Raw genomic sequence first — 56,538 nt, forward strand, 5'->3', positions numbered from 1 at the left:
GGGCTCGGGCTCGCCATCGCTCGGGGGGTGGTTCGGGCGCATGGTGGGGAACTGACCTGTGAGGCTTCTGGTTCTGGGGGTGTTTTTCGGGTGGTTCTGCCTTCTGGTCGGTCGGCTGGTTGAGTTTGGTTCGCGATTGGGGGGCTGGCGGGTGATGGCACGCCTGTTTCGTCGGGCGGCTTGCGGTTTCGTAGGTGGTTCCGTTGCGGGAGCTTCGCTCAAGAGCTTCACCGCTCGGCTTCACCTTCGCTTATGCCACTTGTTCTGCTGGGGCCGCGAAGGTGTTGCAGGCTGTTGTTGTGTTTGTCTTGAAGCCTGTTGTCGCCCATTGTGCTTGGTTTTTTGCTGAGCCGTGGGCGTTGCTCTCCGGCTCTTCTTCTACGGCGTACTGGAAGTCCTCTTGGGCTTGCCTTGCCAGGTTTTGTGTTACTGAGCCCCTGCCTGCCACGCTCGACAGGAACATGCCCGCGAAGCAGTTCGCCTGCAGTTCTATCCTGCGGGACATCTCCAGGCCCGCCGTTGTCTTCTCGCCTGCCTCGGTGATCTTCAGGTCTGCTGCTCGCAGCAGGCCCGTCAGGGCCTGGACGTGGTGGCCGTACTCGTGGGCCAGCGTTGCCAGGTGGGTTGCCGGGGCGTCGCCTCCGCCGTTGTCGCGCAGGCGGGAGGTGGGCATGTAGATGGTTCTGTTGCGGCCGCAGTAGTAGGCCACCGCGTGGTCCGACTCCGGGGCTGCGCCGCAGGGGCCGTCCTTCAGCTCTGCCGAGGCGTCCAGCACTGGTTTGTCGAACGGGAGGTTCGCCTCGGTCAGGAGGGGGCCCCATGCTGTGTCCAGGCAAGTGACGCCTGCCGCGTAGTAGGCGGCCAGTTGTTGGTCTGAGACGCCGAACTGGGGGAGGGCGCACGTCACCTGCGTGAGCGATGCCGGGGTCAGGAGGACCGGGTGGTCTTCCAGGCGGTAGACCGCTCTGGGGCGGATCGGGGTCGAGGGCTCCGTCGAGGCTGCTGGGGCCGGGCGGGAGCTTGCCAGGGCGTGCCCTGTGACGAGTCTCGGGCGGCTCAGCTGGCCGATTCCCAGGACGAAGGCGACTACCAGCACGAAGACTGCCCCGAGCGTTACCGGGTTGTTCTTGGCTGGTTGGGTCACGTTCGCCCCTTTCTAGGAGACCGATCCCGGGTCGGCTGCCCAGGTGTTGCACTCCGACGCCTTGTTCGACCTGTAGCCGCGGTCCACCCACGCCGCGTTGTTCTGCGGTGTGCCGTGGTCCTTCGTCGGGTAGATGTCGTAGTCGCCCCGGTTGCCCGCGTCGGTCAGACCCACCCGGATGACGTCCATCGGCACCGCGCCGTGTGACAGCGGTGCCAGTGTCATGCCTCCGAAACAGGTGGCTTGCAGCTCCATCCGGCGGTTCAGGTCGAGGCCCTTCGGAGTATCCCACCCTCCCGCGTCGTACTGCGCGCGGTCCGAGGCCTTGAGCATTCCGGTGAGCCACTGGATGTGGTGGCCGTACTCGTGGGAGAGCTGGCCCAGGTACTTGCCGGGGTGGTTCGGGTTGTTCGGGTTGCGTTCGGAGGCGTAGGCGTTCGCCGTCCAGTAGATGCCGCCCTGGCAGTAGCGCGCGGTCTGGTCTGGGCGGACCGTGCCGCACGGGTACTGCATGGTCTCCGTGACGATGTGCAGCTCTACCGGCTGGTACGGCAGGTTCGCCGCCTGCAGGGCCGGTTTCCACATGCTTTCGATGCACGGGAGGGCCGCTCGCAGGAACTTGTCCTGGCCCGCCGGGGAGTAGTCCATGGCGGGCAGCGCGCAGCCGCTGACCGTGTTCGCGCCGAAGCTCGGCTTCAGGAACGGGTGGTCCGCCAGGGCGTAGACGGCCTTCGGGCCCGCCTGCGCCGGTTGGGACGCGGGGGCGCGCGACGCCGAGGGGCGCGACGGGGTGGTCTGCGTGCTTGTCGCGACGGACGTCGTGGGCGGGGTGAACGTCGGGCTGTAGGTCGTGTAGTTCGAGTAGCCCGTGTCCTTCACCTTGCTGTTCAGCGTCGCCGCGAACACGCCCACCGCGCCCAGGCCGAGGATGACGACGCCGCCGAGGATCAGGGCGACGATCGGGCCGCTGCTCTTGCGGCGCGGCGGGGCCATCCCGGGGTACGGCGCGTAACCGTTCGGCGGGGGACCCCAGGCCGGGTGCGGTGGCGGCATGACCGGGCCCGGCGGGGGCGGCGGGCCGAACTGGCCGTACTGCTGCGGGGGCGGGCCCTGCGGCGGCATGCCGTACGGAGGTGGCGGGGGACCCATCGGCGGACGCTGCCCCAGTGGTGCGGGCATCGGTGGCGGGCCGACCGGGCGTGGCGGCGGCCAGCTGCCCGGCGGCGGTGGTTGCGTCATCGCCTGCGATCCCCCCAATGGTGAGCCTGGGTCGGGTACGAGCATAGGCGGACCGAGATCGCGTGTCCCCCGACCGGGCTAACGCACTCTGTCCTCGTCACTGAGACGTGCGGGCCGGGGGATCGGTTCACGAGACGTCCGCTGGGCTCGCCGCCCAGGTGTTGCACGCCTTGATGTTGTTCTGCTTGTGGCCGTGCATCACCCAACGCTCGTTGTTCGGCGCACTGCCGTGGTCAGGCGTGCGGTTGTAGTCGCCGCGCTGGCTCGCGTCACGCAGACCGGTGTTGACGACGTCCATCGGGATGACGTTCTTGTGCGTGAACGGTGCCAGCGTCATGCCGCCGAGGCAGGTGGCCTGGAGCTCCAGCCTGCGGTTGAGCTCCAGGCCCTTCGGGGAGTCGAAGCCGCCCGCGTCGTACTGGGCCTGGTCTGCGGCGCGCATCATGCCGGTCAGCCACTGGAGGTGGTGGCCGTACTCGTGGCCGAGCTGGCCCAGGTACACGCCGGGGTGCCGGAGGCCGTTCTGCTCGCTGGCGTAGAAGGTGCCGGGCCAGTAGATGACGCCCTTGCAGAACATCGCCGTCGTATTGGCCTGCCGCGAGCCGCACGGCGTCTGCGTCGTGCCGGTGAAGACCTGCAGCTCGACCGGCTGGTACGGCAGGTTCGCCGCCTTCAACGCCGGCTGCCACGCCTTCTCGATGCACGGCAACGCCGCCGAGAGGAACCGCTGCTCGCCCGCAGGGGTGTACTCCATGGTCGGCAACGGGCACGACGCGAAGTCGTTCGCGCCGATGTTCGTCGCGAAGATCGGGTGGTCGGCGAGCTTGTAGACGGCCTTCGGACCTGCGGGCGTCGGCTGCGTGCTCGTCGTCCGTGACGACGAAGTGCGCGTGGATGACGTCGTCGTGGCCGCGGTCGTTGTCGTCGTCGATCGCGTGGGGGAGTACGTCGGGCTGTAGGTCGTGTAGTTCGAGTAGCCCGTGTCCTTCACCTTGTTGTTCAGCGTCGCCGCGAAGACACCGACGGCGCCGAGGCCGAGGATCACCACGCCACCGAGCACGAGCGCCAGGACCGGGCCGCTGCTGCTCTTGCGGCGCGGAGGCATCACCGGGTACGGCGGCGCGTACCCGCCGTGCTGCGGGTGGCCCCACATCGGCTGCGGCGGCGGCATCACGGGACGCGGCGGCGGCAACGGTGCGTAGCCCGGCGGAGGCCCATAAGGAGGAGGGGGACCCATCGGCGGACGCATGCCGGGAGGCGGTCCCTGCACCGGCGGCGGTCCGTGGACGGGCCGGGGAGGCATCGGCGGCCCGTACGGGGGCCGTGCGGGCACGGGCGGCGGCCCCACCGGGCGTGGCGGCGGCCAGTTGCCCGGTGGCGGTGGTGATGTCATCGCCGAAAATCCCCCAGTTGGCGTCTGTTCGAAAGTCCGCCGGAGCATATGAGGACTCCGCTATTGTCCGCAGCCGTGTCGAAGAACTGGGGAGTGGCGCTCCTCGCAGCAGCCGCACTGACGCCCGCGATGGCGGTGGGCGCGTTCGCGCAGCCGCTTCCCGGCACCGTCAGCACCGAGGTGCGGATGAAGCTGGAGCGCGACGCCAGGCTCACCGTCACCGAGACCGTCCACGTGCCGGACGGCGAGACGGTCAAGAGGACAGTCCCCTTGCGACTCGCCGTGGGCAACGACCTCGAGCGCCAGTACCAGGTCACCGACGCGAAGGTCGACGGCAGGGGCAGCGCGACCGTCGGCGGCGAGGAGTTCACCGCCACCTTCGAGGGAGGCGACTCCACGCTGACCTACACGGTCGTCGGCGCGGTCGCCCCCGTCGGTGACGTGCTGGAGGTCCGCTGGCAGGTCGCGGGCGGCTGGGACACCGAGCTCGACAAGGTCGCCGTCTCGTTCTCCGCACCCGACTCCCCGACGTCGGTCAACTGCCTCGCGGGCCCCGTCGGCTCGTCGCAGCCCTGCACGAGCGCGGACCTCGCCGACGGCAAGGGCGTGCGCGCCCAGGAGATCAAGCTCGCCGCCGGGGAACGCGTCGACGTCGCGATCGGGCTGTCCGCCGGGGTCGTGCCGCCCAACGCCGTCGTGGTCGAGCAGTCGGGCCTCGCCGCGGCGTTCGCCCTCACCCCGATCAGCGCCGTCGCGCTCGGCGGCCTGCTGGTGCTGCTGCTCGGCGGCGTCGCACTGCTCTGGTACCTGCGCGGCCGGGACGCGGCGGCGCTCGCGAGCGAGGTCGGCGCGGTCTCCGTGCTGGTCCGCGACCAGGGCGGCCACGTCGCGTTCGCCTCCCCGGACGGCGTGCTGCCCGGCCAGGTCGGCACGGTCGTCGACGAGCACGTGGACGTCGTCGACGTGACCGCCACCGTGATCGACCTCGCCGTCCGCAACTACCTGTGGATCACCGAGGTGCGCCAGGAGGGCGGCGGTTTCGGCCACGACTGGCAGATCGTGCGCCGCAACCCGCCCGACGCCTCGCTGTCGGGCTACGAGAAGGCCGTCTACGAAGTCCTCCTGCCGCAGGGCGTCGACGCCGTGACGGTGTCGGAGCTGCGCGGCCGCCAGGTCGACCTCGCGCGGGTCCGCGACGAGCTGTACGCCGACGTCGTGGAGAAGCGCTGGTTCGTGCGCAGGCCCGACGCCGAGCGCAGCCTGTTCTGGTGGGTCGGCATCGGGCTCGCGGTGCTGGGCGTGGTGGCCACGGTCGTGCTGGCGCTGACCATCGGCAGCGCGCTGTTCGGCCTCGCGGTCGCCGTCGCCGGCGCCGCGCTCGCGTTCGGCGCCCGGTCGATGCCCGCCCGCACCAAGCGCGGCAGCGAGCTGCTCGTCCACGTCCGTGGCTTGCGCGGTTACCTCCACGGAGTGACTCCGGCCGACGTTCCCGAGGACGACCGCGAGCTCGTGTTCTCCCGGTCACTGCCCTACGCGGTGGTGCTCGGCGAGACCGAACGCTGGCTCACGGCGTTCGGCCAGCAAGATCTGTACTGGTACGGCAATTCAGGGACCAGCACCGACTTCCGGCGCAGCTTCCCGGCGTTCCTCGGGGCGCTCGACGGCGTGCTCGCCCAGGCGGGCCACCTGCGATCGCTCCGGGCGCCGAACCCGTAGGCTTGCTCCATGGCCTCACCCGAACTGCACAGGTTCACGTTGACCAACGGCCTGCGGGTGGTGCTCGCCCCCGACGCCAGCGCACCGGTCGTCGGCGTCAGCGTGCACTACGACGTCGGCTTCCGTTCCGAGCCGGAGGGGCGCACCGGGTTCGCGCACCTCTTCGAACACCTGATGTTCCAGGGCAGCGAGAGCCTGGAGAAGCTGGCCCACTTCCGGCACGTGCAGTCGTCGGGCGGCACGTTCAACGGGTCCACGCACCCGGACTACACCGACTACTACCAGGTGCTGCCGAGCGCGGCCCTGGAGCGGGCGCTGTTCCTCGAGGCCGACCGCATGCGGGCGCCGAAGCTCACCGAGGAGAACCTCCGCAACCAGATCGACGTGGTGAAGGAGGAGATCCGGCTCAACGTGCTGAACCGCCCGTACGGCGGGTTCCCCTGGATCCTCCTGCCGCCGGTGCTGTTCAAGACGTTCGCCAACGCGCACAACGGCTACGGCGACTTCGTCGACCTGGAGAGCGCCACGGTCGACGACTGCGCGGAGTTCTTCGACACGTACTACTCGCCGTCCAACGCGGTGCTGACCGTCGCGGGCGACCTCGACGTCGAGACCACCAAGTCGTTGGTGGAGAAGCACTTCGCCGACGTGCCCTCCCGGCCGAGGCCCGAGCGCCCCTCGTTCGCCGAGCCCGCCCCGCAGGGCGAGGTCCGTCATGAGCACGCCGACGCGCTGGCCCCGCTGCCCGCGATCGCGATCGGCTACCGCGTGCCGGACCCGGTCACCGACGTCGACGGCTACCTCGCGTACCTGGTGCTCGCCGGCGTGCTGACCGACGGCGACGGCTCGCGCCTGCAGCAGCGCCTCGTGCACCGCGAGGGCATCGTGATCGACCTGAACGCCGGTTGCGGCCTCTTCGGCCCGCTCGAGGCCCGCGACCCCGACACGTTCAGCATCACCGCGATCCACACCGCCGAAGTCGCGCCCGAGCAGGTCGTCGCGGCCATCGACGAGGAACTGCAGAAGCTCGCGCAGGAACCGCCGTCGGCCGAGGAGCTCGCGAAGGTCACGGCCCGCTGGGCGTCGACCATGCACAAGGAGCACGACCGGCTCACGAACCGCACGCTGGGCCTCGGCTCGGCGGAGCTGCTGTTCGGCCGCGCCGAGCTCATCTACGAACTCCCCGAGCGCATCGCGGCCGTGACCGTGGACGAGGTGTCCGCCGCGGCCAAGGCGCTGCGTCCCGACGCCCGCGCCCTTCTTCTCGTCAAGCCCACCGGAGGAGCCCAGTGACCGCCTCGATTTCCTCTCCTGGGAACAAGACCCACCGCACCGCCGAGGAGATCGGACGCACGTCGACCGGCTCGCGCCCGTTGCCGGAGCTGGGCTCGCAGAAGGCGGCCGCCGAGCTGTCCTCTGTGGACACCGTGCTGCCCAACGGGCTGCGCGTCATCGCGGTCCGCCGCTCCACCGTGCCGATGGTCGAGGTGCGGTTGCGCGTCCCGTTCGCGGACCCGGCCTCCCCCGGCACCGGTTCGCGGCACGCCGCGACTGCGGAGATCCTCGCGAACACCGTGCTGACCGGCACCGCCACGCGGTCGCGCGTGCAGATCGACACCGAGCTGGCGCTGGTCGGCGGCGAGCTCGACTCCGTGGTCGACCCGGAGCGCCTGAGCTTCACCGGCAACGCGCTGGCCAGCGGCCTGGGCACCGTGCTGGAGGTGCTGGCCGACGTCCTGACGAACGCCTCCTACCCGGCCGACGAGGTCGAGCGCGAGCGCGGCCGTCTCGTCGAGCGCATCACGATCGCCCGCTCGCAGCCGAGCGTCATCGCCCGCGAGGCGTTGCAGAAGGTGCTGTACGGCGACCACCCGTACGCCAAGGAGATGCCGGAGGCCGACGAGGTCGCCGCCGTCTCCCGCGAGGACGTCGTGGCGCTGCACGCCAAGGCCCTGCTGCCGCGCGGCTCGGTCTTCGTGGTCGTCGGCGACGTCGAGCCGTCCGAGGCCGTCGCCCGGATCGGTGAGGCGCTGGGCGCGTGGCAGGGCGAGGGCGAGGCCGTCCAGCTGCCGCCGCTGCCCGCCGTCAAGGGTGGCGACGTGCTGCTCGTGCACCGCGCCGGTGCCGTGCAGTCGCAGATCCGCCTTGCCGCGCAGGCGATCCCGCGCACCGACGAGCGCTACCCGGCGCTGCAGCTCGCGAACCTCGTCTACGGCGGCTTCTTCTCGTCGCGTCTCGTCGAGAACATCCGCGAGGACAAGGGCTACACCTACAGCGCCCGGTCGCACCCCGAGTTCACGATCCACGGCGCCACGCTGCTCATCGACGCGGACACGGCGTCCGACGTGACGGCGGCCGCGCTGCTGGAGACCCGCTACGAGCTGGCGCGCCTGGGCATGGTCCCGCCGTCGCAGTCCGAAGTGGACGTCGCCCGCAGCTACGCCATCGGCACCCTGCTCACCTCCACGTCCTCGCAGTCGGGCCTGGCGTCGTTCGTCGTGAACATCGTCGCCCTCGGCCTGGGGATCGACTGGCTGGTGGCGCACCCGGAGCGGTTGCAGGCCGTGACGCCGGAGCAGGTCGCGGCGGCCGCGCTGGAGTTCTTCGCGCCGGGCAACTTCACCGGCGTGCTCGTCGGTGACGCCGAGCAGCTCAAGCCGAAGCTCGCCGCGTTGGGCGGTGTGGCGTTCCAATGACGTTCGAACTGGTCGGACTGCCCGCGCTGTCGCGGTCCGCGACCGACCGGTCCGAGCCGTTGCGCGGCGACGAGGAGAAGCTCGCCGCGCTCTGGCCCAAGGCCCGGATGCTGGTCGTCGACACGCGCGGCCGCACGCTGGTCGCCGATCGCGGCACGCGGGTGGTCGACCGCCCGGCCGTCGAGTTCGGCGACCAGCCGCCCGTGAACGCCGTCCTGCTCGGCGAGCAGGACGGCGTGGCGTACTTCGCCGTGCAGATGCCCGCCGAGGAGGGCGAGCAGATGCCGATCGGCCGCGCCTGGGCGCCGCCGGAGCCCACCGACGAGCCGCAGTGGCTCGACCTGCGGCAGGCCGGCGCGACCCTGGACGACATGTGGGCCGGGCTGTTCACGACGGCCGCCGCGTTGTTCCACTGGCACCGGCTCGGCAAGTACTGCGCCAAGTGCGGCGCGCGGACCGTGCTGGAGAAGTCCGGCTGGGCCTCGACGTGTTCGGGGTGCGGGCGCGAGGAGTACCCGCGCACCGACGCCGCGGTGATCTGCCTGGTGCACGACGGCGCCGACCAGGTGCTGGTGGCGCGCGGACCCGAGTGGCCGGAGGGCCGGTTCTCCGTGCTCGCCGGGTTCGTCGAGGCCGGCGAGTCGCTGGAGGCCTGCGTGTCGCGGGAGATCCTCGAGGAGGTCGGCGTCGAGGTCCGCGACATCCGCTACCTCGGGTCGCAGCCCTGGCCGTTCCCCCGATCGCTGATGATCGGGTTCGAGGCGGTGGCGGACCCGTCCGAGCCGTTGCGGCTCGCCGAGGGCGAGATCGCCGAGGCCAAGTGGGTCTCGCGGGCGGACGTGCGCAAGGCGATCGAGGAGCCGGGCAGCGTCCCGGGCCTCGGGCTCGCCGGCGGTGCGTCCATCGCGTTCCGGATGCTGCAGAGCTGGTCGGGAGCCGACTACCCGGGGTGATCCTGACCGATTCGACGGCATGGCGCTGGTGCGCCGATGATGGTCGGGCGGCTCGACCTGCCCGACCCGCCGCCTCAGGAGTAGGGCTGCCAGCCGGGGATCGGGGCGTGGTCCGGACGGGTCTCGCCCCAGTCCCGGCTGCCCGGCGGCAGCACGGTGTGCTCGGCCAGCCGCATCCGGTTCCGCACCCGCCACCAGTCGGCCAGCAGCCACGGGGTCAGCGGCACGGTGATCAGGATCCCGCCCCACAGGGCCGGGCCGACACTGACGAACATCCAGGCGAAGGTGCCCGTGAAGGAGGCGGCGAACAACCGCCACCCGATGCCGGCGGTCGTGAAGTTGCCCCGGTCGGTTCCGGTCGTCCGCCGCACGGCCCACCGGTGCAGCTCGCGCCACTCCTCGATCGACATCCGGGTGGGCCGCGCCGGCGTTCCCCGGCGCGACCGGACCAGTTCGGCCAGCTCACCGGGCTGCACCACCGGCAGGACCCACTGCTGCGGCCGTGCCACCAGGCGCAGCATCGGACTCTTGCCGACGGGCACGCTGATCCCACCGGGAACCGGCCACGCCTGAAGGTCGGGCGAGGTGCCGGGCTGCACCAGCGTGAGGTCTCCGAGCCACATCGCGCGCGGATAGACGCCACCCTCATGCGACCTGTGCAGCTTGTGCACCAAGCGATCCCGCTGCACAACGACCCGCCGTCGCGCAATGGCACCCGCACCTCGACGTTGCGGCCGAGGTTGGCGCCCAGCCGGAACATCCGGCCACCGAGGTAGCCCAGGGCCGGACACAGCACCAGCAGGACCGGTGTCCAGACGTAGCCGCCCTTGGCGATCAACCAGAGCGCGCTCACCGGCACCGCGAGGAACGCCACCCGCCCCGAGACGCGCGGCACGTTCCGGTTCAGCACCCACACCACTCCCGCGATGCCCGGTCCCGCGAGCACGAGCTGCGACATGCCGGGTGTGGTGAGCAGCGCAACCACCGGCAGCACAACGGTTCAGGCCAGCGCGAGCGCCGCACCGACCAGCCAGCGCACCGCGAGAGGTGGCCCGGTGAGAGACACGGCCGGCCCCCGCACCTGAGTGGTCCGATCGCCCGTGGGCGGGGGAGCCCCTCCTGTCTCCGTGCTCTCCACGACCAGGGCTTCGGAGTGGACCTCCGGCAGGCCCGAGACCCTCGATCGCACCAGGGAGACGAACTCCTGCGGGTCCTCGACCGGCAGTACCTGCTCGCCCGAGGTGGTCCGCAGCACCACGACGTCACCAGCCGGCACGGGCAGCCCGCGACCGTCGGTCAGCGTGATCCACGGCGCCTCACCGGCCACCGCCGGCCGCGTGCTGATGCCGAGGAGGTCGGTGAAGCCGTAGGACGGCTTGGTCGGTCCGCCGGAGGCCATCCGCCCGCCGCCGGACATCGCCGTGATCTCCAGGCCGTCGCCGGTGACCTCGACCGCGTCGTTGTACCAGCTGGGTCGCGGGTCGACGCGGAACTCGAACAGCACCTTGCCCGGCGCGCGCTTCGACGCCAGGTGCGCCAGGTACGTCACGATGAGCGGGAGGCCGACGATGATCGCCATGTTGAGCGCGGGTGACTCACCGCCCAGGAGGACCACGACGGTGATCGCGGCGGCGGCGGACACGCCCAGCGCGACGAGCGGCCAGTGGTGCGGTTTCATGCGCCCATCTTGGCGAGGTCGTCCGCCCGAAGCAGGCGAACACGCTCATCCACCGATCCACGAGACGTAGCCGTCGGGGCGGACGGTGGCTTCCAGGCCGTCCAGCACGGTGGTGGTGCCCTTGCCGTCGGACAGGTCCAGGCCGGGGACGAAGGTGCCCGCCAGCGGGTGGGGACAGCCCGTGTCGTAGCGGATGTCGGTGCCCTGCACCATCGCGGAGATCCGGGTTTTGACCTCTGGCAGGTCGAGCAGGTCGCTGAAGAGCGCGTGGAGCTCCCGCGACCGCGGGTCAGGTCGGGTCAGGGCGACCTGGGCCAGGGTGTTGCGCAGGACGCGGGCGGCGACCGGGTGGCGTTCGGTGGTGTAGGTGTCGATGAGGGCGGAGTCGCCGGTGGCCAGCTTCCAGCCCAGGTCGAGCGCGTCCTGGAGGCCCAGGTTGAGGCCCTGGCCGCCGAACGGGGAGTGGACGTGGGCGGCGTCGCCCGCCAGCAGGACGGTGCCCCGCCGGTAGGTGGTGGCCTGGCGGGTGTTGTCGGTCCAGGTGGTGGCCGTGTGGACGTGCGTGATCCGGACGTCACGGCCGCTCACCCTGCGCAGGGCGGCTTCGAGGGACTCGCGGGTCACGTCGCGGGTCGCCGGCGGGCCGTCGTACTCGATGAGCATGATCCGGCCCTTGAGCGGGCCGAACGCGTGGACTCCGGCCGGTGTGCGGTGCCAGCCGTTCGGGAGGTCGCCGTCCAGGTCGACGATCGCCTGGTAGCCGGTCAGGGTGGGGCCGGTGCCGGGGAAGTCGAACCCGGCGAGCGTGCGGACGGTGCTGCGGCCGCCGTCGCAGCCGACCACGTACTCCGAGCCCAGATTCAGGCCGGTCACCTCGACGCCGCGGCGGATCTCCACGCCGAGGTCGCGGGCGCGGGCTTCGAGGATGCGTTCCAATGCCTGCTGGGACAGCATCACGAGCGGCAGACCGTCCAGTTTGAACAGTCCGGCGAAGTGGCCGGTGGAGCCGCGGCTGTTCCACGCGAGGCGGGCGGTCTCCTCCTCGCTCGCGGCGTCGATCGCGGGACCCAGGCCGCGCATGGCGAGCATCTCGCGGGTGCGGCCGCTGATCATCTGGGCCTTGATGGTGCCGGACTGCGTGGTCAGGCGTTCCAGGACGGTGGTGCGGACGCCCTGCAGGGCCAGTTCGCCCGCGAGCAGCAGGCCGACCGGGCCCGCGCCGACGACGGTGACGTCCGATGATGTTTTCATGCTCAACATTTGAGTATGAAAACATCGCGTCGTCAAACTCGTTTTAGGATGGGGTGGTGACAGAGCCGATCTACTCGTGGCTGTACGTGCAGCAGGGCGTGGACGCCGTGAAGGCCGCGATCGGGCGGCGCATGGAGGCCGAGGCCGGGTGCTCGCTGCTGGAGCACGTGGCGCTCTACCAGCTGCACCACAACGGCGGGCGGCTGCAGATGTCCGAGCTCGTCGAGCTGCTCGACGTCAGCCCGTCCGGCGTCACGCGCCTGGTCGAGCGGCTGGTCCAGCGCGGCTGGGTGGTCAGGGAACAGCCTGCGGACAACCGCCGGCTCGTCATCGCCGTGCTCACGCCCGAGGGCGAAGAGGTGTGCGTGGGGACGACGGCGCGGGTGTACCGGGCGTCGCTGGCCGAGGAGTTCACCGAGCTGCTGAGCGAGCGCGACCTCGCCGACCTGCGGCGGATCGGGCGCAAGCTGATGGAGGGGCACGACCGCTGGGACGTGAAGCGGTTCGCGCCGTCAGAGCAGTGACGGCAGGACGTGCTCCTCGGTGACCATCAGACCGGTGGTGGCCATGGTGTCCGCCAGGCCGGGGTCCCAGCTCGCGTTCTCCGGGCGGGAGTTCAACGTCGGCAGCTCGACACCGCGCGCGATCAGCGTGGCGACGGCCTCCCGGTAGTCGGCCGCGGACATCCGCCACGGGGTGCCGCCGGTCCAGGCGAGGACCTCGTTGGTGACGCGGATGCCGTCGGGCGTGAAGTCGTTGTGGCACCGCACGGTCTTGCCGTCGAGGTGGTGCTTCGCCTGCGGCGTCAGGCCGTTCGGCAGCACCACCAACGGGCCGGGCACCCCAGATTCCAGCAAGCGCGCGCTACGGACGACGGTGACCTCCTGCGCTGCCAACGAGTCGTTCAGCGACAGGTATCCCTGCGAGGTCAGCACCGGGTTGCTGTAGGCGTCGGGAAGAACGCCCGACCGCTCCCAGTCGGTGCCGGCGAGCCGCAGGGCCCTGCCCACGACGCGCGTGAGCGGGCGGCCGTCGTCGAGGTCGTTGCCCGCCAGGGCGAACCGGGTCGTCCAGCGGCGCGGCTCCCGGCTCAGCTTCGCGAGGATCGACGCCGCCTGGTTCGCGATCATCGGCAGCACTGGCTGCGGGATCTTGCCGTACCGGCGGACGTGCTCGACCCACTCGGCGGCCCAAGGCTCGGTGAGGAGGCCGTGCTCCCGCAGCGCGTACTTGAGCACGGCGTCCGCGGTCGAGGCCTCCTCTGTGGTGGACATGCCGATCGGCTTGCCGTGAACGGATTCCAGGACCTCGGGCAACGTGCTGCCGTGCGCGCGAACGTGGTCGTCCAGGCGCGCCAACGAGATCTGGCGGCGGGCCGGGTGGGTGATCGGCTTGCGCAGCAGCTCGCCCAGCGCGGCGGCGGTGCGCTCGTCCTCGACGCGGAAGCTGAACGCGGACCGGCCGCCGCCCTCCATCGTCTCGCGGGCGAGGCGCCAGAACTCGGCCAGCTCGGGGGAGTCCATGTTCACGGGTCCACCCGGTCCAGCGCCCTGCCGTCCCACGTCGTCTGCGTGCACGCGACGCCACGGCCGTTCTTCGGCCGCAGCACGTCGAAGATGTGCATGCGCGGGATCTTGTCGGACACGCCCCAGCCGCTCGGCCAGGTGATCACCCAGTCCATGTCCAGGTCGACGAGCAGGCCCAGCATGCGCGCGATCGTCGGGTCGTCCAGGCGTTCGAAGGCCTCGTCGAGCAGGACCAGGCGCAACGGGTCGAACTCGTCGCTCACGGCGTCGTAGAAGCTCGCGGCGGCCGCGAACAGCGTCACGTACGAGATCAGGCGGGTCTCGCCGGACGAGAGCTGCCGGAGCCGCCGTTCCCGCGGGTTGCCGTCGGGGCCCGTGTCGGCGACGGTCACCGTGAACTGGTGCCAGGTGCGGTAGTCGAGCGCCCGCGACAGGATCTCGGCGTACCCGCCGGAGTGCGCGTCGCGCTCGTTCTCGATGCGCTCGGTGAAGACCCGGCGCAGCGTGGCGTCCTGCTCGGGCGTGCGTTCGCCGAACGGCAGCCGTACCAGCGCAAGCGCTTGCCGCGTCTGGTCGTCGAGGGCGCTGGACGACTTCCACGCGAGCTTCACGTGCACGCCCTGGCTGGAACGGGCCTGGGAGAGCACCTCGTTCATGCGCTTGGTGAGGGCCTCGGCGACCGAGATCTGGCCGCGCAGCCACTCGGCGAGGTCGCGGATCAGGTAGTCGGCGAAGATCCCCTGGTACTGCTCGTCGAGGAACCCGCGCTGCTCGGCGAGCTTCGTGGTGACCTGGCGGGCGGCGACCGCGACGGGCTTCGCGCCCTCCTCGCCGGTCACCGTCACGGTCAGCAGGCCCGCGTGCTGCTCGGCGGCGATGTCGTGGCTGCCGGCCAGCGAGGTCTGCAACGCCTGGAGCTTCGCGATCACGGTGGCCTCGGTGCCGCCACGCCGGTCCGGGGTCTCCGCGATGGCCTGCCGCACCAGGGCTTCCTCCGGTGGCTCGGGGAAGGCCGCGGCCAGCAGTCCGGGCGCGCGCACGGTCGCCTGGAAGTTCGCGGACGCGCGCGCCAGCGCCTCCTCGGACTCGGCGACCTGCGTGGAGTTGCTTTCCAGCAACGCTTCCAGCTTCGCCGCCTGCTCGCGCGCGGTCGTGATGCCCTCCCGCACGCCCTTCAGGTCCTCGCGCATCCTCCTGCGCGACTTCTCCAGGGACGCGAGCTGCTCGCTGATCTCCTTGGCCTCACCGCCGACGGCGTCGGTCAGCTCGGCGAGCGTCCCGGCTTGGGCCGCGTGGTCGACGCACCGGCTGTCGGCGTCGGCCTCGGCGGTCTCCCGGTCCGCGACGGCCTCGTGGTAGCGGTGCGAGGCGTCGGTGAGGTCGGAGATCGTGCCCTGGCACCGCCTCCGCACGGCGTCACCGAGCAGGTCGGCGGTCCGCTGGGCCTCCGAGGCCGCCGACCGGGCCTGGCGCAGGCCTTCCGTGTCGGACGGCAGACCGGCGTCACCCGCCTGCCGGGTCAGCTCGCTCCGGGCTGCTTCCAGGCGCGAGTTGGCGTTCTCCAACGCTTCGCGCAGCTCGAACGTGCGCTGCTGCGCTCGCGCCGCGGACTCCTCGGCGGCCTGGACGCGGCTGTGCTTCGCGATCAGCTCGCCGTCGCCGGGGAACGCGGTGACGTGCGCCTCCCACGTGGCGACGTGCTCGTGGGCGCGGGCCAGCTCGTCCTCGGCGGTGCCGAGCTGGTGCCGGAGGCCGGCGAGCTCCTCCTCCAGGGCGGCGATCCGGCGGCCGCGGGCGGCTTCCCTGGCGCCGGCGCCGATGAACTCGGCCTCGGGTTTGGTCCAGCGGCCGGTCAGCACGCCGGTGCGCCAGTCGCCGGTGGTGGTCATGTCGTCCAGCGACACGGCTTTCAGCAGGTCGGAGACGAAGGTCTCGGGCACCGGCGAGCCCTCGACGGCCGGCACCAGGAACTCGGCGAGCGAGCGCTCGTCGACCGCGGGCCTCGGCACGGCCAGGACGTCGTTCAGCTCGGCGTGGGCCGGGGTCACCCACGCGTCCAGCAGGCCGCTCGCCTGCAGCGCGGCCTCCAGCCCCGCGCGCTCGTCGTCGGTCAGCGACGGCGCGAAGTCCACCAGCCGGTAGAAGGGCGCGCCGACGGCCGGGTCCCGTTCCGCCGACGTGTACTGGCCGGGCACCGGCACGCGTTCGTCACCCGAGCGCAGCCCGATGAGCTCCTCGTCCAGCGCGTCGAGGCGGGCGCGCAACTCGGCGCGCTGCCGCGTGAACGCGTGCGCGGCGTCACGAGCCGCCTGCACCAGCGGGCCGACCCACTCGCGGGCCTGGGCGCTCAACGCCTTCGCGGCCGCCGGGTCCGCGGTTCGCGGCAGTGCCAGTGCGGCCGACGGGCGTTCGTCGAGCAGCGGGCCGCTGGACGTCCACACCTCGACCTGCTCCAGCCAGGCCTGCACGACCTCGGCCAGCTCCTGCACCTCCTGGTTGCGCAGCGAGGTCGACTCGGTCGCGCCGAGCTGGGCGTCGCGGGCCTTCTGCCGCAACGACTCCACCTCGCGGTGCCGCGCGTCCAGCGCCAGCGCCTGCTCGTGCAGCGACAGGGCGAGCGCACCCCGTTGGCGGGCAAGGGAAGCGATGCCCGAGGTCTGGTCGACGACGGACGTCAGCGCGGCCACCACGTCCTCGGTCGCGGCGGCGGGCGGCAGCCGGCGTTCGATCGGCAGCGGACCGGCCTCGGGGTCCGGCTTGGCGCGCACCGAGGCCGTGGTGACCGTGGCCTCGGCGGCAGGGACCTGCGGCACGTCCGGCGCGAGGCCGGCGTCCATGCCCGCCAGGCGCAGGTTCTCGCGCAACGGGTCGCTCAGCGCGTCGGCGGCCTGGAGGTCTTCCGCGAGGCGCCGCAACAACCGCAGCACGGTGTCGACGGCCGCGTCCTCCTGGGCGCGCTGGCGGTGGGCCGTTTCGAGAGCGGCGACGGCGGAAGACCGCATCTGCGCCACCAGGTTCTCGCGCGTCTTGAGGTCCTGGAGGTCGCGGAACGCGGGCAGTTCCTTCAACGCCGCGATGGTCTCCTCGGCCTGCTGCTCGCCGGTCTCCATGTCGGTCAGCGCCTGCTCGGACGCCGCGCGCTCCACGCGCGTGAGGTCCAGCTCCCGCGTGAGCTTCGACTGCTCGCGCCGCAGCTTCGCCACCGACCTCTCGGCGGACTCCAGCCGTTCGGACGCGCCGCGCAGCCCACCGAACGCGTAGTCGCTGTAGGTCTTGAGGAACGTCCTCAGCGCACTGTCCGCGGAGGACAGTCGCACGATGTTCTCGCGGATCGACTCCAGGTCGTCGAACGACGTCGCGAGCTGCTCGACCATCACCTGGTCCAGCGGCGGCAGGGCGTCGGACAGGATCTGCTCGAGCTGCCCCTCCAGCACCTTCAGGCCGACGTCCGGGTTGCGCAGCGTCCGCTGGAGGTGCAGCAGGTCGCCGTACCGGGCCGCGGGCACGCCGTAGAGGGCGTCGGCGATCTTCGCGCGGAACGCCGGCTCCTCGAACATGCAGTCCGCGCCGATGAGGTCGCGCAGCTGGGCGGGGCCGTGCGGAACGCGTTCCGGCCCCGCGAGCCGCAGTTCCGCGCCGACGCGCATCGGCGTGACGAACCGCCACGAGTCCGTGATCGCCTGCGAGGTCTTCGACGCCTTCACGCCGATGCCGCACGTCAGGTACTCGTTGCCCGAGTGGTCGGCCGCCTCGCGGATCAGCTCGACCCACGCGTAACCGATGCGGTTCGGGCCGCCGTCGTAGTCGTCCAGCATGAGACGCCGGATGCTGACCGTGTCGAAGCCCTTCGAGCCGAGCTGGCGCAGGTCGCCGTCCAGGCACAGCGGCAGCAGCAGCTCCAGCGTGCGGGACTTGCCGGAGCCGTTGGTGCCCTGGAAGATCGCGCGGCCACCGGAGAAGTCGAACGTCTGCTCGGTGTACTGCCAGATGTTGACCACGCCGCCGCGGTGCAGCCGCCACCTGCTCATGACACGTTCTCCTCGTCGAACAGGGACCAGCTCGGTACTTCGGGCACCACAACGGGTTCTGGTTGGTGTTCTCGTTCGGGATCGCCGTCGGGGGACGGCAGCCAGCGGTGCGCGGCCGCGCTGATCGACCACGCGCCGTCTTCCGTGCGTGCGGCCAACCCCATGCGGCGCAACAGTTCCGTCACCTCGGCGACCAGCCGGTCGAGGTCGTCGGTGAACTGCTTCGACCACGCGGCGGGGTAGTCCTCGACCAGACCGGCGCAGACCTCGCGGAGGCGTTCGGCCGTGACCACGTACCGGGCGGGCGGGTTCTCGTCGTCGCCGTCGGCCAGGTCGGGCAGCGCCAGCAACGCGATGCGCGCGACCGTGGAGACCCCCGGGAACGACAGGTCCGTCAGGAAGTCCTCGGGGTCGGCCGCGAGCACGCCCTCGACGCGGCACTCGGTGTAGAGGCCGAAGGCCTGCTCCAGCAAGGCGGTCTCCTTGCGCTGGTTGCGCCGCAGCCACTCCGCCTGGTCGTCCGGCAGGTCCGCGTAGAGCACCAGCGGCGTCTCGACGAGCTTGCGCCGCACGGCGTGCTCGACACCGCGCGGACCAGGACGCGCCGCCAGTTCGACGAGGTGGGCGGGGCTCTGGGCCTCGCCGACGGGACCCGTCACGAGCTGGCCCAGCAGGTCGGTGTCGATCGTGATCAGCGCTTCCTGCGGCAGCAGGTCCTGCGCGACCGAGCCCTCGGTCTCGTGCAGCACGCCCAGGGAGACGAGGTGGCGCAGGGCTGCGGTGAGCGCACGTCGTTCGGTGACGTCGTCGGGTGCGCCGATGCCCGCTTCCACCGCGGCGGAACGGATGTCGGCGACGAGACGGGACAGCAGGGTCTGGCGGCCGATTCCCGTGAGCACCGCGAGCGTGAGGGCCAGGTAGGCGTAGCCGCGCGGCGACATGCTGAGCACGCCACGCGTGTCGTCGTGGCCCGGCCCGGACTTGTAGAGCCGCGCGAACCGGCGTTCGACGACGAGCCGGTAGCCGAGCAGGCCCGCGAAGAGGTCCTGCAACGTCGCGCGGTGCCGGTAGACGAGGCTGAGCAGCTCGCCGTCCGGGCCGTCGGCGCGCAGCATCGGCCTGCGCAGCAACGTTCGCGCGCACCGCACCACGTTGGCGGCGTCGATCTCGGAGAGGTTGTCCAGGTGGTTCATCGCTTCAGGGCCACCGTCGCGTCGTGCAGGGTGAGCGTTCCGGCGGCGGACCTGATCCGGGTCGTGGTGCCGTGGGCGATCTCCAGCTTCAGACCGCGCACGGGGTCGCTGGCCGATCCGCTGTCCCGCGGGGAGTCGCGCTGGGCCATCGCGAGCGTCAGCAGCTCGCAGAAGACCTCCAGCGCGCCGTGCGTCAGCGTGGTGTTCTCCAGGTCCCCGGCGGCCTTCGTCAGTTCCGCGACGTGCCGCGCGCGGATCTCGTCGGCCTCGCGGGCCTCCGCGAGCAGCGACTGCTCGGTCATCGGGTCGTCGAGGATCCGGGACGGCCTGCCGCGCGCCCCCCGGTCGCCTCTCGTCCGCACTGAGACCGTGACGTCGCAGACCGGGCCGTCGCGCCACGGCGTGCGCTCGTTGTCCGAGTCGTGTTCCGGCGCGGGGGAGAGGTGGCGGGCCGAGTAGAGCCCGAACGCCGACGCGTAGATCTCGTGCGCTTCTTCTCTCGTCGAGTTGTCGAACCAGGCCGCGAGCTTCAGCAGCTCGGCACGGCGTCCGGGGAGCAGGCCACCGCCGGAGGTCGCCCTCTTGACGCTCGCCAGCAGGCTGCCGATCGCGCGGGCCGTGGCCTCCCGCAACGCCGTGACCTGGCTCGGGCGACCAGGCCGGTCGACGAACCAGTCCGTGAGCTCCTGCCAGTCCTCCGGCGTGCGGCCGCGGGCGCGTTCGACGTGGAGGCCGAGGTCGGTGGCGAGGAGCCGCAGCAGTTCGGCGCGCGCCTTCGCGAGCCCGGCCAGGGCCTCCGCGATCGGCGGCGTGTACTTCAGGACGTCCTCGACGACGCGCTGGATGTACTCGACCAGCAGGTTGCGGAAGCCGGCGATCTCGTCGGGCGCGAGGTGGTTCCGCGTGACGACCTGGCCCAGGTAGGCGTAGAAGTCGCGGACCGTCGCGGCGAGCTCGGCGTGCTGCAGGAACAGGGTCGTGACGCGCTCGGCCAGCAGCTCCCTGGTCTTGTCGCCCTCGTTGAGCAGCGCGACGCTGAGCGACCCGCCCAGCTCGTTGAGACCGCGTTCGATGGCGGGGAGCAGCTCGCGGGACACCTCGCGGGCGCCTTCCGGGACGCGCAGCAGCTCGTCGACGTCGCGCTGGACGCGGACCGCGAGCTTCGAGACCTGGTAGCGGACGCTGCCGTGCTGGAACTCGGCGATGCTGGCGGCGACGACCTCACGGCGGCCCTGGACGAGGTTGCCCCACTCGACCAGCTGCTTGAGGCGGTTGATGACGTTCTCGATGCGGGACTCGCCCTGCTCGACGCGGCCCTCGCGCTCCTGCCCGGCCAGTGCTCCGGCGACCTCGCCCGCGCTGAGGTCAGCGAGCAGCGTGGAGGTGAACAGCCGCATGATCGCCAGGTACGTGCGCTGGTGATCGCGCGCGTCCAGATAGGCGTACAACTTCAGCCGCTTGTGCTCCACGACCGGCCACCCTAATGCGCGCGCCGGCGCGGTGCGGCGCTACCGTGCCTTCGACGAGCCGGGGAGGATGCCGTGGGCGCGGGGCGCGCGTTGGGGTTGTTGCTGGGCGTGGCGGCGGACGCGGTGTTCGGTGACCCGCGCCGATTTCACCCGGTAGCGGCATTCGGCAGGTCCGCCGCGGCCCTGGAGAAGCGCCTGTACGCCGATTCGCAGGCCGCCGGGGTCGCGTACACCGCCGTGCTGGTGGGCGGGACCGTGGCCGCGGGCGTTGCCGTGGAACGGCTTTCGCGCCGGCACTGGCTCGCGCAGACGCTGGCCACCGCCGTGGCGACCTGGACGGTGCTGGGCGGCAACTCGTTGGCGACCGAAGGCACGTCGATGGGCCGCGAACTGGCGGACGGCGACGTCGACGCCGCTCGCTCCCGCCTGCCTTCGCTGTGCGGCCGTGACGCGTCCCGGCTGGACACGCTCGGACTGGCGCGCGCGACCGTGGAGTCCGTGGCGGAGAACACGTCGGACGCCGTCGTGGCGCCGTTGCTCTGGGGTGCGGTCGCCGGTGTGCCGGGACTTCTCGGCTACCGCGCGGCGAACACGCTGGACGCGATGGTCGGCCACAAGTCGCCGCGCTACCTGCGGTTCGGCTGGGCCTCCGCCCGGCTGGACGACGTGCTGAACCTCGTGCCGTCACGTCTGGCGGCCCTGCTGACCATCGGCGGCGCCCCGGTCGTGGGCGGCTCGGCCTCGCAGGCGCTGGAGACGTGGCGCCGGGACGCCTCAGCGCACCCGTCGCCCAACGCGGGCCAGGTCGAGGCGGCGTTCGCCGGAGCCCTGGAGATCCGCCTGGGAGGCCGCACCGTCTACTCGCACGGCGTCGAGGAACGCCCGGTGATGGGCCACGGCCGCAACCCGGACTCAGGTCACGTGACGCGTGCCGTGGAGCTGTCCCGCGTCGTCGGCTTCGGAGCGGGCTTCGTCAGCGCCGTCGTCGCCCTCTTCCGCGAGTAGCTCGGCGATCGACTTCTTCTTGCGCTTGCTGCCCTCGTGGAGCACGCCACCCGGCCGTGCCTCGCGGATCGTGAAGTACAGCCAGCCACCGACCGCCATGACGCCGAACGCGATCCACTGCAGCGCGTAGGAGAAGAACGGCCCGGACTCGATCCGGGGCAGCGGCAGCGTGGCCAGCGCCCCCGGCTGGTCCTCGACCAGCTGGTAGTAGCCGGGCTCGATGCCCGCCCCGACCGCGTCGTTGTTGATCGAGTAGACCTGCTTGCGCCCGTCCTGCTCGAACGCGGGCGTGGCGTTGGACTCGTTCGGCCTGGCCAGCCCGATGAGCGTGACCTCCTGCGCGGGCGGCGCGGCGAAGTCCGGCGGCTTGATGCCGTTGACCGGCCGCACGTACCCGCGGTCGACGAGGACCTTGTGGCCCGTGGTGGTCTCGAACGGCGTGATGACCTCGAACGCGGCCTCGCCCTGGACGGTCCGCAGCCTGGCCAGCACCTCCAGCTCGGGCAGGTACCGGCCCTTCAGCTCGACCTTCTGCCACTCGTCGTGCCGGGCGCCGAACGGCACAGGGTCGCTCTGCAGCGACTTGGTGATGGCGGAGTTCTGCGCCTGGCGCTCGTCGTTGCGGCCGAACTGCCACGGGGACAACAGGTAGATGCAGGTACCCGCGAACACCCAGACGGCCAGGGTCAGCGCCAGCCAGCCCGGCTTGAGGAGGAACTTGAACCGCACGTCCTCACGGTAGTTGCGTGAGCTGGACCTCGTGGAACTGGGTCGCGAACCCCTCGCCGTCCGGGCTCGCGACCATGATCCCCGCCTTCACCGTCGCCTCCGGCGGGAAGTAGGCCTTGCGCAGCAGGGTGGTGGGCTCGTCACCGTCGACCCCGTACCTCACCCACACCGCGTCGCCCTGGCGGTCGGCGCTGATGGTGAAGCGGTCGAAGTCACCGGTCAGGGCGAGGTTCCAGTCCGAGAACCCGCGCGTCACGACCGTGCTGGCCTGGCGTTTCCCGTCGAACACCTCGACCCCGGCCTTGATCCAGTTCGCGCCGTCGGTGAACAGCCCGATGCCGGCCTGGTCGTACTGCGCCGAGTACTCGCCGCTGAACGTGGCGGTGAGGGTGAAGTCGCCGGTGAGGCTCACGCCGTAGAGGTGGCCGTTGTCGCGGACCAGGCCGTTGCCGGTGAGGCGCCAGAAGTCGCTGCCGGCGTCGGCGTGCACGGTCAGCGGGTCGGCCGACCACTGCCTCGGTTCGTTGAGCCACGTCCACCCGGTGAGGTCCATGACCTCATCCTCGCAGCGCCTCGCCGGCCGCGGCCAGCGCCTCGGACCGGTAACCGCCGCCGAACAGCACGGCGTGCACGAGCAGCGGGAACAGCTGGTGCAGCTTCACCCGTCGCCGCCAGCCGTCGGCGAGCGGTGCGACCTCCCGGTAGGCGCCGAGGACGTGGTCGAGGAACGGGCACCCGAAGAGCTGGAGCATCGCGAGGTCGGTCTCGCGGTGCCCGCCGTGCGCGGCCGGGTCGATCAGCCACACCTGCCCGTCCGCGCCCCACAGCACGTTGCCGCTCCACAGGTCGCCGTGCAGGCGCGCGGGTGGTTCGGGCGGGCCGGCGAGGTCGGTGATCCGGCGGCAGACCTCGTCGACGTCGATGCCCGCCTGGCGCGCGTAGGGCTGGATGCGTTGTGACGCGAACCACTCCGGCCACTCCGGCGCGGGCTCGTTGGTCATCGGGGCCGCGCCGATGGTGGCCTCGCGCGGCCCGCCGGGCGGGGGTGCGCCGAACGCGTCGGCGCCCGTGAGGTGGAGTGCGGCCAGGCGGCGTCCGAAGGTCACGGCCGCCTGAAGATCCGGAGTGCCGTGCGGGATCTCGTCGATGACCAACCGGCCGCCCTCGGCCTGGTGCACTCGGGGGATCGGCGGTCCGCCCTCGACGCTGATCCACCGCAGACCCGCCGCCTCGGCAGCGGTGGCCAGGGGTGACTGGACCTTCGTTCTCAGAGCCGCTCGCGGACCCACGAGACCAGTCCCGGCATCGCCGCCTCGATCATGGTCAGGACCTCGGTGAACCCGGCGTCGTCGCCGTAGTAGGGGTCCGGCACGTCCGTGCCGTCCGCGTCCGGGTCGAACGAGCGGAGCAGCCGGACCCGGTCCGGGTCGGCCATCCGGCGCAGCGCCCGCGCGTGACCCGAGTCGAGCGCCACCAGCAGGTCCGCCTCCAGGTGCAGGTCGGACACCTGCGCGGCCACGTGGTCGGTCGGGTAACCGTTGTCCGCCAGTGTCTTGAGCGCCCGCGGATCCGCCGGGTCGCCCACGTGCCACCCGCCGGTGCCGGCGCTGGACACCTCGACGTGGGAGGACAGTCCCTCGCGGGCCACCCACTCGCGGAAGACGAGTGCCGCCACGGGGGATCGGCAGATGTTGCCGGTGCAGACGAACGAGACGTGCATGTGGCGCAGCCTAAGCCGTCCACTCGCCGTTCCTGTCGAGACGGTCGCGGCCTGCGCCGTTCGTTCCGTGGCGGCCACCACGTACAAGTACGCTCGTGTGATCACGTTGTCCGGCAGTGGGGAACGAGGCGGCCACCGCCGCACGGTAACGCTCAACCACTGTCGCAAGATGTATGGACAAACGACATGGAGGCCGCCCATGCAGACAGGTACCGACGTGCCCCCGCAACGGGAGATCATCGGGTGCACCGACGCCCTCGGGCGCCGTCGCGCCTTCGAGGTGTACCTCAACGAGAAGGGGCGCGTCTGCTTCCGCACCCCGCCCGGTGAGTCCGCGCAGCTCGACGCGTTCCAGCTGGACGAGCTGATCAGCCACCTGACCGAGCTCCGCCGCTACATGCAGTGACGTGGTGCCCTGAGCTGGTCGCCTAGAATCCCGGGCGATGACCAGCCCAGACCTGCGCCACCACGGTGACGTCGACGCCGCACCGGGCCTTGCCGACTTCGCCGTCAACGTGCGGGTTCCGCACCCGCCCGATTGGCTGCGCGACCGGCTGGCCGCGGCGCTCGACGGGCTCGGGCGCTACCCCTCGAAGCAGGCCGAAGAGCGCGCCCGTGAGGCCGTCGCACGCCGTCACGGGCGCTCGCCCGACGAGGTCCTGCTGCTCAACGGTGCCGCCGAGGGCTTCGCGCTGCTGCCGAAGCTCTCGCCGCGCCGTGCCGCGATCGTCCACCCCGGCTTCACCGAGCCCGAGGTGGCGTTCCGCGATGCCGGGATCCCGGTCGACCACGTGCTGCTCTCGGGCGGCTTCACGCTGCCCGACGACATCGCCTCCGACGCCGACCTGACCGTCATCGGCAACCCGACGAACCCGACGTCGGTGCTGCACTCCGCCTCCCGCCTGAAGTCCCTGCCCGGCCGCGTGGTGGTCGACGAGGCCTTCATGGACGCCGTGCCGGGCGAGCCGGAGTCGCTGGCGGGCGACCCGGACGTGCTGGTGCTGCGCAGCCTCACCAAGACCTGGGGTCTCGCGGGGCTGCGGGCGGGCTACTTCCTCGGCGACCCGGAGACGTTGCGGCGGCTGGCGCACGGCCGTCCGCACTGGCCGGTCGGCAGCCTGACGCTGGAAGCGATCACCGCGTGCTGCGAGCCTTCCGCGTTGCGGGCCTCGGAGCGGTTCGCGATGGAGGCCGCCGAGCACGCCGCCTGCGCCGTGGCCGAGCTCGGAGACCTGGTCGTCGTGCCGCCGCGCGGGCCGTTCGTGCTGCTGAGAGTGCCGCGCGGCACTCGGGAGTCGTTGCGGGACAAGGGGATCGCGGTGAGGCGCTGCGACACGTTCCCCGGTCTCGACGACACGTACCTGCGCGTGGCGATCCGCCCGCCGGAGGAGTTCGCGGTGTTCACCGACGCGCTGCGGGTAGTGATGGAGGAACTGGCGTGAAGCTCGCCGACGTGATCGCGGTCCTGGAGAACGCGTACCCGCCGGAGACCGCCGAGAAGTGGGACGCGGTCGGTCTGGTGTGCGGCGACCCCGGCGAGGAGGTCACGCGCGTGCTGGTCTGCGTCGACCCGACGTCGTCCACAGTGGACGACGCGGTGGAGTCCGGCGCCCAGCTCCTGCTGGCCCACCACCCGCTGCTCCTGCGCGGCGTCAACGGCGTCCCCGCCGACGACCCCAAGGGCGCGTTGGTGCACAAGCTGATCCGCAACCGCGCCGCGTTGTACTGCGCCCACACCAACGCCGACTCGGCCCTGCCCGGCGTCTCCGACGCCCTCGCCCTCGCGCTCGGCCTCACGGTCACCGGCCCGCTCGAACCGGCGGAGCCGACGGGCGACACCGGCCTGGGCCGCATCGGCGAACTGCCCGAGGCCGAACCCCTGCGGGTCTTCGCCCAGCGCGTGGCCGACGCCCTGCCCGCCACCGTCCAGGGCGTCAGAGCCGCGGGCGACCCGGAACGCCTGGTCACACGCGTAGCGGTGTGCGGAGGAGCCGGCGACAGCCTCCTGGACGCGGTCAAGCGCGCCGGTGTGGACGCCTACGTCACAGCCGACCTCCGCCACCACCCCGCGTCCGAGCACATCGAGTCCGGCGGCCCGGCACTCGTCGACGTGGCGCACTGGGCCAGCGAGTGGCCGTGGTGCGAGCAGGCGGCGGAAATCCTGCGCGACGCCTTCGGCGGTAGGGTCGACGTACTCGTCTCCACCCGCCGGACCGACCCGTGGACCGTCGGTGCGACGAGCCCAGCAGCAGGAGGACATGCGTGAAAGCCGACCCCGCAGTGCAGCGCAGGCTGCTCGACCTGGCCGCGGTCGACGCCGAACTGGCGCGTGTCACCCATCGCCGCCGCACGCTGCCGGAGATCGCGGAGATCGCCGGCGCCGAGCAGCTGGTGCGCACCAAGCAGGACGCGCTGGTGAACGTCGAGACGACGCTCACCGACCTCGACCGCGACGTCAAGCGCCAGGAGACCGAGATCGACCAGGTCCGGGCCCGCGGCGAACGCGACCGCAAGCTGATGCAGTCCGGCTCCGTCGGATCCAAGCAGCTCACCGAGCTGGAGCACGAGCTGGCCACCATCCAGCGCCGCCAGGGCATCCTCGAGGACGACCTGCTGGAACTGATGGAACGCCGGGAGGCCGTCGAGGCCAACGCCTCCTTCGCCCGAGTGGAGCTGGACAAGGCCCGCCAGGCCCTGGAGGAGGCGACCACCCGCCGTGACGCGGCCCTCGCCGACCTCGAGACCACCGAGACCCGCCGCACGGCGGACCGCTCGGTCATGGCCAAGGGCTTCCCGGACGACCTGCTGAAGCTCTACGACCGCCAGCGCGAGCAGCGAGGCATCGGCGCCGCGGCGTTCCAGTCACGCCGCTGCGGCGCGTGCCGGATCGAGCTGGACCGCGGTGCCGTGTCGAAGCTCAAGGAGGCGGCGGCCGACGAGATCGTGCGCTGCGAGGAGTGCGGCGCGATCCTGGTCCGCATCGGCGAGCCGAAGGTCTGAGCTTCTCGAACAACCAGGGGTCTCCACAGGACCCCTGTCGCGGGCCCGGTTCCCGCCTGACGCGGACGGCGTTCCGCGGGAGCCGCCGCACCTCGTCGGCTCCCAGGACCGGTGCCTCCTTCGACCGGCTGACGAGGTGCCGTCGCGTGATCTGTACGCCAGCTCATGCGACGGCACCTCTGTGCATTCGCCATCTTCCCGGTGAACGGAAACCTCGGAAGTGCACGTCGAATGATCAGCGTCGTCGAGCCGACAGCGGCCGAAGCCGGCGGACTCGCTGGCGGATGTGACGGCGATCAAAGGAGGTGAGCCGCAGAAGCTGGTGAGGCTCTACGGAGAACTCGGGATCGAGCTGAAGTACGACAAAGCAAAAGAGGCCGTCTATGCGACGACCTCTCCGCGTGTGGTTAACGTCCGTGTCCGAGGGGGGACTTGAACCCCCACCCCCTTGCGGGGACTAGCACCTCAAGCTAGCGCGTCTGCCATTCCGCCACCCAGACCAACGAGAACAGCATACAGGCCCCCGAAAGAGGCCTGAACGCGGGGCTACGATCGGCCGGTGAAGGTCATCGTCGAGGCCGACGGCGGGTCCCGGGGCAACCCCGGACCTGCTGGATACGGCGCAGTCGTCCGGGACAAGCAGAGCGGCGAGACGCTGGCCGAGCGCAAGGGGGCCATCGGCGTCGCCACCAACAACGTCGCCGAGTACCAAGGTCTCATCGCGGGTCTCAGGGCCGCCAGGGAGCTGAAGGCCGAGACCGTCGACGTGCGGATGGACTCCAAGCTCGTCGTCGAGCAGATGAGCGGGCGGTGGAAGATCAAGCACCCGTCCATGCAGCCGCTCGCCAAGGAAGCGCAGGAGCTGGCGCGGGGCTTCGGGAAGGTCACCTACGAGTGGATCCCGCGGGAGCGCAACCGGCAGGCCGACCGGCTCGCCAACGAGGCGATGGACGGAGCCGAGAAGAAGCCCCAGGAGAAGCCCGCGGCCGAGGGGGACAAGCAGCCGCACTGGAGCGGGGCGACGGGGGAGCCGACCAGGGTCATCCTGCTCCGGCACGGGCAGACCAGGCTGTCCGTCGAGCGGCGGTACTCGGGGCGCGGGGACCACGAACTGACGGAGCTCGGCCTCCACCAGGCCGAGAAGGCCGCGGAGCGTCTCTCCAAGACGGACGTCGCGGCGATCATCTCGTCACCGTTGCAGAGGGCGACCCAGACCGCGCGGAAGCTCGCCGACAGGATCGGCCAGGAGGTCGTCACGCACCAGGGGCTCATCGAGACCGACTTCGGCGCGTGGGAAGGGCTGACGTTCGCGGAGGCCGCCGAGCGGGACCCTGAGGTCCACCGCAGGTGGCTCGGCGACACGAGTGTCCGGCCGCCGGAGGGGGAGAGCTTCGACGAGGTGCACGCCAGGGTCCGGCGGGCCAAGGCCGACATCATCACCGAGTACGGCGGCAGCACCATCGTCGTCGTGAGTCACGTCACGCCGATCAAGACGTTGCTGCGGCAGGCGTTGGACGTGGGGCCGCAGTTCCTGTTCCGGATGCACCTCGACCTCACTGGCGTGTCGATCGCCGAGTTCTACCCGGACGGGCACGCGTCGGTGAAGCTCGTCAACGACACGTCACACCTCAGCTGACCTTCCGCAGGCGCGGGGTCAGGGCGAGCATCAGGCGGTCGGCCGCGGCTTCCAGCAGAGCGGCCGACTCGGCTTTGCCCACGTTCTGGTCCAGCACGAACTCGCCTCGCACCACCTGGTCGGCGCCCTTCGCGGCCAGCAGCGGGTGCAGGGCGTAGTCCATCGCCACCAGGAAGCCCTGGCTGCCGCCCGTCGCCAACGGCAGCACGGCGCGGCCGCGCAGCGCCTTCTTCGGCAGCAGGTCCAGCAACGCCTTCACCAGGCCGCTGTAGGCCGCGCGGTAGACCGGGGAGGCGACGACGATGCCGTCGGCCGACAGGACACTGCTCACGGCGCCGGCGATCTCCGGGTCGCGGAGGTCTTCGGTCAGCAGGGACAACGTTGGCAGCGCGCGCACGTCGAGCAACGTCACGTGGTGTCCCGCGGCTTGCAGCGCGTCGAAGACGTGTGACACGACCACGCCGGTCGGTGCGGCGTGGGACGGCGCGCCGGAGATGATCAGCAGGTCGGACATGGGGCACTCCCTGAGGTCGTGGGTACGGGCGACGCACTCAGAGGAGGCAACACAGGCTTGCTGCCACGCGGCCGTAGTCCACGTGGCGACGTCGTGTCATGGCTGAAGTCAACCAACGTCCGGACCACTGGACAACCGGTTCCAGACGCTGGGATATCCTCGGGGTGCGGATGAGTCGGCAGGGCGGCCGCGGCGGGTGACCGTCGAGGAAAGTCCGGACTCCACAGGGCAGGGTGGTTGTTAACGGCAACCAGGGGCGACCTTCGGGACAGTGCCACAGAGAACAGACCGCCTCGGCGTGAGCCGGGGTAAGGGTGAAACGGTGGTGTAAGAGACCACCAGCGCCCCAGGTGACTGGGGCGGCTAGGTAAACCCCACCCGGAGCAAGGCCAAGAGGGCACCCGAGCGAAAGCGGAGGTGCCTGCGTGAGCGTTCGAGGGCTGCCCGCCCGATGCTCGCGGGTAGGCCGCTAGAGCCTGTCGGCGACGGCAGGCCCAGATGGATGGCCGCCGACTGGGACTCGTTCCCATGAACAGGATCCGGCTTACATGCCGGCTCATCCGCCTGTATGCATGGAGACATGCTCTCCCATCTGGAATGCGCCCGTTGCGGCCGCGAACACGACGCCAACGCCGTCCAGAACCTCTGCCACGAGTGCGCCTCGCCGCTCCTGGCCCGCTACGACCTCACGAAGGCCGGCAGGCCCACGGACGAGAACAGCCTGTGGCGCTACCGCGACGTCCTGCCGGTCCGCGACCCCGATCCCGCGTTCAGCCTCGGTGAGGGCATGACGCCGCTCATCCCGCTCCCGACCCTCGGCCGGGCGCTCGACGCGACCGTCCTCATGAAGGACGAGTCGCTCATCCCGACCGGCTCGTTCAAGGCCCGCGGCGCGGCGGTCGGCGTGGCCAGGGCCAGGGAGCTGGGCATCGAGGGCATCAAGATGCCGACCAACGGCAACGCGGGCGCGGCCTGGGCGCTGTACGCGGCACGGGCCGGGCTGCGCAGCGTCATCGCCATGCCCGAGGACGCCCCGCTGATCACCCGCGAGGAGGTCCTGGCGAGCGGCGCCGAGCTGCGGATCGTGCCGGGCACCATCGCCGACGCCGGCAAGGCCCTCGCGGACGTCGACCTCTTCGACGCCTCGACGCTGCGGGAGCCCTACCGCATCGAGGGCAAGAAGACGATGGGCTACGAGATCGTCGAACAGCTCGGGTGGCGCGTCCCCGACGTGATCATCTACCCGACCGGCGGCGGGGTCGGGCTGATCGGGATTCACAAGGCGCTGCACGAGATGCGCGAGCTGGGCTGGATCGGCGAGAAGATGCCGCGGCTGGTCGCAGTGCAGTCCACGGGCTGCGCGCCGATCGTCCGGGCGTTCGACGAGAAGGCGCCGGAGTCGAGGTTCTGGGACGGCGCCTACACGAGCGCGTTCGGCATCAACGTGCCGAAACCTCTGGGGGACTTCATCATCCTGCGAGCCATCGAGGAGACGAATGGCACCGCGGTGGCCGTCACGGACGAGCAGATCGCCGAAGATCGAGCGGAGTGCGCACGGCTCGAAGGCGTCTTCCTGTGCCCGGAAGGCGCCGCCACGATCAGTGCCGTCAGGAACCTCCGTGAGACCGGGTGGCTGCGAGCGGACGACGAGGTGGTCGTGCTGAACACCGGCGCGGGCATCAAGTACCCAGGTGTCCGCCTCTAGGTATCTCCGCAGCCCCAGGGCGTTACACAATTTCGGCCGTTCGAGTGGACCGCACGGCGCGACGGCCCACCCTCGGTATCACGACACCCCAGCGCCAATCCTCCTGTCAGACGGTCGGCCCCTGCAGCCGGCCGTCCCCAAGGGAGGGAAGAGACATGCAACGCAAGCTGACGGTGGTGCTGGCCCTGTCCAGTCTCGTCACCGCTGGAGTGGCCGGGGTCGCGACCGCCGACGCCACGGAGCTCCCCGTTTACGGGGTGAGGAGTTCCGGTCTCGACCAGGAACAGGCGCAGAGGCTGCAAAGAGCCTTCGGTCTCAAGGACGTCCAGAGATCGGAGGCCGGCGCCGTGTCCTTCGCGGACGAGCAGCGCTACCAGCACCTGCCGACCGTCGACAAAGGACAGGGCAGGCCGGACGAGGACGGCAACGCCACCACGCAGACCGCGCTCGACACGGAAGCCCTGAAGCGCATCAAGACCGTTCCCGCTGACGAGGCCGCCAAGCGCGCCCAGGAAGGACTCCGCGAGGCCGGCGTGCTGCCCGGCAACGCCACGCCCACCGCGCAGTACACGACGTTCGAGCTGTCCGACCCCAACGGGCGGACGGCGCTCACGGCCAACCTCGACACGAGCGTCTCGTACGCGTTCCAGCTCGGCGGAATCCCGCTGGAGGGCGAGGGCGCGAACATCCGCGTCTCGTTCGACGCTCAGGGCGTCACGGCGGTCAGCCACGCCGCGAGCACCTACGACCAGGTCGGCACGGTGGAGGTCAACGACCTCGCCTACGGCACCAAGCTGTGCCAGAAGTACCTGGGCGCCGGTGTGAAGGCCGAGGCGAGCTACGTCTACGTGGCGCCGCCGCTGGAGGACAAGGCCGACAAGGTCGAGCCGTCGTTCCGCTGCACCGGCCGCACCGACGACGGTGGCGCCCCGCAGGGCATCACCCTGCCCGCCGCGGTCGGTGCCGAGATGCCGCAGCCGGATCCCGGTGTGGAACCGCGCCCCGACGCGGCCGGCCAGTTCAAGACCCAGTCCGCCGGCACGCAGGTCGGCAGCGAGGGCACCGGCAACTGCGCCGGTCTGCCCAACACCGTCACCAACGTCAACAGCTTCAACACGGAGGCGGGCAACCACGGCATCGCGCGCCAGTTCAAGTGGCTCGACCAGAACGCGTGGGAGAGCGACTTCAAGGACCCCGCGTTCGGCGGTGACGACACCCACTGGGCCGACAACGTCGACCTCACCTACTGGCAGGGCCACGGCTCCGGCACCGGCTTCTACTTCACCGGCTGCTCCAACCACAACGACACCAAGCTCGCCAACACCGAGGCGCGCTGGGGCCAGAACGACGTCGAGTGGATGAGCCTCTTCACCTGCCTGATCCTCGAGGACGTCACCGGCGGCCAGACGTGGGCGCAGCGCTGGGGCCAGGCCTTCCGCGGCCTGCACCAGATCAACAGCTTCACCACCATCAGCTACAACTCGACCAACCACGGCAGCAAGTTCGGCCACTACATGTGGCGCTCGCCGTTCCTGTGGTGGAACAACCCGATGAAGGTCCGCGACGCGTGGGCGCAGGCCAGCATCGACACGCAGCCCCCCGCCGTCCGCTGGGCGACCGCGGGCGTCTACCTGCCGACGACCGGCCAGTACGGCAGCTACAACGACTACTTCTGGGGCAAGGGCTCGGTCAGCCCCGACTACGCCGCGACCGGCTGGCTCTGGAGGATCACCGGCCTCTCCTGACCGCACGACCGCACCACCACGACGAAGCCCGGCGACCTCGGTCGCCGGGCTTCGTCGTGGTGGCCGGGCGGCCCGACGGTGAGCTGTTAGCCGCCGGAAGTCACGACCTGCGACCTGTAACGCTGCCGGCTTCATCACCGAGTCGGCTGGCGATGATGCCGAGAAGGTTGTGAGGACAGATGGAGTCTCCTGACGGGCAAGTGGTAGAGGACGGGACCGAGGAGCTTTCGATCGCCAGTGACCCGAAGTTCGTCTCAGAGCTTGCTCTGGCGGAGTACAAGACGCTGCGAGACGAGATTCTCAAGAAGATGGATCACAGAACGTCCTTGGTGGTCTGCTCGGTGACAGTCAGTTCCGCGGTGCTGGGTTTCGGGGTCGACCGCAAGAGCGGGCCACTCCTGCTGGTCTCGCCGCTGGTCTCCCTGTTGCTGGGCATCTTCATCCTCTTCCACAACACCCAGATCGGAACTGCCTCGGAGTATCTGCGCGTCAGGTTCGACGAACCGTTGTCGAAGAGCAGCGGGGGATCTCTGGGATGGCACATCGGCATGAGTGACCCGAAGGTCCGGTTGCGTCACCGACTGCTGCCGTACCACATTCCGCTGATCTTGATCGCGATCGCGCCAGCGCTTGTCGCCTTTCCGCTGGCACTTGCCAACCTGGACTGGGTCGTCTGGCTGCTCATGGGAGTCGACGGCGGCCTGCTGGTGCTGTACGCGGCTCAGTTGACCAAGTACTGGGACCGCGTGTAGTCACCCGCCTCAGCGGTTGGCCGGACGGCCCGACGGCATCCGCAGCACGGGCCGGAACGGCTCCCCGCCGTTGTAGAGCTCCTCCAGCTCGGTCACGTAGGCCAGCACGGCCGGGTTCACGATGTCCGCGAGCGACCTCACCCCTGACTGCGGTTCGAACGACGCGAGGTAGGTGGCCGCCGCACGCGCGCGCTCGAGCACGGACCTGTCGAAGTTGATCGTCCTCTGGACCCGGCGCCGGGATTGGGGGCTCTGCCCGGTAGGCTCATCCACGCTTGGAGCACCAGAGGAGGCTGTGATTCCGTCCACACTTCCGTCCGGCACGAGGTCAGGTTCGAGCATGTGCGAATCTCCTCGGAGTCGTGGCTCCGGGCCGCACACCCGCCGGGGTCGCGAACCGGCCGATCAGCACGGTCACATGGGTGGACACGTGCGCATGTCCAGGGTGCACGCACTGTGGGTGACCAGGGCGTTCGCAGTCGGGTGAACCTGGTCGGCGACGGAGAGAATCTCGAGCCGGGTGTTCCCCACCGACGTCTCCTCAGTGATGATGTGTCGGCCAGATTAGACGTAATTCCTCCCAGGGGGAACGGCCAGATGATCTACAGCCCGCACCAACAGCCACACACGCCGTGACGAACTCGTGTTCTACTCGTAGCGCAAGCCCGAGCGCACTCTGGAGTACCTAAATGACCGCCATGGAACTGGTGACACTCGCTCAGCAGCAACCGACGGTGCCGGGCACAAGCAATGTCCGTGACTGGATCCTGGGCAACATCGTCCCGCTGCTCCTCCTGACCGTCGCGCTCCTCCTGCTGTGGCTGGGCGGGGGCAAGGGCGACAACGCGGGCGTCATGCGCCGCCTCGGTGGCGTGATCGTCGCACTGGCCATCATCGGCCTCGCCGTCACCACAGACGCGGGGGCGAACATCGGCAAGTGGCTCGCCGGCTTGTTCGTCGGAGGCTGAGCGCGTGCGGGTCCGCACCGACGACGAGGTCTACCGGGTCGACGCCGTCTGGCTCGGCCCGCCCAAAGCGACTTTCCCCTGGCGCGCGCGGTATGTCGCGTGGGGCGTGGGGATCGTCGTCTTCCTCGTCGTACTCACGATCGAACGGCAGATGGGCATCGGGTTCGGGTTCTTCTCGACCGCGTGGGCCCTCGTCGCGACGATCATCCTCACTCGCTTCATCACCCAGCGGATCAGCCACGAAAGGCCGCTCACGGCGGTCATGTCGATGTGGGTCCACGAGCTCAACGCACCTCGAGAGCGCACGGCCAGCACCGGTGGAGCGGCCAGCGCCGCCCGGATCCGGGTCAGTCCGCAGCGGCCTCGTCCCAAGCCGAGCAGGAAACAACGGGCGAGACAGCAGGCGCAGCCCCACCGGACGTCAGCCAGCCGTAAGAAGGAGGTTCGCGGTGTTCGGACGCCGGCGAGACCGTGATCGTCGCTCCGCTCAGCACATCGCCCAGCACGCCGCCGCGGACCCGCGCGAGCGCGAGCGGGCGGCGTACTCGAAGCGCGGCCGCCGCCTGCCCGGCGAGCAGGCCGTGCCGAGCTACACGCCGTCGATCGCGGCCCGCAGCATCGACGGCCACCTGCTGCGCACCGGTCAGGAGGTCTACGCCTGGTACCGGCTCGCGCCGCAGCGCTGGTCGTTCCGCAGCGACTCGCAGCGCCAGGACCTGATCGCCGCGATCGCCGGCCAGTACGCCGAGCTGCAGGGCCGCTGGATGCACCTGCGGGTCACCACGCGGCCGTACCCGATCCGCATGTGGGCCGAGGCGCACGTGCACAACGCCGTCAAGCGCCTGCCGGACACCCCGGGCACGCTGTCGTTCGACGACTACATGGTCGGCGAGCAGCAGCAGCTCATGGGCCGCTCGATGGCGGAGAAAGAGGTCTACCTGGGCGTCCAGGTGCAGACCCGCAACATGATGGACCGCGCCGTCGAACGCGCGGCGCCCGTGCTGCGCAAGGTCTTCCCGGACGCCGTCGACGCCGAGCTGGTGGCGCTGGACTCCGAGGTCGAGCACCTCGACCAGGTCATCGGGTCCGCGGGTCTCGAAGGCCGTCCCGCGACGGCCGAGGAGATGTCCTGGCTGATGCACCGGTCGTGCTCGCTGGGCCTGCCCGCGCCGCGCAACATGCCCGCCGTGCCCGGTGCCGCGTGGGAACCGGAGGACCTCGCGAGCTTCACCGACGCGGCGGACTTCCACCAGGAGCCCTACTCGCCGACGGTGACCGTGCGCGGCCGTACCGGCTCCAACGCGGGCATCAAGCGCCACGTCGCGGTGCTGACGGTCGGGCTGATGCACGGCCTGCAGATCCCCGAGGTCGACGACCCGTGGGTGCAGCGCGCGGACAGGCTCCCGGCGTCCGTCGAGTGGTCGGCCCGCATCTACGTGCGCAAGCCGGAAGAGGTGTCGGGCGAGCTGTCGCGCCAGATGAGCAAGGTGCGCTCGCAGGTCCGCCACTACACCGACGAGCACGAGCTGGAGCCCCCGCAGTCGCTGGCCCGCCAGGCCGGTCGCGTGCTGGAGATCGACGACGAGATGACGTCGGGCTTCACCGCGCTCGGCACCCGGGTGCGCTCGTGGTGGCGGCTCGCCGTCAGCGGCCCGACCGAGCGCGAGGCGTTGCGCCTGGCCCAGTCGCTGCTGGAGCTGTACAAGCCGAAGGTCGCGATCGAGCACCCCGAGGCCCAGTACGCGATCGCCCGCGAGTTCATCCCCGGCGAACCGCTGTCGAGCGGCGCGTACCTGCGCCGCGGCAGCGTGCTGTGGGCGGCCAGCGCCGTCCCGACGGCGACGGCCGAGGTCGGTGACCGCCGCGGCATCCTGCTGGGCGAGACCGTCACGGCCACCCGCCGCCCGGTCGCGTGGGACCCGTGGATGGCGCAGGAGCTCCGCGACTCCTCCGGTCTGACCGCCATGGTCGCGGGCCTCGGCGCCGGCAAGTCGTTCCTCGGCGGCGGCATGGTCTACAAGACGCTGCGGGCCGGCGCGCATTGGACGCTGCTCGACCCGTCCGGTCCGCTGTCCGCGCTGTGCGAGCTGCCGGAACTGCGGCCGTACGCGCGTCCGATCAACCTGCTCAACGCCCAGCCCGGCATCCTCAACCCGTACCGGGTGGTCGCCGAGCCGATGATCGAGCACTTCCTCGACGAGGACGACCCGGAACGGGCCTGGCGCCGGGAGAAGGCCCTCGCGGCCGCCACCCGCCGCCGCCTCGTGCTGGACGTGCTCTCCGGCCTGCTGCCGTTCGAGGTCGCGCGGCTGCCGCAGACGCGCATCGTGCTGCTGCGCGCGGTCCGCACGGTCGGTGGCCGCTTCGACGCCCACCCCGGTCTCGTCTTCGAGGCGCTGCGCCGGGACGCGTCCGAGCACCACGAGCACGCCGTCGTCGTCGCGGACTTCCTCGACGAGATGCGCGAGCGCATGTCGTTGCTGATCCCCGAGGAGAATCTCGACCCGTACAACGAGGTGCGCGACGACCGCCTCACCGTCCTGACGATGGCGGGTCTCAACCTGCCCAAGGACGGCGTCGGCCGCGAGCACTGGACGGACGCGGAGTCGCTCGGCGTCGAGATGCTGAACCTCGCCGCCTGGCTCACCCAGCGCTCCATCTACGAGAAGCCGAAGGACCAGCGCAAGGGCGTCTGGATCGACGAGGCGTTCTTCCTCTCCGAGGTCCCGACCGGTCGCGTGCTGATGAACCGCTTCGCGCGCGACTCGCGCAAGTGGAACGTCCGCGTGCTGCTGTCGAGCCAGATCCCCGCCGACTTCCTGAGGATCCAGGGGTTCGTCGCGCTGCTCGACTCGGTCTTCGTCGGCAGGCTCGACGACGACCAGGCGCAGGCGGACGCGCTGCGGCTGCTCAAGGTGCCGATCGGCGCCGGGTACGAGCAGGTCGTCGCCTCGCTCGGCCGCCGCCCCGGTGGCGACCGCAACGCGACCGAACGCGACCGCGCGCCGCGGCAGTTCATCTTCGGCGACGGTGCCGGTGGCGTGGAGCGGATCCGCATCGACTTCAGCGGCCCGCACCTGGAACACCTGCGCAACGCCCTCGACACGACCCCCGATGCCAAGCGCGACAACGGCAAGGGCGAGCTCGTGCCGGCGGACGACGACGCGGCGCCCCAGCCGCCCGCCTACGTGCCCGACGAGATCGACGACGAACTGGCGGCGGACATGGAGCTCGGACTGACGGAGGAAGAGGCCCAGCTCGTGGGCCACGGTGACGGCTCCAACCGCCACCGGGACGGCGGCGCATGACGGCGCTGACGGTCGTGCTCGCGATCGCCGCCTTGCTCTGGGCAAGGCGGCGGTTCGCGCTGCGCGTGTCAGTGCGCACCAAACGGGTCGGCATCGTGGCCGCCCTCCTGGCGCTGCAGGTGGTCATGGGCGCCCCGATGGCGAACGCCCAGTCCTGTGGCGAGGCGCCGAACCCGGAACGGCCGGGCGCCGGCATGGTCGGCGCGCTCGACCCGCCCGTCGGCAACGGCCTGCCCGGCTCGCCGTACCTCGAGTACGGCTACGCGGGCATGGTCTGGCACAACTACCAGCCCAAGTGCGGTGTCCTGCCGGACGCCAACGCCACGCTCGACACGTGGGCGGGCAACGAGCTCTTCAGCATCGGCAAGAACATCGTCGGCGCCACGAACGCCCTGCACTACACCGTGATGGGCCGCGGTCTGCTGGTCCCGCTGGACGACGCCGTGAAGAACGGCGTGCAGAAGGTCTACGACAACGTCTACCTGCGCTGGTTCGGCCTGGTGGCGTTGCTGCTGGCGATCCTGATGTTCCGGCAGATCTGGACCGGCGACTTCGCGTCGATCTCCAAACGCGGGCTCTGGGCGCTGGCGGCCATGTGGCTGGCGACGTCGACGCTGGCCCTGCCGCAGTTCTACAACCTCCTCGACAACACGCTGGTCTCCAAAACCTCGGAGATCCAGGCGGGCTTCATCGAGGCGCCAGAGGAACAAGGCACGCTCCACGTGCTGCCGACGAAGCTGCACGACGCCGTCGTCTACCAGAGCTGGCTGCGCGGCGCGTTCGGCACGCCGGACGCACCGCAGGCCGCCGAGTACGGCCCGCGCATCCTCAAGACCCAGGCGTGGACGACGACGGAGATCGCCGAGCACAAGGACGCCGACCAGGCGGCCCTGGAGGCCAAGAAGGCCGAGTGGAAGGCCCTCGAAGCCCAGCTCGGCACCGCCAAGGGCTACTTCGACGGCGCCGACGGCAGCCGCACCGGCGCCGGGTTCCTGGCTCTGCTGCAGTCCATCGCGTTCTCGCTGTTCCAGCTGTTCGCGAAGGCCGCGGTGCTGCTGGCCCAGCTGCTGCTGCGCATCCTCACGCTCGCAGGGCCGCTCATCGGTCTCGTCGCGCTGATCCACCACGACCTGCTGCGCAAGGTCGCCCGCGCGGCCGCCGTGACGGTGTTCAACGTGCTGGTGCTCGCGGTACTCGCGGGTGTCCACGCGTTGCTGCTGCAGGCGATCTTCAACGCGAGCGGGCTGTCGCTGCTGACGCGGACGTTGCTCGGCCTGATGCTGACACTCGTGTGCTTCGTGATCGGCAAACCGCTGCGCCGCATGTGGCAGATGGTCGAGATGTCGGTCGGCTCGGCGAGCAACGTCCTGCCGATGAGCGGCGGCGTCTGGTCGAAGATGCTGGGCAGGAAGAAGCAGGCGGGTCCGACGCCGCAGGACGAGTTCTGGGACTCGGTGCGCGAGAACGAGGCCGACGGCGACCAGGTGCCGCAGCGCGGTCGCGGCCGGGTGCGCCCGGAGGCGTCCAGCCCGGTCATGGCGACGGCGCAGCGGCTCGACCGCGACTCCCAGACCAGCCAGATCTCCAGCGGGAGCGACTCCTCCGCAGTCCGGTCGGGTGCGCTGCCCGCGCGATCGGGCCCGGCGGCGTTGCCCTCCGCGCGGTCGCGCGTCGTGGACGCCCCGCCGGTCACCGACCGGCAGTGGGACCGGGTCGACGACGCGGTTCTCGTGCCGTCGCGGTCCAGCGGCGCCGTCGGCTACACCGCGCCGGTGCAGGAGCCCCGCAGGGCCGAGACGGAAGTCGTGGCGGGACGTCCGGTGCACGTGATCTACCGGCCGTCGCGCGGCTTCGAGGTCAGGGACAACAGCTGACCGTGCACACCGACGAGAGGGGAGCGTAGATGCCGATCCGGACCAACCGCGGCCGTGCCGCGGTCTACCGCAGGCTGTGGGGCTGGCCGCTGCGCTCCCCGCGGCACCTGGCCGCCTCGATCATCATCTTCGTGGTGGTGGTCGTCGCGCTCGGCGTGATCATCCCGAGGCTGCTCGACCGCACGCCCTCCGGCCAGAACACGGCCGCCCCGCCCTCGACGTCCGCGCAGGGGACGCAGGTGGGACAGCTGCCGTCCAGCGCCACCTCGCTGCCGACCAAGCAACCGGCGCCGTCCAACTCCGCGAAGGCGGCACCGCCTGCCGTCGACGCGCAGCTGACCGCCGAGCTGTGGGCGGAGAACTGGATCAAGCCGCCGCCGGGCAACGACGTCAACAAGTGGCTCAAGCAGCTCGAGGAGTACACGACCCCCGAGTTCCTCGCGCAGATGGCGACCATCGACCCGCGCAACGTCCCGAACAAGCTCACCGACAAGGTCAAGGCCGTGAAGTCGACGACGTCGTCGATCGACTACGTGGTCACCACCAACCTCGGCAAGGTGAGCATCACGGTGGTCAAGGCGCCTGAGGGCAAGTGGCTCGTGAACAGTTACACGAAGGCGGATTGACCCATGCGCGTGATGGTGGTGGTGGGAGCGCTGTTCGCGGTCGTCGTGGTCGCGGTGGCGACGTCGGGTGTCTCGCAGGTGGTCAGCAACTCCACCAACCCCGCAATCAACACCAACTTCGTCCGCATGAGCTGCAACGCGGCCATCGGCCCGTGGGAGGCCGGCGGCGGCGACAAGGGTCGTCACGACGCGTCGAGGCTCAACAACGAGCAGCGCAACATCGTCGCGCGGATCATCTCCGTCGGCCAGGAGCGCAAGCTGCCGCCGCTCGCGTGGCAGGTCGCGATCCAGGCGGGCATGACCGAGTCGGGCCTGCGCCCGCTCGACTACGGCGACCGCGACTCGCTCGGCATCTTCCAGATGCGCCCGTCGATGGGCTGGGGGTCGCCCGCCGAGGTGACCGACCCGACCTACGCGATCAACAAGTTCTACGACGTGCTGCTGAAGGTGCCGGACTGGGAGAACAAGCGGCCCGGTGACTCGGCGCAGGCGGTGGAGCGCTCGGCGTTCCCTGACCGGTACCACAACTGGGAGTCCATGGCGGCGTTCCTGCTCGGGGAGCTCGGCCAGATCAGCGACCCGGCCGGCTGCGGCGCCGGCGCGGGGGAGTTCCTGCTGGCCTCGAACGCCGCGGGCGTCGCGATCGGGTTCACCAAGGAGCAGCTCGGCGAGCCTTACCTGTGGGGCGGCAACGGCCCGGACGCGTGGGACTGCTCCGGCATCCTCGTGAAGGCGTTCGCGGCGGCCGGCGTGAAGATCCCGCGCGTGGCCAACGACCAGTACGAACAGGGCGGCGCCCACCTCCCGGTGCGCGACGCCCAGGCAGGTGACCTGATCTTCTGGGCGACCGACAGGTCGAACCCGCGCACTGTGCACCACGTGGGCATGTACCTCGGCGGTGACGAGTACATCCACGCGCCGCAGACGGGGGACGTGGTGAAGATCAGCAAGATCAACTGGGACTACTACGAGTTGATGCCGCTGGCCGTCCGGCCTGGCGTGTAGATCGCGGGGAGGCGCTTCATGTTCAACCACGACCCCATCCCGAGGCCTTCCGGACCGCCCGCGTCGAGCACACCAGTGCGTGACTACATGGCGGCCGGGGCTCCCGGTGTGTCGTCCGACTACGTGGTGATCCCGCGTGCGTTGGCCGAGTCGATGCCGCTGCCCTGGCAGCAGCACCTCATCCACCTGATGGCGGAGTTCCACCGCACGTACGGCCACCTGAAGTGGCCGATCTACCGGGTGGTGCCGTCGCGCTACGAGAAGCTCGGCGACCTCGACGAGGAACAGCTCGCCGAGGTGGGCGCGATCATGGAGATCGACTCCGACGGGTCCCTGGTCTACCGGGACCGCTCGGGACGCAAGATCGAGAACGCCGAGGACCGCACGGTGCTGGTCTCGTGTTTGGATCCGATCCCGTCGGAGTACGCCAACGCCAACCAGTCAACGCCGCCGAGGGGATTCCCGGCGCCGATGGGAGGCGAACGCGTATGAGCGACTCGAGTGGGTGGTTCTACTGCCTGACCCACCAGACGGTGGAGCACGGCAAGGGGTGCAAGGGGCCCGACCGCATGGGCCCGTACCCGGACGAGGCCACCGCGGCTCGTGCTCTGGAGATCGCCCGTGAGCGGACCCGGTCGGCCGACGAGGCCGACCGGAAGTACCGCGGTGAGGACGACTGACGACTTAGGGTGTGCGGGTGGCTTCGGTGATTCGCACTGGTCGTGCTGACCTTGCTTTTGACGGCGTTCGCGCCGAGTTCGGCCTGCCTTCGGCGTTTCCCGCCGCTGTGCTGGCTGAGGCTGAGGCGGCGGTCTCCCGTTCTCCTGGAGACCGCCCCGACCTCACCTCGTTGCCGCTGGTGACGATCGACCCGCCTGGCGCCAAGGATCTCGACCAGGCGCTTTGCGTGCTTCGCGAGGGCGACGGGTTCGTCGTGCACTACGCGATCGCGGACCTCGGGTTGTTCGTGACGCCTGGCGGTGCGTTGGACGCTGAGGTTCGGCGGCGGGGGCAGACTCATTATCTGCCTGATGGCAACGTGCCGTTGCATCCTCCTGTGTTGTCCGAGGGGGCTGCTTCGCTTCTGCCCGGGGTTGTCCGGCCTGCTGTGTTGTGGACTTTCGCTTGTGGGGCCGATGGGGTGCCTTCCGCCGTCGAGGTTCGGCGGGCGTTGGTCCGGTCTGTCGCCCAGTTCGACTACGCGTCTGTTCAGGCTTCCTTCGACGCTGGGTCGCCGCATCCTTCTGTTGCTGCTCTGGGTGAGTTCGGGCCGTTGCGGCGGAGGCTGGCCCTCGCGCGTGGGGCCATTGAGCTGCAGCTGCCCGAGCAGGAGATCGAGCCTGATTCCGGTGGGTGGAAGCTCGTTACCCGTCCTCGGGCTGAGGTCGACTCCTGGAACGCTGAGATCTCCTTGATGACCGGGATGGCCGCCGCGTCGATCATGTTGGAGGCTCGGGTCGGGATTTTGCGTACTTTGCCCGATCCGGACGCTTCTGCCGTGGAGTCGTTGCGGAAGTCTGCGGTGGCTTTGGGGGTCGACTGGCCTGCGGACCTGTCGGCCGGGGCGTTCCTCGCCGGGCTGGATGCTTCCACGCCTGAGGCGTTGGCGCTGTTCACCGATGCCACTCGGTTGTTGCGTGGTGCCGGGTACACGGCGTTTTCCGGTTCGGTTCCTGAGGTCGTGACCCATGCCGGCGTTGCCGCGCCGTACACGCATGTGACTGCGCCGTTGCGGCGGTTGGTGGATCGGTTCGCCACCGAGGTTTGTCTTGCTGTTTCTGCTGGGCAGGAGTTGCCGGGCTGGCTTTCGGAGGCCTTGCCGCAGTTGCCGTCGTTGATGGGGGCTTCGGATTCGCTCGCGTCGAAGGTGGAGCGGGCTTCTTTGGACCTCGTTGAGGCCTGGGTGCTGGCTGGGTCTGTTGGAGCGGAGTTCGAGGCTGTGGTTTTGCGGGCCGGGGATGAGGAGGCTGAGGTTTTTGTGGCCTCGCCTCCTGTGTTGGCGAAGTGTTCCGGGCCTCGGTTGCCTGAGGGGGAGCGGATTCGGGTTCGGCTGGTGGAGGCTGATCCCGTTGTGAGGCGGGTTCGGTTCGCGGCTGTTTGAGCGTTCCCCGGTTGCGTGCGGCTGGTTCCTGTTGGGTGCGTTCCCCAGGGGCTCTCCCCGGACCCCCGGCAACCTGATCGGGGGACCCCGCCGCTGGGAGCTCCGCTCGAGTGCTGCCGTGCTGCTCGCCTTCGGCTTCGTCGAGCGCAAGGTCACGTTGGTCCACCTGGGTGTGGTTTGTCGTGTGAAGATGCTGGGGTGACAGCATCGATTCGTGACCTCACCGTCGGCGTCCTGGGTGGCACTGGAGCTCAGGGACGAGGGCTTGCCATCCGCTGGGCTGCGGCTGGTGTCAAGGTGATCATCGGTTCTCGCAGCGCTGAGCGTGCCGGTGTGGCGGCCAAGGAGATCGTCGAGGTTGCCGGGGGTGACGTTCGGGGGGCTGACAACTCCGACTGCGCTGCCGACTCCGACATCGTCCTCGTCGCTGTGCCTTGGGACGGGCACGGTGACCTGCTCGGCTCTTTGCGGGACCAGTTGGCTGGGAAGATCGTCATCGACTGTGTGAACCCGCTCGGCTTTGACAAGCAGGGGCCCTTCGCGTTGCCCGTTGCCGAGGGCAGCGCTGCTCAGCAGGCTGAGTTGTTGTTGCCGGAGTCCCGGGTCACTGCTGCGTTCCACCACGTGTCCGCCGTGTTGCTGGCTGACCTCGGTGTGTCTGAAGTGGACATGGACGTGCTGGTGCTCGGGGACGATCGCGAGGCCACCGACACCGTTCGCGCGCTGGCTGAGCTGGTGCCAGGGTTCCGCGGGGTTTATGGCGGGCGGCTGCGCAACGCTCACCAGGTCGAGGCCTTCACGGCCAACCTCATCGCGGTCAACCGGCGGTACAAGACGCATGCCGGGCTCAAGATCACGGGTGTCTGATGCTTCCCGTTGACGACCTCGGTGAGCCGGTTCCGCTGGACCAGCCTCGGCGGGTGGTCAGTCTGGTGCCGTCCATCACCGAGGCCGTCGCGGTCAGCGTGCCAGGGGCGCTGGTGGGCGCTACCGACTTCTGCACGCATCCGTCCTCTTTGGATGTTGCTCGGGTCGGTGGGTCCAAGTACCCGGACGTGGAGAAGGTTCTCGCGTTGGAGCCGGATCTCGTCATCGCCAACTCCGAGGAGAACCGGGCCGAGGACGTTGACCGGTTGCGCGCCGACGGGGTTCGGGTGTGGGTGACCGAGGCACCTGCCACTGTGCCCATGGCGTTGAAGTCGTTGCGGCGGTTGTTCGGGCTTGCCTGGGATCTCGAGCCCGACTGGCTCGTTCGGGCGGAAGGGCTGTGGCGTGAGACCCGGCCGGCGACGCTCACCGCTGTTGTTCCTGTCTGGCGGCGGCCCTGGGTCGTGGTCGGGCGGGACACCTTCGCCACCGATGTGTTGCGGCGGCTGGGGATCGAGAACGTCTACGCCTCTCATGAGGAGCGGTATCCGCGGCCTGGTCTGCAGGAGCTGAACGATCGGCGGCCCGATCTTGTCGTTCTGCCTGACGAGCCGTATCTGTTCACCCACGAGGACGGGCCGGAGAGCTTTCCCGGGTTGCCTTACGTGCTGGTCAACGGGCGGCATCTGACCTGGTACGGGCCGTCGCTCGTGGAGGCTCGGGAGAGTCTCGAGCGAGCTCTCGGGTACGGCCGTGGTTGACCAACCGTGGGTGGATTCGCCGGGGCGTCGGCGCTGCCAGGATTCCCGGCCATGGGGAAACCAGCCGCGATCATCGCGACAGCCGCCGCTGCCGCCGCTCTCACCGCCGTTCCGGCTCATGCCGAACCGGTGGTCGTCTACCAGCTTGCCGGTACCACGCGCTGCCTCGCCGACACCGGCGCCAACGTGGTGCTCAGGCCGTGCGACGAGATCGCTGACGAGCAGCGGTGGATCGTTCCCATCAGCGGTGGGGTCGACTGGCCGCACAACATGGCCACCGACAGGTGCCTGTCTGCTACCAGCGCCGGTGACGTGCTCGGTCAGGCGTGCGGCTCCGGCGCCAACCAGCGTTGGCGCCGGGTGCCGTCCGGGTCGGCCTTCCAGTTCCGCAATGTGGGCACCAACAGGTGCCTCACGGCCACGGTGACGGTCGCCGCCTGCGCCACGTCCAGTGCGAAGTGGGTCGGCCTGCGTTAGTCGCGGAACCGGTCCGTCGCCTCCAGCAGTGCGGACAGGATGCCGGGCTCGTCGTAGGCGTGCCCGGCGTCCGGCACGATCACCAGCTCGGAGCCGGGCCAGGCCTTGTGCAGGTCCCAGGCCGAGACGGCGGGCGTGGCCATGTCGTACCGGCCCTGCACGATCACGCCCGGGATGTCCCTGAGGCGTGCGGCGTCGCGGATGAGCTGGCCTTCCTCGAACCAGCCGTTGTGGACGAAGTAGTGGTTCTCGATCCGGGCGAACGCCAGCGCGTACTCCGGCACGGCGAACTCCGCCACCAGTTCGGGGCGGGGCAGCAGCGTCACCGTCGCGCCCTCCCAGGTGCTCCACGCGACCGCCGCCGGGCCGTGCACGGCGGGGTCCGGGTCGGCCAGCAGCTTCGCGTACAGCTCGACCGGGTCGCCTTCCAGGCCGGCGATCGGCGCCAGGAACTTCTCCCACAGGTCGGGGAAGATGTTCGCCGTCCCGCCGCCGTAGTACCAGTCCATTTCGGACTTCCGCAGCGTGAAGATGCCGCGCAGCACCAGTTCGGAGACGCGGTCCGGGTGCTTCTCGGCGTAGGCCAGCGCCAGCGTCGAGCCCCACGAGCCGCCGAACACCTGCCACCGCTCGATGCCCAGCTCGGACCGCAGCTGTTCCATGTCGGCCACGAGGTGCCAGGTCGTGTTCGTCGACAGGTCGCCGGTCGTCGAGGCGTGCGGCAGCGAACGCCCGCAGCCGCGCTGGTCGAACAGGACGATCCGGTAGGCGGACGGGTCGAACAGGCGGCGGTGCGACGGCGAGCAGCCGCCGCCGGGACCGCCGTGCAGGAAGACCACGGGCTTGCCGTCGGGGTTGCCGCACTCCTCCCAGTACACGAGGTTGCCGTCACCGGTTTCCAGGTGGCCTGACGCGTGGGGCTCGATCTCCGGGTACATGGGCCTATCGTCGGACACATGGCCCAGTTCATGAAGGAGACGTCGGCCACCGGCGCGTTCGTCCGGCAGGCCAACCGCTTCACCGCACGTCCGGAGCCCGAACCCGGCCGCTACCGGCTCGTGGTGAGCCTCGCGTGCCCGTGGGCGCACCGCGCGGTCATCGTCCGCAAGCTGCTCGGTCTCGAGGACGCCATCTCGCTCGCCGTCGTCGACCCCATCCGCGACGAGAAGGGCTGGCGCTTCGCCGGGACGGACCCGGTCCTGGGCATCGACTTCCTCGAGGAGGCCTACGTCAGGGCCGACGAGCACTTCGAGGGCCGCGTCACCGTTCCCGCCCTGGTCGACACCACGACCGGCGGTGTCGTGACCAACGACTACCCGCAGATCACCCTGGACCTCAGCCTGAAGTGGCGCCCGGAGAGCACCCTCTACCCGGAGCACCTGCGCGACGAGATCGACGCCTGGATCGAGCCGATCTTCCACAACGTCAACAACGGCGTCTACAAGGCCGGTTTCGCCACGTCACAGGAGGCCTACGAGGAGGCGTACACCGCCCTGTTCGCCGAGCTCGACCGCATCGAGGCGCACCTCGGCGGTCACGGGTTCCTCGTCGGAAACCAGCTCACCGAGGCCGACATCCGGCTCTGGACCACGCTCGTGCGGTTCGACGCCGTCTACCACGGCCACTTCAAGTGCAACCGGAACAAGCTCACCGAGATGCCGAACCTGTGGGCGTACGCGAAACGGCTGTACGCGCGGTTCGGCGACACGGTGAACTGGGACCACATCAAGCGCCATTACTACGTGACGCACCACCAGATCAACCCGGCCGGGATCGTGCCGGCGGGTCCGGACCCGGAGGTCTGGACCCGCTAGACCGGACGATCAGTGGAAGGTGTGCTCGGGGCCGGGGAACTGCTGGCCGCGCACCTCGTTGGCGAACTCGGTGGCCGCGCCGAGCATGATCTCGGCGAGGTTGGCGTAGCGCTTGACGAAGCGCGGGCCCTTGCCGCGGCGCAGACCCATCATGTCCTGCCACACCAGCACCTGGGCGTCGGTGTCCGGGCCGGCGCCGATGCCTACGGTCGGGATGACCAGGTCGTGCGTGATCTGCTTGGCGACCTCGGCGGTCACCATCTCCAGCACGACCGCGAACGCGCCCGCCTCCTGCACCGCCAGCGCGTCCTGCAGCACGACGTCGTGGTTCTCGTGACGGCCCTGCACGCGGTAGCCGCCGAGCTGGTGCTCGGACTGCGGGGTGAAGCCGATGTGCGCCATGACCGGGATGCCCGCGGCCGTGATCGCGCGGATGTGCGGCGCGAAGTAGGCGCCGCCCTCCAGCTTGACCGCGTGCGCCTGGCCTTCCTTCATGAACCGGACGGCCGTCGCGACGGCCTGCTCCACCGACACCTGGTACGAGCCGAACGGCAGGTCGGCGACCACGAGAGAACGACGCGTCGAGCGCGTCACGGCGCGTACGAGCGGCACGAGCTCGTCGACGGTCACGGGCAGAGAGGTCTCGTGGCCGTAGACGTTGTTCGAGGCGGAGTCACCGACGAGGAGAACGGGGATGCCCGCCTCGTCGAAGATCTCGGCGGTGTACATGTCGTACGCGGTGAGCATGGGCCACGGCTCGCCGCGCTCCTTCATCTCACGCAGGTGGTGAACGCGAACCCGCTTGGCCGGGGGCTTCTGGCCCGCACCGGAGCCGTAGGGCGCGGAAACTTCGGCAGTGGTCATCGTCGACCGGTCCTTTCCTCGAGGCCCACGTGTGCGGGTCCCCGGGCGTTTGGTGCACGGTTGCCGAACACCAGGGTGGCACTGCTGGCCGGAAACGGAACGAAGATGCGGCTACCGTCACACGCGTGGCAGCACGAATCACTGAGCTTGTACTGGACTGCACCGATCCCGAACGCCTCGCCGCCTTCTGGGGAGAGGTCCTGGGCTACGAGGTGCTCGGCCGTGACGACGAGTCGGTGGAGATCGGGCCACCGGACAAGCGCACGACCCTGCTGTTCCTGCGCACCCCCGACCGCAAGCTGCAGAAGCTCCGCCTGCACATCGACGTGACCGCCACCGACCGGGGGCAGGACGAGGAGCTGGAGCGTCTGCTGGCGCTCGGCGCCACGCGCGTCGACATCGGCCAGGGCGACGCGAGCTGGTACGTGCTCGCGGACCCGGAAGGCAACGAGTTCTGCCTGCTCAGCGGTCGGGTAGACCCCTGAGCGCCTCCCGGACGGCCATGACCACGGCGTCCGGCCGGTCCATCTGAATCATGTGCCGACTGCCGGGCACCGGCACGTTGCGCCCCCACGGCACGAGGGCGGCCAACGAGCGGTGCTCCGGCCAGATCTTCCGTCCGGCCGTGAGCACCAGGAACGGCACACGAGGTAACGGCCGGCGCTTCCGCAGCCGTTCCAGCGTCGCCACCTGGCCGGGGTACGACGCCAGCTCCCACAACGCCGCCCGCCCGACACCGGGCCGCCGGTAGACGAGCTCGACCAGGTCGGCGGGGGCGGGATCGGTCACCCCGAGCGTCGAGGCCGCTGTGAGCCAGTTCCGGAACGAGTGCCCGAACCGGCGCGTGGCGCGGGCGCCGAGCCAGCGGCTGCCGACCGCCCGCAGACCCTGCGCGAGCACCGCCGCGACGTCGAACGGCGCTCCCGCGCCCGGTGTCTCCGTGTCCGGGTCGAGCAGCACGACGCCGTCGACCCGGTGCGGTCGCAGCCGGGCGTAGGCCTCGACGTGCAGAGATGCCATCGAGTGCCCGACCAGGACCGCTTTCGGGATCCCGCGCAGCACCGCGTCCAGCACCGCCACCTCCCGCGCCAGGGACGGTCCACGGCGCGCGGGACCGCTCAGGCCCAGGCCGGGCCGGTCGAACACGATCACCCGTGCCAGTGGTTCCAGCAACCGCACTGTCCGGTCCCAGTCGAACCACGCCCCGCCGAGGCCGGAGCTGAGCACGACGACGGGGTGGTCGACACGCCCGGAGGAGGCGGCATGCACCCGCCCGGCCGAAGACGGGATCATGGCCGACATCGGCAGACCCCGGGAGTTGATGTGGTACCGGCGTGGAAGTGGAAGACCGCGCGCACGATCGCGACGGTCGTGCAGCTGGCCGGAGTGCTGTCGCTGCTGCGGGTGGTGCTGCCGGAGGACAGCTGGTTCACCGACGTCGCGGACGCCATCGGGTACTTCTTCGGCCTGCCGATCGACGGCAACCTCTTCATCGCCATGGTGTTCTTCGTGCTCGGCGCGGCCCTGCGCAGGCACAAGCGGGCGGCGCTGTGGGCGCTGCTGCTGTTCCAGGTCGTGGGTCTGGTGCTGGTCGGCTTCATCATGGTCATCCTGGCCCTGGCACCTGAAGAAGTCCTGGACCCGGACGAGCAACCGCACTGGGCGTTTCTCGGCGCCGGGTTCACGACCTCGGTGCTGTTCGTGGTGCTGCTGTACGCGGTGCGCGAGGCGTTCCCCGCACGGCTGGCGCGCGGCGCGTGGAGGCAAGCGCTTGCGTCGTTCGTAGTGGGCATGCTCGCACTGGTCGCGGCCGGGTGGGGACTCACCGGGTTCTTCCCCGGCGGCCTGGTCGAGCAGACCGACAAGCTCGCGTGGGCGGCGAACCAGGCGACGGGTGAGGTCGTCCGGCTCGGGCGGCTCGACATCCCCGAGGGCCCGCAGTGGCTGAGCGTGGTCCTGGGCCTGCTCGGCACGCTCGTCGCGATCCGCGCCCTGTACGTGTTCTTCCGCGGCGTGCGGACCCAGAACATGATCACCGCCGACCAGGAGCTCGACGTGCGCCGGCTGCTCGCGGCCGACGGCGAACCGGACTCGCTGGGCTACTTCGCGACCAGGCGCGACAAGAGCGTGGTCTTCGCGGCGTCCGGGCGCGCGGCGCTGACGTACCGGGTGATCGGCGGCGTCACGCTGGCGTCGGCGGACCCGATCGGCGACGAGGAGGCCTGGCCGGAGGCCGTGCTGGCGTGGCTGTCCGAGGCGCGGACGTACGGCTGGATGCCGGGCGTGCTCGGCGCGTCCGAACGCGGCGCGCAGGTGTACTCCGACGCCGGGCTCAAGGCGCTGGAGATCGGCGACGAGGCGATCCTCGACGTCCGCGAGTTCAACCTGGCCGGTCCGGAACGGCGAGGCCTGCGCCAGGCCGTGTCCCGGGTCGAGCGCGCCGGGTACACCGCGCGGGTCCGCCGGCACAGCGAGATCACGCCGGACGAGATGGCGTCCATCCTGGACCTGGCGGAGGCGTGGCGGGGCGCCGAGACCGAGCGCGGGTTCTCGATGGCGTTGGGGCGCCTGGGAGATCCGGGCGACGGCCGGTGCGTGATGGTCGAGGCCTACGACGCGTCGGGTGCTCTGCGCGGCCTGCTGTCGTTCGTGCCGTGGGGCCGTCGTGGTGTGTCGCTCGACCTGATGCGACGCGACCGGGCGGCGGAGAACGGCCTGAACGAGTACATGGTCGCCCAGCTCGCGGGCGCCGCCGGACACCTCGGCGTGCACCGGATCTCGTTGAACTTCGCGATGTTCCGCGCGGTGTTCGAGGAGGGCGAGAAGATCGGCGCGGGACCGGTGCTGCGGGCGTGGCGGCGGGTGCTGTCGCTCGCGTCGCGGTTCTTCCAGCTGGAGTCGCTGTACCGCTCGAACGCCAAGTACCTGCCCGACTGGGAGCCGCGTTTCTTCTGCTACGAGCGCTCCCGGTCGCTGCCACGCGTCAGCATCGCGGCCGGTGTCGCGGAGGGGTTCGTGCCGTCGCTGCGGTCGTTGCGCAAGCGGGCGTTGCAGAAGGCGGACGTCAGCGACGACTTCGCGGCGAAGGTCGCCGAGATCGACGCGATCCGGGTCGAACCGAAGGCCGTGCGGCGTCCCGAGCAGGTCCGGGTGCGGATCGCGAAGGTCGAACGGCTGGTGTCCCGGGGCATCGACCCGTACCCCGTGGGGTTCGAGCGCACGGACCTCCTCGCCGGGGCGCGGGAACGGTTCGGCGAGGACGTCTCCGTCACCGGGCGGGTGGTGGCGCTGCGGGAGATGGGCAAGCTCTGCTTCGCGCGGATCCGGGACTTCAGCGGCGAGATCCAGCTGATGCTGTCGGCCGACACCCTCGGCGCCGCGCTGGCGTCGTGGAAGTCGGACGTGGACCTGGGCGACCACGTCGGCGTGACCGGGCAGGTGGTCAAGTCCGACCACGGCGAGATCTCGGTGCTGGCGTCGTCGTGGACGATGACGGCGAAGTGCCTGCACCCGTTGCCGGACAAGCGGAAGGGCTTCACCGACCCGGAGGCCCGCGTCCGCCAGCGCTACCTCGACCTGGTGGTGAACCCGGACTCGGCGGCGCTGCTGAAGCTGCGCAGCGACGTCATCCGCAGCGTGCGGGAGTTCCTGCACGCGCAGGCGTACCTCGAGGTCGAGACGCCGATGCTGCAGGCGGTGCACGGCGGCGCGAACGCCCGCCCGTTCGTCACGCACATCAACGCCTACGACATGCGGATGTACCTGCGGATCGCACCGGAGCTGTACCTGAAACGGCTGTGCGTCGCGGGCGTGGACCGGGTGTTCGAGCTGAACCGCAACTTCCGCAACGAGGGCGCGGACGCCACCCACAACCCCGAGTTCACGATGCTGGAGGCCTACCAGTCCTACGCGGACTACCGGGTCATGCTCGACCTGGTGCGCACGCTGGTCCAGCACGCGGCGCGGGAGGCGTTCGGCACCGAGGTCGCCGTGCGCCCGGAGGGACCGTTCGACATCTCGGGGGACTGGCCGATCGTCCCCGTCTACACGGCGGTGTCGTCGGCCTTGGACGCTTCCGTCACGCCGGACACGTCCGTCGCGCAGCTGCGGTCACTGCTGTCCGCCCGCGGCGTCGAGATCAACGACGACTGGGACCACGGCCAGCTGGTGCAGGAGGCCTACGACTCGTTCGTCGAGCCCTCCACGGTCGGGCCGACGTTCTACATCGACTTCCCGACCTCCGTGTCACCGCTGACCCGGCAGCACCGCGACGACCCGCGCCTGGCCGAACGCTGGGACCTGGTGGCGTTCGGCGCGGAGATCGGCACGGCCTACTCGGAGCTGACCGACCCGCTGGAGCAGCGGCGACGGCTGGAGGCGCAGTCGCTGAAGGCCGCGTCCGGCGACGTCGAGGCGATGGAGCTGGACGAGGACTTCCTGCGGGCGCTGGAGCACGGCATGCCGCCGACGGGCGGGCTCGGCATGGGCGTGGACCGGTTGCTGATGATGCTGACGGGCACGTCGATCCGGCAGACGGTGCTGTTCCCGTTCGTGCGGCCCCAGTAATTGCAGATACTTCGGTGGTAGGGCTGTCGAAGTGTGCGAAATCGCACCATGACCGAGGTGCGGGAGTGGGGCCAGGTGGGCGAGCGGGTACGCGATGCCCGGATCGGTGCTGGTCTCTCGCAAGCGGAACTGGGTGCTGCCCTGTCGCTCGACCGCACCATGATCGCGAAGATCGAGGCCGGGACGCGCAAGGTGGACGCGCTGGAGCTGACCAGGCTCGCGGCCGCACTGGACGTCCCCTTGGACTACTTCCTCCACAGCGCTCCACCGGTGTTGTCCCGACGCGCCGAGTTGAGTGAGGACACCGCCACGGATGCGGGCCGCCAGGCGTTCCGCTTGGAAGCGCGCCTGGAGGCCTGGGCGCGAGATGTTCAGCAGCTCATCGACCTCGGGACGTTGTCGCGTCGGACGCCGTACCGCTATGAGGGCGTTGTCGCGACCGAGGACGATGCGAGGCGCGTTGCGTTGCAGATCAGGCGAGACGCGGACCTCGCTCTTGAGCCGATCCACACGGTGATGGATCTGTGCGAGAAGGCCGGACAGTACGTGCTCGTCACCGACCTGCCAGGTGACGGCGCATCCATGGTGGTGGGCGACGACCTCGCTGTCGCCGTCGTCAGCCGGTCGGTGGACCCGGGGCGTCGGCGAGCGACCGCGGCACATGAGCTCGGACACATGGTTCTCGGAGACCCGTACTCCAACGACATAGGGGTGCACGCATCCCTTCGCGACCGAGAAGCGGTGGTCGACGCGTTCGCGGCTGAGTTGCTCCTGCCTTCCGACGTGGTGGCGAAGGTGAACGGACGGCAGGAACTCGTCGAGCTGGCGGCCCGCTACCGCACGTCGTGGTCATTGGCGACTCGTCAGGCTCAGCTGGTGGAGGTCGTCGACGCGGCCGAGGCTCGCCGGTTGAGGCAGCGGACACCGACCAAGGCGGAGCTGATGGACGCGGTCGGCTGGGCTCCCCAACCTGACCTCGATTCCGTCCGGGTACCCCGCGACTACGCCAAGGCGGTGATGGAAGCCTGGAAGCGCGACATGCTGACGTCGTCGCGCGTGGTCGAGCTCATGCACGGCCAGGTTGTCGAGAGCGACCTGCCGGTTGTTCCTGACGACGAAGTCGCGCCATGACGGCGAACAAGCCGCTGGTCCTCGACACCATGTGTCTGTCGCACTTCGCGCTGATCGAACGACTTGATGTGCTCGGCGACCTCCTGAGCGGCCGGGGTTGCTGGACAACGGCGGTCGTCAAGGACGAGATCAGCCGCGGTGTCGAGAGCTACCCGCTGCTCCGCAACGCGCTCGACCTGCCGTGGCTTCACGTCGAGGCCTTGGATGAATCCACGAGATCCAACTCTTCGCGAAGTGGTCGAGGGCGATCGGCACCTCGGACCGCGATCATGGAGAAGCAAGCGTCTTCGCCGCCAGCGAGGTGCTCGGCGGTATCGCGCTGACAGACGACCGACAGGCGAGCAAGGTGGCGCGCGCGAACGGACTCGAGGTGCACGGCACCATCTGGTTGTTCGCCCGACTGTGTCGTGACGGCAAGCTTTCCGAGGCGGCCGCGGGCAACCTCATCGACATGCTGCGTGGCAGTGAGATGAGGTTGCCTTGCACGGGCTCGGGGTTCCCCGCCTATGCGAGAAGCGCCGGTCTGCTCTGACCGCGGTCGATCCGGCAGACCGTGCTCTTCCCCTTGTGCAGCAACGAATCTCAGTGGTCCAGGTAGGCGAGCACGGCCTGCACCCGGCGGTCACCCGTGCCGTCCTCACCGTTGAGCCCGAGCTTGAGGAACACGTTGCCGATGTGCTTGTGAACGGCACCCGCGCTGATGACGAGACGTTCGCCGATGGCCGCGTTGGACCGCCCCTCGGCCATCAGTCCGAGGACCTCGCGCTCACGGGGTGACAGGACGCTGAGCGCGTCGTCCGCCCGGCGCCGCACCAGCAGCTGCGACACGACCTCGGGGTCGAGCGCCGTGCCGCCGTTCGCGACGCGGTGCAGCGAGTCGAGGAAGTCCGCGACCTTGCCGACGCGTTCCTTGAGCAGGTAGCCGACGCCGCCGTTGGCGCCGGCCAGCAGTTCGTGCGCGTAGCTCTGCTCGACCCACGCGCTGAGCACCAGCACGGCCAGTTTCGGGTGCCTGCGCCGTGCCTCGACGGCGGCCCGCAGGCCTTCGTCGGTGAACGTCGGCGGCATCCGCACGTCGACGACGGCGATGTCCGGCTGGTGTTCGGCGACGGCTTCCAGGAAGTCGTCCGGGTTGTCCGTCGCCGCCGCTACCTCGATGCCTTCGTTGCGCAGCAACAACGTCAGCCCTTCGCGGAGCAGGGCGTCGTCTTCGGCGATCACGATGCGCATTGGTCACTTCCCCATCGGTAGCTCGACGGTGAGCACGGTAGGGCCACCCTCGGGACTGCTCACGTCCGCGGTGCCGTCGAGCGCCGCGACCCTGCCGCGGATGCCGTCCAGCCCTGTTCCCCGCTTCTCGTCGGCGCCGCCCTTGCCGTCGTCGTGGACCATGACGACGAGCTTGTCGTCGTTCACACCGAGACTGACCCACGCGTGCCTGGCACCGCTGTGCTTGGCCACGTTCGTGAGCGCCTCGGCCACCGCGAAGTACGCGGCCGCCTCCACCGCGGCCGGCATCCGTCCCAGGTGCTCGGCGGTGAGCACGCACGGCACCGGGCACCGGGCCGCCAACGCCTGGATCGCCCCGTCCAGTCCCAGGTCCTCCAGCACGGGCGGGTGGATGCTCCGCACGACGTTGCGCAGCTCCTCGAGCGCGTCACCCGCCGCGTCCTGCGCCCTGAGCAGCGCCTGCAACGCGTTGTCGGGGTTCTGCTTGAGCGTCCGTTCCGCGATGCCGAGCATCATGACGACGCCGACCAGCTTGTTCTGCGTGCCGTCGTGCAGGTTCCGCTCGATGCGCCGCAGCTCGGCCCCGTGCGCGTTCAACGCCGCGGCCCGCGTGGCAACGACCTCGGCCAGCCGCTTCTCCAGCGAGGCCTTCGGCGGCGACAGCATCTTCCGAGCCCACTTCGCGTCGAGGTCCGCCAGCCGCGGGAGCTGGGTGAGGAGCAGCGCGAGCACGATCGCGATCGGCACGCTCAGGAACGCCTTCGGCCACGAGTCGACGCGGAGGCCGAAGGAGTTCTCGACACCACCCGGGATGAACCACCAGGTCAGGAACGCGAACGGCTGCTGGAGGAGCGCCCCGGAGACACCGATGGCGACCGCCCCGGACAACGTCCCGACCAGGGCGTGCGTGATCAGCCAGATCCCGTCCCGCCGGCTGTCCGGATCGGCCAGCACCCGTTGCGCCCGGTGCAGCCACGGTCCGTCGAGCGGCGGAGGCGACGGGATCTCGACACCGGCGTAACGCGCGAGCCGCCGCCGGTCGAAGTCCACGATCCGACGCAGGTACGGCGCGGTGACGGGCAGCAACGGCAGGACGACCACGGACAGCAGGAACACGCCGACCGAAAGCCACGACAAGATGGCCGTCAGCAGCCCTGTCGCCAGGTAGACGAACGCCGCCCAGATCCGTTTCATGAGTGAAAACGTAGCCGGGCGGGTCGCGGTCGCGCGGTGGAGCAGGCTCCACTCCTGCGGGTGAAGGGGGCGTCAGCCCTCGCGCCACCCGTTGGTGATCGGCAGCCGCCGGTCCCGCCCGAACGCCTTGTTCGAGATCTTCGTGCCCGGCGGGTACTGGCGGCGCTTGTACTCGGCCTTGTCCACCATCCGCAGCACCCGGTCCACCAGTTCCGGCTCGTGCCCGGCGGCCAGCAGGTCGTCGTACCCGCGGTCGCAGTGGACGTAGTCGTCCAGCAGGCGGTCGAGCACCTCGTAGTCCGGCAGCGAGTCGCTGTCGACCTGGCCGGGGCGCAGCTCGGCCGACGGCGGCTTCGAGATCGAGTTCTCCGGGATCGGCGGGGTCTCGCCGCGCTTCTCCGCCTCGGCGTTGCGCCACCGGGCGAGGTCCCAGACCAGCGTCTTCAGCACGTCCTTGATCGGCGCGTACCCGCCCACGGCGTCGCCGTAGATCGTCGAGTAGCCGACGGCGAGCTCGGACTTGTTGCCGGTCGCGAGGACGAGGTGGCCGTGCTGGTTCGACAGCGCCATCAGCAGCATGCCGCGGCACCGGGCCTGGATGTTCTCCTCGGCCAGGCCGGTCAGCTCCAGCTGCGAGACGTACACCGACACCATCTCGCC

53 protein-coding genes, 1 tRNA gene and 1 other RNA gene (1 of these 55 only partly in view) are annotated in these 56,538 nt (G+C 70.3%); 32 read left to right on the plus strand and 23 right to left on the minus strand.

What is annotated here, in order from left to right; genetic code table 11:
• Positions 1-250 precede the first annotated feature (250 nt).
• From VM306_RS12805 to VM306_RS12815, 3 genes are all read right to left on the minus strand, one after another.
• Positions 251-1,144, minus strand: a complete 894-nt coding sequence (locus VM306_RS12805; protein WP_325514525.1) for a neutral zinc metallopeptidase — start codon at positions 1,142-1,144, stop codon at positions 251-253.
• 12 nt (positions 1,145-1,156) lie between these two features.
• A complete protein-coding gene (locus tag VM306_RS12810; protein ID WP_325514527.1) occupies positions 1,157-2,293 on the minus strand; it encodes a neutral zinc metallopeptidase in 1,137 nt (378 codons plus the stop codon).
• Between the two features lie 217 nt (positions 2,294-2,510).
• Positions 2,511-3,632 (minus strand): neutral zinc metallopeptidase, encoded by a 1,122-nt coding sequence (locus tag VM306_RS12815; protein WP_325514529.1) that lies wholly within the window; start codon positions 3,630-3,632, stop codon positions 2,511-2,513.
• 219 nt (positions 3,633-3,851) lie between these two features.
• On the opposite strand from VM306_RS12815, the gene VM306_RS12820 reads away from it, so the two are divergent.
• From VM306_RS12820 to nudC, 4 genes are read left to right on the plus strand one after another with little or no spacing between them, the layout of a single operon-like run.
• On the plus strand, positions 3,852-5,492 hold the full coding sequence (locus tag VM306_RS12820) for a DUF2207 domain-containing protein (RefSeq protein WP_325514531.1): 1,641 nt from the start codon (positions 3,852-3,854) through the stop codon (positions 5,490-5,492).
• A 9-nt stretch (positions 5,493-5,501) separates the two neighbouring features.
• Complete coding sequence (locus tag VM306_RS12825; protein WP_325514533.1) at positions 5,502-6,785, plus strand: pitrilysin family protein; 1,284 nt, start codon at positions 5,502-5,504, stop codon at positions 6,783-6,785.
• Positions 6,782-8,188, plus strand: coding sequence for a M16 family metallopeptidase (locus VM306_RS12830; RefSeq protein WP_414672365.1), 1,407 nt, complete (start codon positions 6,782-6,784; stop codon positions 8,186-8,188). Before VM306_RS12825 ends, VM306_RS12830 begins: the two co-directional genes overlap by 4 nt.
• A complete protein-coding gene (gene nudC / locus VM306_RS12835; RefSeq protein WP_325514536.1) occupies positions 8,185-9,141 on the plus strand; it encodes an NAD(+) diphosphatase in 957 nt (318 codons plus the stop codon). Before VM306_RS12830 ends, nudC begins: the two co-directional genes overlap by 4 nt.
• 74 nt (positions 9,142-9,215) lie before the next feature.
• Here nudC and VM306_RS12840 read toward each other — a convergent pair whose 3' ends face one another.
• From VM306_RS12840 to VM306_RS12850, 3 genes are all read right to left on the minus strand, one after another.
• Positions 9,216-9,764, minus strand: a complete 549-nt coding sequence (locus VM306_RS12840) for a hypothetical protein (protein ID WP_325514538.1) — start codon at positions 9,762-9,764, stop codon at positions 9,216-9,218.
• A gap of 377 nt (positions 9,765-10,141) precedes the next feature.
• On the minus strand, positions 10,142-10,819 hold the full coding sequence (locus tag VM306_RS12845; RefSeq protein ID WP_325514540.1) for a hypothetical protein: 678 nt from the start codon (positions 10,817-10,819) through the stop codon (positions 10,142-10,144).
• A 45-nt stretch (positions 10,820-10,864) separates the two neighbouring features.
• Positions 10,865-12,070: an FAD-dependent monooxygenase gene (locus VM306_RS12850; RefSeq protein ID WP_325514542.1), complete on the minus strand. Its 1,206-nt coding sequence runs from the start codon at positions 12,068-12,070 to the stop codon at positions 10,865-10,867.
• Between the two features lie 56 nt (positions 12,071-12,126).
• Between VM306_RS12850 and VM306_RS12855 the strand changes: the two genes are divergently transcribed.
• On the plus strand, positions 12,127-12,594 hold the full coding sequence (locus VM306_RS12855; protein ID WP_325514544.1) for a MarR family winged helix-turn-helix transcriptional regulator: 468 nt from the start codon (positions 12,127-12,129) through the stop codon (positions 12,592-12,594).
• On the opposite strand, the gene VM306_RS12860 is transcribed toward VM306_RS12855, so the two are convergent.
• The 4 genes from VM306_RS12860 to VM306_RS12875 are packed head-to-tail and all read right to left on the minus strand — an operon-like array spanning position 12,583 to position 20,286.
• On the minus strand, positions 12,583-13,593 hold the full coding sequence (locus VM306_RS12860; protein WP_325514644.1) for a DUF2399 domain-containing protein: 1,011 nt from the start codon (positions 13,591-13,593) through the stop codon (positions 12,583-12,585). The genes VM306_RS12855 and VM306_RS12860 overlap by 12 nt on opposite strands.
• Before the next feature lie 2 nt (positions 13,594-13,595).
• Complete coding sequence (locus VM306_RS12865) at positions 13,596-17,624, minus strand: TIGR02680 family protein (protein WP_325514546.1); 4,029 nt, start codon at positions 17,622-17,624, stop codon at positions 13,596-13,598.
• Positions 17,621-18,817 (minus strand): TIGR02678 family protein, encoded by a 1,197-nt coding sequence (locus VM306_RS12870; protein WP_325514548.1) that lies wholly within the window; start codon positions 18,815-18,817, stop codon positions 17,621-17,623. The genes VM306_RS12865 and VM306_RS12870 overlap by 4 nt, the downstream gene beginning before the upstream one ends.
• On the minus strand, positions 18,814-20,286 hold the full coding sequence (locus VM306_RS12875) for a DUF2397 domain-containing protein (RefSeq protein WP_325514550.1): 1,473 nt from the start codon (positions 20,284-20,286) through the stop codon (positions 18,814-18,816). Before VM306_RS12875 ends, VM306_RS12870 begins: the two co-directional genes overlap by 4 nt.
• A 72-nt stretch (positions 20,287-20,358) precedes the next feature.
• Here VM306_RS12875 and VM306_RS12880 point away from each other — a divergent pair, with 72 nt between their 5' ends.
• Positions 20,359-21,291, plus strand: a complete 933-nt coding sequence (locus VM306_RS12880; protein ID WP_325514552.1) for a cobalamin biosynthesis protein — start codon at positions 20,359-20,361, stop codon at positions 21,289-21,291.
• Here the strand turns inward: VM306_RS12880 and VM306_RS12885 are convergent.
• From VM306_RS12885 to VM306_RS12900, 4 genes are read right to left on the minus strand one after another with little or no spacing between them, the layout of a single operon-like run.
• Positions 21,199-22,020, minus strand: coding sequence for an SURF1 family protein (locus VM306_RS12885; RefSeq protein ID WP_325514554.1), 822 nt, complete (start codon positions 22,018-22,020; stop codon positions 21,199-21,201). The genes VM306_RS12880 and VM306_RS12885 overlap by 93 nt on opposite strands.
• A gap of 4 nt (positions 22,021-22,024) precedes the next feature.
• On the minus strand, positions 22,025-22,573 hold the full coding sequence (locus VM306_RS12890; protein ID WP_325514556.1) for a DUF1349 domain-containing protein: 549 nt from the start codon (positions 22,571-22,573) through the stop codon (positions 22,025-22,027).
• Between the two features lie 4 nt (positions 22,574-22,577).
• On the minus strand, positions 22,578-23,309 hold the full coding sequence (locus VM306_RS12895) for a fructosamine kinase family protein (RefSeq protein ID WP_325514558.1): 732 nt from the start codon (positions 23,307-23,309) through the stop codon (positions 22,578-22,580).
• Positions 23,288-23,740 (minus strand): low molecular weight protein-tyrosine-phosphatase, encoded by a 453-nt coding sequence (locus VM306_RS12900; protein WP_325514560.1) that lies wholly within the window; start codon positions 23,738-23,740, stop codon positions 23,288-23,290. The genes VM306_RS12895 and VM306_RS12900 overlap by 22 nt, the downstream gene beginning before the upstream one ends.
• 199 nt (positions 23,741-23,939) lie before the next feature.
• Between VM306_RS12900 and VM306_RS12905 the strand changes: the two genes are divergently transcribed.
• From VM306_RS12905 to VM306_RS12920, 4 genes are read left to right on the plus strand one after another with little or no spacing between them, the layout of a single operon-like run.
• On the plus strand, positions 23,940-24,146 hold the full coding sequence (locus VM306_RS12905) for a hypothetical protein (RefSeq protein ID WP_030472678.1): 207 nt from the start codon (positions 23,940-23,942) through the stop codon (positions 24,144-24,146).
• A gap of 37 nt (positions 24,147-24,183) precedes the next feature.
• Positions 24,184-25,182, plus strand: a complete 999-nt coding sequence (gene cobC / locus VM306_RS12910) for an Rv2231c family pyridoxal phosphate-dependent protein CobC (RefSeq protein ID WP_325514562.1) — start codon at positions 24,184-24,186, stop codon at positions 25,180-25,182.
• The gene (locus VM306_RS12915; protein ID WP_325514564.1) at positions 25,179-26,006 is read left to right on the plus strand and encodes a Nif3-like dinuclear metal center hexameric protein; all 828 of its coding nucleotides are present in this window, start codon (positions 25,179-25,181) and stop codon (positions 26,004-26,006) included. The genes cobC and VM306_RS12915 overlap by 4 nt, the downstream gene beginning before the upstream one ends.
• Positions 26,003-26,740 (plus strand): zinc ribbon domain-containing protein, encoded by a 738-nt coding sequence (locus VM306_RS12920; protein ID WP_325514566.1) that lies wholly within the window; start codon positions 26,003-26,005, stop codon positions 26,738-26,740. Before VM306_RS12915 ends, VM306_RS12920 begins: the two co-directional genes overlap by 4 nt.
• A gap of 417 nt (positions 26,741-27,157) precedes the next feature.
• Here VM306_RS12920 and VM306_RS12925 read toward each other — a convergent pair.
• Positions 27,158-27,240: transfer RNA gene (locus VM306_RS12925), tRNA-Leu, on the minus strand.
• 59 nt (positions 27,241-27,299) lie between these two features.
• Here VM306_RS12925 and VM306_RS12930 point away from each other — a divergent pair.
• Entirely contained in the window at positions 27,300-28,376 is a 1,077-nt protein-coding gene (locus VM306_RS12930; protein WP_325514568.1) for a bifunctional RNase H/acid phosphatase, read from the plus strand.
• On the opposite strand, the gene VM306_RS12935 is transcribed toward VM306_RS12930, so the two are convergent.
• Positions 28,369-28,890: an NAD(P)H-dependent oxidoreductase gene (locus VM306_RS12935; RefSeq protein WP_325514570.1), complete on the minus strand. Its 522-nt coding sequence runs from the start codon at positions 28,888-28,890 to the stop codon at positions 28,369-28,371. The genes VM306_RS12930 and VM306_RS12935 overlap by 8 nt on opposite strands.
• Positions 28,891-29,061: 171 nt before the next feature.
• On the opposite strand from VM306_RS12935, the gene rnpB reads away from it, so the two are divergent.
• From rnpB to VM306_RS12955, 4 genes are all read left to right on the plus strand, one after another.
• Positions 29,062-29,453, plus strand: an RNA gene (gene rnpB / locus VM306_RS12940) — RNase P RNA component class A.
• Positions 29,454-29,470: 17 nt separating this feature from the next.
• On the plus strand, positions 29,471-30,595 hold the full coding sequence (locus VM306_RS12945) for a threonine synthase (protein ID WP_325514573.1): 1,125 nt from the start codon (positions 29,471-29,473) through the stop codon (positions 30,593-30,595).
• Positions 30,596-30,750: 155 nt separating this feature from the next.
• A complete protein-coding gene (locus tag VM306_RS12950) occupies positions 30,751-32,340 on the plus strand; it encodes a DUF6345 domain-containing protein (protein WP_325514575.1) in 1,590 nt (529 codons plus the stop codon).
• A 179-nt stretch (positions 32,341-32,519) separates the two neighbouring features.
• On the plus strand, positions 32,520-33,092 hold the full coding sequence (locus VM306_RS12955; protein WP_325514577.1) for a hypothetical protein: 573 nt from the start codon (positions 32,520-32,522) through the stop codon (positions 33,090-33,092).
• Positions 33,093-33,101: 9 nt separating this feature from the next.
• Here VM306_RS12955 and VM306_RS12960 read toward each other — a convergent pair whose 3' ends face one another.
• Positions 33,102-33,365: a hypothetical protein gene (locus VM306_RS12960; RefSeq protein WP_325514579.1), complete on the minus strand. Its 264-nt coding sequence runs from the start codon at positions 33,363-33,365 to the stop codon at positions 33,102-33,104.
• 416 nt (positions 33,366-33,781) lie between these two features.
• On the opposite strand from VM306_RS12960, the gene VM306_RS12965 reads away from it, so the two are divergent.
• From VM306_RS12965 to VM306_RS13020, 12 genes are all read left to right on the plus strand, one after another.
• Positions 33,782-34,060 (plus strand): hypothetical protein, encoded by a 279-nt coding sequence (locus tag VM306_RS12965; RefSeq protein ID WP_325514583.1) that lies wholly within the window; start codon positions 33,782-33,784, stop codon positions 34,058-34,060.
• A gap of 4 nt (positions 34,061-34,064) precedes the next feature.
• On the plus strand, positions 34,065-34,535 hold the full coding sequence (locus VM306_RS12970) for a hypothetical protein (protein WP_325514588.1): 471 nt from the start codon (positions 34,065-34,067) through the stop codon (positions 34,533-34,535).
• Positions 34,510-37,368 (plus strand): ATP-binding protein, encoded by a 2,859-nt coding sequence (locus tag VM306_RS12975; RefSeq protein ID WP_414672367.1) that lies wholly within the window; start codon positions 34,510-34,512, stop codon positions 37,366-37,368. The genes VM306_RS12970 and VM306_RS12975 overlap by 26 nt, the downstream gene beginning before the upstream one ends.
• Entirely contained in the window at positions 37,365-39,242 is a 1,878-nt protein-coding gene (locus VM306_RS12980) for a hypothetical protein (RefSeq protein WP_325514590.1), read from the plus strand. The genes VM306_RS12975 and VM306_RS12980 overlap by 4 nt, the downstream gene beginning before the upstream one ends.
• Positions 39,243-39,271: 29 nt before the next feature.
• Complete coding sequence (locus VM306_RS12985) at positions 39,272-39,868, plus strand: hypothetical protein (protein WP_325514592.1); 597 nt, start codon at positions 39,272-39,274, stop codon at positions 39,866-39,868.
• 3 nt (positions 39,869-39,871) lie between these two features.
• A complete protein-coding gene (locus tag VM306_RS12990; RefSeq protein ID WP_325514595.1) occupies positions 39,872-40,873 on the plus strand; it encodes a C40 family peptidase in 1,002 nt (333 codons plus the stop codon).
• A gap of 18 nt (positions 40,874-40,891) precedes the next feature.
• On the plus strand, positions 40,892-41,365 hold the full coding sequence (locus VM306_RS12995) for a hypothetical protein (RefSeq protein ID WP_325514597.1): 474 nt from the start codon (positions 40,892-40,894) through the stop codon (positions 41,363-41,365).
• Positions 41,362-41,553, plus strand: a complete 192-nt coding sequence (locus VM306_RS13000) for a hypothetical protein (protein WP_325514599.1) — start codon at positions 41,362-41,364, stop codon at positions 41,551-41,553. The genes VM306_RS12995 and VM306_RS13000 overlap by 4 nt, the downstream gene beginning before the upstream one ends.
• 26 nt (positions 41,554-41,579) lie before the next feature.
• Positions 41,580-42,974, plus strand: a complete 1,395-nt coding sequence (locus VM306_RS13005; RefSeq protein WP_414672369.1) for an RNB domain-containing ribonuclease — start codon at positions 41,580-41,582, stop codon at positions 42,972-42,974.
• A gap of 198 nt (positions 42,975-43,172) precedes the next feature.
• Positions 43,173-43,841, plus strand: coding sequence for an NADPH-dependent F420 reductase (gene npdG, locus VM306_RS13010; protein WP_325514603.1), 669 nt, complete (start codon positions 43,173-43,175; stop codon positions 43,839-43,841).
• On the plus strand, positions 43,841-44,602 hold the full coding sequence (locus tag VM306_RS13015) for a helical backbone metal receptor (protein ID WP_325514605.1): 762 nt from the start codon (positions 43,841-43,843) through the stop codon (positions 44,600-44,602). Before npdG ends, VM306_RS13015 begins: the two co-directional genes overlap by 1 nt.
• Before the next feature lie 51 nt (positions 44,603-44,653).
• The gene (locus VM306_RS13020; RefSeq protein WP_325514607.1) at positions 44,654-45,079 is read left to right on the plus strand and encodes an RICIN domain-containing protein; all 426 of its coding nucleotides are present in this window, start codon (positions 44,654-44,656) and stop codon (positions 45,077-45,079) included.
• Here VM306_RS13020 and pip read toward each other — a convergent pair.
• The gene (gene pip / locus VM306_RS13025) at positions 45,076-46,017 is read right to left on the minus strand and encodes a prolyl aminopeptidase (RefSeq protein ID WP_325514609.1); all 942 of its coding nucleotides are present in this window, start codon (positions 46,015-46,017) and stop codon (positions 45,076-45,078) included. The genes VM306_RS13020 and pip overlap by 4 nt on opposite strands.
• Before the next feature lie 18 nt (positions 46,018-46,035).
• On the opposite strand from pip, the gene VM306_RS13030 reads away from it, so the two are divergent.
• Positions 46,036-46,893 (plus strand): glutathione S-transferase family protein, encoded by an 858-nt coding sequence (locus VM306_RS13030; protein WP_325514611.1) that lies wholly within the window; start codon positions 46,036-46,038, stop codon positions 46,891-46,893.
• 9 nt (positions 46,894-46,902) lie between these two features.
• Here the strand turns inward: VM306_RS13030 and panB are convergent, their stop codons facing one another.
• A complete protein-coding gene (gene panB / locus VM306_RS13035; RefSeq protein ID WP_325514613.1) occupies positions 46,903-47,757 on the minus strand; it encodes a 3-methyl-2-oxobutanoate hydroxymethyltransferase in 855 nt (284 codons plus the stop codon).
• Between the two features lie 125 nt (positions 47,758-47,882).
• Between panB and VM306_RS13040 the strand changes: the two genes are divergently transcribed.
• Positions 47,883-48,242, plus strand: coding sequence for a VOC family protein (locus VM306_RS13040; RefSeq protein WP_325514615.1), 360 nt, complete (start codon positions 47,883-47,885; stop codon positions 48,240-48,242).
• Here VM306_RS13040 and VM306_RS13045 read toward each other — a convergent pair.
• Positions 48,220-49,059, minus strand: a complete 840-nt coding sequence (locus VM306_RS13045) for an alpha/beta hydrolase (RefSeq protein WP_325514617.1) — start codon at positions 49,057-49,059, stop codon at positions 48,220-48,222. The two genes, VM306_RS13040 and VM306_RS13045, sit on opposite strands and share 23 nt — an antisense overlap.
• Between VM306_RS13045 and lysX the strand changes: the two genes are divergently transcribed.
• The 3 genes from lysX to VM306_RS13060 are packed head-to-tail and all read left to right on the plus strand — an operon-like array spanning position 49,021 to position 53,777.
• Positions 49,021-52,323, plus strand: a complete 3,303-nt coding sequence (gene lysX, locus VM306_RS13050) for a bifunctional lysylphosphatidylglycerol synthetase/lysine--tRNA ligase LysX (RefSeq protein ID WP_414672368.1) — start codon at positions 49,021-49,023, stop codon at positions 52,321-52,323. The genes VM306_RS13045 and lysX overlap by 39 nt on opposite strands.
• A gap of 48 nt (positions 52,324-52,371) precedes the next feature.
• Positions 52,372-53,454 (plus strand): XRE family transcriptional regulator, encoded by a 1,083-nt coding sequence (locus VM306_RS13055; RefSeq protein ID WP_325514621.1) that lies wholly within the window; start codon positions 52,372-52,374, stop codon positions 53,452-53,454.
• Entirely contained in the window at positions 53,451-53,777 is a 327-nt protein-coding gene (locus tag VM306_RS13060; protein WP_325514623.1) for a hypothetical protein, read from the plus strand. The genes VM306_RS13055 and VM306_RS13060 overlap by 4 nt, the downstream gene beginning before the upstream one ends.
• 259 nt (positions 53,778-54,036) lie before the next feature.
• Here VM306_RS13060 and VM306_RS13065 read toward each other — a convergent pair whose 3' ends face one another.
• From VM306_RS13065 to VM306_RS13075, 3 genes are all read right to left on the minus strand, one after another.
• The gene (locus VM306_RS13065) at positions 54,037-54,684 is read right to left on the minus strand and encodes a response regulator transcription factor (protein WP_325514625.1); all 648 of its coding nucleotides are present in this window, start codon (positions 54,682-54,684) and stop codon (positions 54,037-54,039) included.
• 3 nt (positions 54,685-54,687) lie between these two features.
• Positions 54,688-55,878, minus strand: a complete 1,191-nt coding sequence (locus VM306_RS13070; protein ID WP_325514627.1) for a sensor histidine kinase — start codon at positions 55,876-55,878, stop codon at positions 54,688-54,690.
• Positions 55,879-55,950: 72 nt separating this feature from the next.
• Positions 55,951-56,538: the 3' portion of an NAD+ synthase gene (locus VM306_RS13075; protein ID WP_325514629.1), read on the minus strand. It continues 1,125 nt past the right edge of the window; 588 of the gene's 1,713 nt are visible here — the last part of the coding sequence; the start codon falls outside the window, past its right edge; the stop codon is at positions 55,951-55,953.

This window comes from Lentzea sp. (assembly GCF_035525475.1).
Lineage (GTDB): Bacteria > Actinomycetota > Actinomycetes > Mycobacteriales > Pseudonocardiaceae > Lentzea.

Coding starts and splice junctions, on each gene's coding strand:
- VM306_RS12810 (WP_325514527.1), bottom strand. CDS start 2,293: ATGGGTCCCCCGCCACCTCCGTACGGCATGCCGCCGCAGGGCCCGCCC.
- VM306_RS12815 (WP_325514529.1), bottom strand. CDS start 3,632: ATGCGTCCGCCGATGGGTCCCCCTCCTCCTTATGGGCCTCCGCCGGGC.
- VM306_RS12825 (WP_325514533.1), top strand. CDS start 5,502: ATGGCCTCACCCGAACTGCACAGGTTCACGTTGACCAACGGCCTGCGG.
- nudC (WP_325514536.1), top strand. CDS start 8,185: ATGACGTTCGAACTGGTCGGACTGCCCGCGCTGTCGCGGTCCGCGACC.
- VM306_RS12840 (WP_325514538.1), bottom strand. CDS start 9,764: ATGTGGCTCGGAGACCTCACGCTGGTGCAGCCCGGCACCTCGCCCGAC.
- VM306_RS12845 (WP_325514540.1), bottom strand. CDS start 10,819: ATGAAACCGCACCACTGGCCGCTCGTCGCGCTGGGCGTGTCCGCCGCC.
- VM306_RS12850 (WP_325514542.1), bottom strand. CDS start 12,070: ATGAAAACATCATCGGACGTCACCGTCGTCGGCGCGGGCCCGGTCGGC.
- VM306_RS12860 (WP_325514644.1), bottom strand. CDS start 13,593: ATGGACTCCCCCGAGCTGGCCGAGTTCTGGCGCCTCGCCCGCGAGACG.
- VM306_RS12865 (WP_325514546.1), bottom strand. CDS start 17,624: ATGAGCAGGTGGCGGCTGCACCGCGGCGGCGTGGTCAACATCTGGCAG.
- VM306_RS12870 (WP_325514548.1), bottom strand. CDS start 18,817: ATGAACCACCTGGACAACCTCTCCGAGATCGACGCCGCCAACGTGGTG.
- VM306_RS12890 (WP_325514556.1), bottom strand. CDS start 22,573: ATGGACCTCACCGGGTGGACGTGGCTCAACGAACCGAGGCAGTGGTCG.
- VM306_RS12900 (WP_325514560.1), bottom strand. CDS start 23,740: ATGCACGTCTCGTTCGTCTGCACCGGCAACATCTGCCGATCCCCCGTG.
- VM306_RS12905 (WP_030472678.1), top strand. CDS start 23,940: ATGCAGACAGGTACCGACGTGCCCCCGCAACGGGAGATCATCGGGTGC.
- cobC (WP_325514562.1), top strand. CDS start 24,184: ATGACCAGCCCAGACCTGCGCCACCACGGTGACGTCGACGCCGCACCG.
- VM306_RS12935 (WP_325514570.1), bottom strand. CDS start 28,890: ATGTCCGACCTGCTGATCATCTCCGGCGCGCCGTCCCACGCCGCACCG.
- VM306_RS12945 (WP_325514573.1), top strand. CDS start 29,471: ATGCTCTCCCATCTGGAATGCGCCCGTTGCGGCCGCGAACACGACGCC.
- VM306_RS12950 (WP_325514575.1), top strand. CDS start 30,751: ATGCAACGCAAGCTGACGGTGGTGCTGGCCCTGTCCAGTCTCGTCACC.
- VM306_RS12955 (WP_325514577.1), top strand. CDS start 32,520: ATGGAGTCTCCTGACGGGCAAGTGGTAGAGGACGGGACCGAGGAGCTT.
- VM306_RS12965 (WP_325514583.1), top strand. CDS start 33,782: ATGACCGCCATGGAACTGGTGACACTCGCTCAGCAGCAACCGACGGTG.
- VM306_RS12980 (WP_325514590.1), top strand. CDS start 37,365: ATGACGGCGCTGACGGTCGTGCTCGCGATCGCCGCCTTGCTCTGGGCA.
- VM306_RS12985 (WP_325514592.1), top strand. CDS start 39,272: ATGCCGATCCGGACCAACCGCGGCCGTGCCGCGGTCTACCGCAGGCTG.
- VM306_RS12990 (WP_325514595.1), top strand. CDS start 39,872: ATGCGCGTGATGGTGGTGGTGGGAGCGCTGTTCGCGGTCGTCGTGGTC.
- VM306_RS12995 (WP_325514597.1), top strand. CDS start 40,892: ATGTTCAACCACGACCCCATCCCGAGGCCTTCCGGACCGCCCGCGTCG.
- VM306_RS13000 (WP_325514599.1), top strand. CDS start 41,362: ATGAGCGACTCGAGTGGGTGGTTCTACTGCCTGACCCACCAGACGGTG.
- VM306_RS13015 (WP_325514605.1), top strand. CDS start 43,841: ATGCTTCCCGTTGACGACCTCGGTGAGCCGGTTCCGCTGGACCAGCCT.
- VM306_RS13020 (WP_325514607.1), top strand. CDS start 44,654: ATGGGGAAACCAGCCGCGATCATCGCGACAGCCGCCGCTGCCGCCGCT.
- pip (WP_325514609.1), bottom strand. CDS start 46,017: ATGTACCCGGAGATCGAGCCCCACGCGTCAGGCCACCTGGAAACCGGT.
- VM306_RS13030 (WP_325514611.1), top strand. CDS start 46,036: ATGGCCCAGTTCATGAAGGAGACGTCGGCCACCGGCGCGTTCGTCCGG.
- panB (WP_325514613.1), bottom strand. CDS start 47,757: ATGACCACTGCCGAAGTTTCCGCGCCCTACGGCTCCGGTGCGGGCCAG.
- lysX (WP_414672368.1), top strand. CDS start 49,021: ATGCACCCGCCCGGCCGAAGACGGGATCATGGCCGACATCGGCAGACC.
- VM306_RS13045 (WP_325514617.1), bottom strand. CDS start 49,059: ATGTCGGCCATGATCCCGTCTTCGGCCGGGCGGGTGCATGCCGCCTCC.
- VM306_RS13055 (WP_325514621.1), top strand. CDS start 52,372: ATGACCGAGGTGCGGGAGTGGGGCCAGGTGGGCGAGCGGGTACGCGAT.
- VM306_RS13060 (WP_325514623.1), top strand. CDS start 53,451: ATGACGGCGAACAAGCCGCTGGTCCTCGACACCATGTGTCTGTCGCAC.
- VM306_RS13065 (WP_325514625.1), bottom strand. CDS start 54,684: ATGCGCATCGTGATCGCCGAAGACGACGCCCTGCTCCGCGAAGGGCTG.
- VM306_RS13070 (WP_325514627.1), bottom strand. CDS start 55,878: ATGAAACGGATCTGGGCGGCGTTCGTCTACCTGGCGACAGGGCTGCTG.